This window comes from Okibacterium fritillariae, assembly GCF_052783725.1.
In genome coordinates this window covers 2451687-2508578 of the sequence record NZ_CP199917.1, presented here as the reverse complement: position 1 = coordinate 2508578, position 56892 = coordinate 2451687, and the positions used below count along the sequence as shown (strand labels likewise).

General features: G+C 66.8%; 52 protein-coding genes and 1 tRNA gene (2 of these 53 running past the window's edge). 31 read left to right on the top strand and 22 right to left on the bottom strand.

The window, feature by feature from the left end:
* The 3 genes from murQ to ACUWEX_RS11520 all read left to right on the top strand — a co-directional run.
* Positions 1 to 431: the 3' end of an N-acetylmuramic acid 6-phosphate etherase gene (gene murQ / locus ACUWEX_RS11530; RefSeq protein ID WP_445996349.1), read on the top strand. Its footprint begins 508 nt before the window's first position; the window shows 431 of its 939 coding nt (coding positions 509-939); the start codon falls outside the window, past its left edge; its stop codon occupies positions 429 to 431.
* A gap of 24 nt (positions 432 to 455) precedes the next feature.
* Entirely contained in the window at positions 456 to 1226 is a 771-nt protein-coding gene (gene nagB, locus ACUWEX_RS11525) for a glucosamine-6-phosphate deaminase (protein WP_445996348.1), read from the top strand.
* A gap of 80 nt (positions 1227 to 1306) precedes the next feature.
* Positions 1307 to 2251, top strand: a complete 945-nt coding sequence (locus ACUWEX_RS11520; protein ID WP_445996347.1) for an AraC family transcriptional regulator — start codon at positions 1307 to 1309, stop codon at positions 2249 to 2251.
* 9 nt (positions 2252 to 2260) lie between these two features.
* On the opposite strand, the gene ACUWEX_RS11515 is transcribed toward ACUWEX_RS11520, so the two are convergent.
* Complete coding sequence (locus ACUWEX_RS11515) at positions 2261 to 2866, bottom strand: TetR/AcrR family transcriptional regulator (RefSeq protein WP_079728140.1); 606 nt, start codon at positions 2864 to 2866, stop codon at positions 2261 to 2263.
* A 129-nt stretch (positions 2867 to 2995) separates the two neighbouring features.
* Here ACUWEX_RS11515 and ACUWEX_RS11510 point away from each other — a divergent pair, with 129 nt between their 5' ends.
* Positions 2996 to 4000, top strand: a complete 1005-nt coding sequence (locus ACUWEX_RS11510) for an NAD(P)/FAD-dependent oxidoreductase (protein ID WP_445996346.1) — start codon at positions 2996 to 2998, stop codon at positions 3998 to 4000.
* 24 nt (positions 4001 to 4024) lie between these two features.
* Here ACUWEX_RS11510 and ACUWEX_RS11505 read toward each other — a convergent pair whose 3' ends face one another.
* Positions 4025 to 4978: a CPBP family intramembrane glutamic endopeptidase gene (locus ACUWEX_RS11505; protein ID WP_445996345.1), complete on the bottom strand. Its 954-nt coding sequence runs from the start codon at positions 4976 to 4978 to the stop codon at positions 4025 to 4027.
* 157 nt (positions 4979 to 5135) lie between these two features.
* Between ACUWEX_RS11505 and ACUWEX_RS11500 the strand changes: the two genes are divergently transcribed.
* The 11 genes from ACUWEX_RS11500 (at position 5136) to ACUWEX_RS11450 (ending at position 19446) form a co-directional block, all read left to right on the top strand.
* Positions 5136 to 6602, top strand: coding sequence for a polysaccharide biosynthesis tyrosine autokinase (locus tag ACUWEX_RS11500; protein ID WP_445996344.1), 1467 nt, complete (start codon positions 5136 to 5138; stop codon positions 6600 to 6602).
* 122 nt (positions 6603 to 6724) lie between these two features.
* Positions 6725 to 7330: an arsenate reductase/protein-tyrosine-phosphatase family protein gene (locus ACUWEX_RS11495; RefSeq protein ID WP_445996343.1), complete on the top strand. Its 606-nt coding sequence runs from the start codon at positions 6725 to 6727 to the stop codon at positions 7328 to 7330.
* Between the two features lie 12 nt (positions 7331 to 7342).
* Positions 7343 to 8368 carry a hypothetical protein gene (locus ACUWEX_RS11490; protein WP_445996342.1) on the top strand — a complete coding sequence of 342 codons (1026 nt, stop codon included), beginning with the start codon at positions 7343 to 7345 and terminating at the stop codon, positions 8366 to 8368.
* Between the two features lie 283 nt (positions 8369 to 8651).
* Entirely contained in the window at positions 8652 to 10346 is a 1695-nt protein-coding gene (locus ACUWEX_RS11485) for a sugar transferase (protein ID WP_445996341.1), read from the top strand.
* Between the two features lie 39 nt (positions 10347 to 10385).
* A complete protein-coding gene (locus ACUWEX_RS11480; protein ID WP_445996340.1) occupies positions 10386 to 11507 on the top strand; it encodes a glycosyltransferase in 1122 nt (373 codons plus the stop codon).
* A complete protein-coding gene (locus tag ACUWEX_RS11475) occupies positions 11504 to 12580 on the top strand; it encodes a glycosyltransferase family 4 protein (protein WP_445996339.1) in 1077 nt (358 codons plus the stop codon). Before ACUWEX_RS11480 ends, ACUWEX_RS11475 begins: the two co-directional genes overlap by 4 nt.
* Positions 12581 to 12628: 48 nt before the next feature.
* Positions 12629 to 14455, top strand: a complete 1827-nt coding sequence (locus ACUWEX_RS11470) for a glycosyltransferase (protein ID WP_445996338.1) — start codon at positions 12629 to 12631, stop codon at positions 14453 to 14455.
* Positions 14452 to 15435 carry a hypothetical protein gene (locus ACUWEX_RS11465; RefSeq protein WP_445996337.1) on the top strand — a complete coding sequence of 328 codons (984 nt, stop codon included), beginning with the start codon at positions 14452 to 14454 and terminating at the stop codon, positions 15433 to 15435. The genes ACUWEX_RS11470 and ACUWEX_RS11465 overlap by 4 nt, the downstream gene beginning before the upstream one ends.
* Before the next feature lie 179 nt (positions 15436 to 15614).
* Positions 15615 to 17366 carry a DUF4012 domain-containing protein gene (locus ACUWEX_RS11460; protein WP_445996336.1) on the top strand — a complete coding sequence of 584 codons (1752 nt, stop codon included), beginning with the start codon at positions 15615 to 15617 and terminating at the stop codon, positions 17364 to 17366.
* Between the two features lie 68 nt (positions 17367 to 17434).
* Positions 17435 to 17971 carry an LPXTG cell wall anchor domain-containing protein gene (locus ACUWEX_RS11455; protein WP_079728153.1) on the top strand — a complete coding sequence of 179 codons (537 nt, stop codon included), beginning with the start codon at positions 17435 to 17437 and terminating at the stop codon, positions 17969 to 17971.
* Positions 17972 to 18138: 167 nt separating this feature from the next.
* Positions 18139 to 19446 (top strand): UDP-glucose dehydrogenase family protein, encoded by a 1308-nt coding sequence (locus ACUWEX_RS11450; protein WP_445996335.1) that lies wholly within the window; start codon positions 18139 to 18141, stop codon positions 19444 to 19446.
* A gap of 104 nt (positions 19447 to 19550) precedes the next feature.
* Here the strand turns inward: ACUWEX_RS11450 and ACUWEX_RS11445 are convergent, their stop codons facing one another.
* Complete coding sequence (locus tag ACUWEX_RS11445) at positions 19551 to 20432, bottom strand: glycosyltransferase family 2 protein (RefSeq protein ID WP_445996334.1); 882 nt, start codon at positions 20430 to 20432, stop codon at positions 19551 to 19553.
* Positions 20433 to 20577: 145 nt separating this feature from the next.
* Here ACUWEX_RS11445 and ACUWEX_RS11440 point away from each other — a divergent pair, with 145 nt between their 5' ends.
* The 3 genes from ACUWEX_RS11440 (at position 20578) to ACUWEX_RS11430 (ending at position 24269) form a co-directional block, all read left to right on the top strand.
* Positions 20578 to 21897: an O-antigen ligase family protein gene (locus ACUWEX_RS11440; protein WP_445996333.1), complete on the top strand. Its 1320-nt coding sequence runs from the start codon at positions 20578 to 20580 to the stop codon at positions 21895 to 21897.
* Positions 21898 to 22116: 219 nt separating this feature from the next.
* Entirely contained in the window at positions 22117 to 23307 is a 1191-nt protein-coding gene (locus ACUWEX_RS11435; protein WP_445996332.1) for a lipopolysaccharide biosynthesis protein, read from the top strand.
* A 50-nt stretch (positions 23308 to 23357) separates the two neighbouring features.
* The gene (locus ACUWEX_RS11430; RefSeq protein WP_445996331.1) at positions 23358 to 24269 is read left to right on the top strand and encodes a glycosyltransferase; all 912 of its coding nucleotides are present in this window, start codon (positions 23358 to 23360) and stop codon (positions 24267 to 24269) included.
* Between the two features lie 90 nt (positions 24270 to 24359).
* Here ACUWEX_RS11430 and ACUWEX_RS11425 read toward each other — a convergent pair whose 3' ends face one another.
* On the bottom strand, positions 24360 to 24674 hold the full coding sequence (locus ACUWEX_RS11425; protein WP_445996330.1) for a hypothetical protein: 315 nt from the start codon (positions 24672 to 24674) through the stop codon (positions 24360 to 24362).
* Positions 24675 to 25326: 652 nt separating this feature from the next.
* A complete protein-coding gene (locus ACUWEX_RS11420; protein ID WP_445996329.1) occupies positions 25327 to 26334 on the bottom strand; it encodes a DMT family transporter in 1008 nt (335 codons plus the stop codon).
* Between the two features lie 33 nt (positions 26335 to 26367).
* Here ACUWEX_RS11420 and ACUWEX_RS11415 point away from each other — a divergent pair, with 33 nt between their 5' ends.
* Positions 26368 to 26967: a TetR/AcrR family transcriptional regulator gene (locus tag ACUWEX_RS11415; protein WP_445996328.1), complete on the top strand. Its 600-nt coding sequence runs from the start codon at positions 26368 to 26370 to the stop codon at positions 26965 to 26967.
* 146 nt (positions 26968 to 27113) lie between these two features.
* Here ACUWEX_RS11415 and ACUWEX_RS11410 read toward each other — a convergent pair whose 3' ends face one another.
* Entirely contained in the window at positions 27114 to 27437 is a 324-nt protein-coding gene (locus tag ACUWEX_RS11410; RefSeq protein WP_445996327.1) for a hypothetical protein, read from the bottom strand.
* Between ACUWEX_RS11410 and ACUWEX_RS11405 the strand changes: the two genes are divergently transcribed.
* Positions 27427 to 27738, top strand: a complete 312-nt coding sequence (locus ACUWEX_RS11405; protein ID WP_445996326.1) for a hypothetical protein — start codon at positions 27427 to 27429, stop codon at positions 27736 to 27738. The genes ACUWEX_RS11410 and ACUWEX_RS11405 overlap by 11 nt on opposite strands.
* Positions 27739 to 27795: 57 nt before the next feature.
* Here ACUWEX_RS11405 and ACUWEX_RS11400 read toward each other — a convergent pair whose 3' ends face one another.
* Both ACUWEX_RS11400 and ACUWEX_RS11395 read right to left on the bottom strand, forming a co-directional pair.
* Complete coding sequence (locus ACUWEX_RS11400; RefSeq protein ID WP_445996325.1) at positions 27796 to 28851, bottom strand: zinc-dependent alcohol dehydrogenase family protein; 1056 nt, start codon at positions 28849 to 28851, stop codon at positions 27796 to 27798.
* 263 nt (positions 28852 to 29114) lie between these two features.
* Positions 29115 to 29612 carry a VanZ family protein gene (locus ACUWEX_RS11395; protein WP_445996324.1) on the bottom strand — a complete coding sequence of 166 codons (498 nt, stop codon included), beginning with the start codon at positions 29610 to 29612 and terminating at the stop codon, positions 29115 to 29117.
* Positions 29613 to 29781: 169 nt separating this feature from the next.
* On the opposite strand from ACUWEX_RS11395, the gene ACUWEX_RS11390 reads away from it, so the two are divergent.
* Both ACUWEX_RS11390 and ACUWEX_RS11385 read left to right on the top strand, forming a co-directional pair.
* Positions 29782 to 30516, top strand: a complete 735-nt coding sequence (locus ACUWEX_RS11390) for a hypothetical protein (protein WP_445996323.1) — start codon at positions 29782 to 29784, stop codon at positions 30514 to 30516.
* Between the two features lie 7 nt (positions 30517 to 30523).
* Positions 30524 to 30597 (top strand) — tRNA-Pro (locus ACUWEX_RS11385).
* A 33-nt stretch (positions 30598 to 30630) separates the two neighbouring features.
* Here ACUWEX_RS11385 and ACUWEX_RS11380 read toward each other — a convergent pair.
* Positions 30631 to 31206 carry a VanZ family protein gene (locus tag ACUWEX_RS11380; RefSeq protein WP_445996322.1) on the bottom strand — a complete coding sequence of 192 codons (576 nt, stop codon included), beginning with the start codon at positions 31204 to 31206 and terminating at the stop codon, positions 30631 to 30633.
* A 393-nt stretch (positions 31207 to 31599) separates the two neighbouring features.
* Here ACUWEX_RS11380 and ACUWEX_RS11375 point away from each other — a divergent pair, with 393 nt between their 5' ends.
* Both ACUWEX_RS11375 and ACUWEX_RS11370 read left to right on the top strand, forming a co-directional pair.
* Positions 31600 to 32595: an alpha/beta hydrolase gene (locus tag ACUWEX_RS11375; protein WP_079728162.1), complete on the top strand. Its 996-nt coding sequence runs from the start codon at positions 31600 to 31602 to the stop codon at positions 32593 to 32595.
* Between the two features lie 94 nt (positions 32596 to 32689).
* Positions 32690 to 33568, top strand: coding sequence for a PfkB family carbohydrate kinase (locus tag ACUWEX_RS11370; protein WP_445996321.1), 879 nt, complete (start codon positions 32690 to 32692; stop codon positions 33566 to 33568).
* 116 nt (positions 33569 to 33684) lie between these two features.
* On the opposite strand, the gene ACUWEX_RS11365 is transcribed toward ACUWEX_RS11370, so the two are convergent.
* The 5 genes from ACUWEX_RS11365 to ACUWEX_RS11345 all read right to left on the bottom strand — a co-directional run bounded on the left by ACUWEX_RS11365 (position 33685) and on the right by ACUWEX_RS11345 (position 39823).
* A complete protein-coding gene (locus ACUWEX_RS11365; RefSeq protein WP_445996320.1) occupies positions 33685 to 34575 on the bottom strand; it encodes an amidohydrolase family protein in 891 nt (296 codons plus the stop codon).
* Positions 34576 to 34580: 5 nt separating this feature from the next.
* On the bottom strand, positions 34581 to 35888 hold the full coding sequence (locus ACUWEX_RS11360) for an MFS transporter (RefSeq protein ID WP_445996319.1): 1308 nt from the start codon (positions 35886 to 35888) through the stop codon (positions 34581 to 34583).
* Between the two features lie 178 nt (positions 35889 to 36066).
* Entirely contained in the window at positions 36067 to 37377 is a 1311-nt protein-coding gene (locus ACUWEX_RS11355; RefSeq protein ID WP_079728167.1) for an MFS transporter, read from the bottom strand.
* Positions 37378 to 37445: 68 nt separating this feature from the next.
* Positions 37446 to 38447: an amidohydrolase family protein gene (locus ACUWEX_RS11350; protein ID WP_445996318.1), complete on the bottom strand. Its 1002-nt coding sequence runs from the start codon at positions 38445 to 38447 to the stop codon at positions 37446 to 37448.
* Complete coding sequence (locus ACUWEX_RS11345) at positions 38444 to 39823, bottom strand: homoserine dehydrogenase (protein WP_445996317.1); 1380 nt, start codon at positions 39821 to 39823, stop codon at positions 38444 to 38446. The genes ACUWEX_RS11350 and ACUWEX_RS11345 overlap by 4 nt, the downstream gene beginning before the upstream one ends.
* Before the next feature lie 170 nt (positions 39824 to 39993).
* Between ACUWEX_RS11345 and otnK the strand changes: the two genes are divergently transcribed.
* From otnK to ACUWEX_RS11325, 4 genes are all read left to right on the top strand, one after another.
* A complete protein-coding gene (gene otnK, locus ACUWEX_RS11340) occupies positions 39994 to 41355 on the top strand; it encodes a 3-oxo-tetronate kinase (RefSeq protein ID WP_445996316.1) in 1362 nt (453 codons plus the stop codon).
* A complete protein-coding gene (locus tag ACUWEX_RS11335) occupies positions 41352 to 42059 on the top strand; it encodes a class II aldolase/adducin family protein (RefSeq protein ID WP_445996315.1) in 708 nt (235 codons plus the stop codon). The genes otnK and ACUWEX_RS11335 overlap by 4 nt, the downstream gene beginning before the upstream one ends.
* 49 nt (positions 42060 to 42108) lie before the next feature.
* Positions 42109 to 42900 (top strand): DeoR/GlpR family DNA-binding transcription regulator, encoded by a 792-nt coding sequence (locus ACUWEX_RS11330; RefSeq protein ID WP_079728170.1) that lies wholly within the window; start codon positions 42109 to 42111, stop codon positions 42898 to 42900.
* Between the two features lie 61 nt (positions 42901 to 42961).
* Positions 42962 to 43852 carry an SDR family oxidoreductase gene (locus ACUWEX_RS11325; RefSeq protein ID WP_079728171.1) on the top strand — a complete coding sequence of 297 codons (891 nt, stop codon included), beginning with the start codon at positions 42962 to 42964 and terminating at the stop codon, positions 43850 to 43852.
* Between the two features lie 141 nt (positions 43853 to 43993).
* Here ACUWEX_RS11325 and ACUWEX_RS11320 read toward each other — a convergent pair whose 3' ends face one another.
* From ACUWEX_RS11320 to ACUWEX_RS11295, 6 genes are all read right to left on the bottom strand, one after another.
* Entirely contained in the window at positions 43994 to 44395 is a 402-nt protein-coding gene (locus ACUWEX_RS11320; RefSeq protein ID WP_143785453.1) for a hypothetical protein, read from the bottom strand.
* 227 nt (positions 44396 to 44622) lie between these two features.
* Positions 44623 to 44838 (bottom strand): hypothetical protein, encoded by a 216-nt coding sequence (locus tag ACUWEX_RS11315; RefSeq protein WP_445996314.1) that lies wholly within the window; start codon positions 44836 to 44838, stop codon positions 44623 to 44625.
* Between the two features lie 145 nt (positions 44839 to 44983).
* Positions 44984 to 45529 carry a Dps family protein gene (locus tag ACUWEX_RS11310; protein WP_077055207.1) on the bottom strand — a complete coding sequence of 182 codons (546 nt, stop codon included), beginning with the start codon at positions 45527 to 45529 and terminating at the stop codon, positions 44984 to 44986.
* Positions 45530 to 45652: 123 nt separating this feature from the next.
* Positions 45653 to 46327: an SMP-30/gluconolactonase/LRE family protein gene (locus ACUWEX_RS11305; protein WP_445996313.1), complete on the bottom strand. Its 675-nt coding sequence runs from the start codon at positions 46325 to 46327 to the stop codon at positions 45653 to 45655.
* A 216-nt stretch (positions 46328 to 46543) separates the two neighbouring features.
* Positions 46544 to 48340 (bottom strand): glycoside hydrolase family 15 protein, encoded by a 1797-nt coding sequence (locus ACUWEX_RS11300; RefSeq protein ID WP_445996312.1) that lies wholly within the window; start codon positions 48338 to 48340, stop codon positions 46544 to 46546.
* Between the two features lie 77 nt (positions 48341 to 48417).
* Positions 48418 to 48900: a pyridoxamine 5'-phosphate oxidase family protein gene (locus ACUWEX_RS11295; RefSeq protein WP_445996311.1), complete on the bottom strand. Its 483-nt coding sequence runs from the start codon at positions 48898 to 48900 to the stop codon at positions 48418 to 48420.
* 251 nt (positions 48901 to 49151) lie between these two features.
* Between ACUWEX_RS11295 and glgX the strand changes: the two genes are divergently transcribed.
* Genes glgX through treZ form a run of 3 tightly spaced genes read left to right on the top strand, consistent with a single transcriptional unit; the run spans position 49152 to position 55641 of the window.
* On the top strand, positions 49152 to 51347 hold the full coding sequence (gene glgX, locus ACUWEX_RS11290) for a glycogen debranching protein GlgX (RefSeq protein ID WP_445996310.1): 2196 nt from the start codon (positions 49152 to 49154) through the stop codon (positions 51345 to 51347).
* Entirely contained in the window at positions 51347 to 53863 is a 2517-nt protein-coding gene (gene treY / locus ACUWEX_RS11285) for a malto-oligosyltrehalose synthase (protein ID WP_445996309.1), read from the top strand. Before glgX ends, treY begins: the two co-directional genes overlap by 1 nt.
* Positions 53860 to 55641 carry a malto-oligosyltrehalose trehalohydrolase gene (gene treZ, locus ACUWEX_RS11280; protein ID WP_445996308.1) on the top strand — a complete coding sequence of 594 codons (1782 nt, stop codon included), beginning with the start codon at positions 53860 to 53862 and terminating at the stop codon, positions 55639 to 55641. Before treY ends, treZ begins: the two co-directional genes overlap by 4 nt.
* A gap of 185 nt (positions 55642 to 55826) precedes the next feature.
* Here treZ and ACUWEX_RS11275 read toward each other — a convergent pair whose 3' ends face one another.
* Together ACUWEX_RS11275 and ACUWEX_RS11270 are read right to left on the bottom strand one after the other, a co-directional pair.
* Positions 55827 to 56825: a metallophosphoesterase gene (locus tag ACUWEX_RS11275; protein WP_445996307.1), complete on the bottom strand. Its 999-nt coding sequence runs from the start codon at positions 56823 to 56825 to the stop codon at positions 55827 to 55829.
* On the bottom strand, positions 56822 to 56892 hold the 3' end of the coding sequence (locus ACUWEX_RS11270; protein WP_159449524.1) for a transglycosylase domain-containing protein. Its footprint extends 2467 nt past the window's final position; the window shows 71 of its 2538 coding nt (coding positions 2468-2538); its start codon lies beyond the right edge, outside the window — the gene reads right to left on this strand; its stop codon occupies positions 56822 to 56824. The genes ACUWEX_RS11275 and ACUWEX_RS11270 overlap by 4 nt, the downstream gene beginning before the upstream one ends.

The window sequence follows — 56892 nt, the reverse complement described above, 5'->3', positions numbered from 1 at the left end:
TCTCGTGCAACCCCGGCGCCCGCATCAGCGCCGAAGCGGATGTCGCGATCGAGGTGCTCACGGGCCCCGAAGTGCTCACGGGCTCCACGCGCCTGAAGGCCGGCACCGCCCAGAAGCTCGTCTGCAACATGCTCACGACCGCCAGCATGGTGCGCACGGGCAAGGCCTACGGAAACCTCATGGTCGACCTGCGCCCCACCAACGCCAAACTCGTCGACCGGGCGCAACGCATCGTGGCCGAGGCCGCGCACGTCGACCGCGATCGGGCCGACCGGGCGCTCGAGGCCGCGAGCGACCACGCCAAGACGGCCGTCGTCATGCTGCTCGCCGACCGTGACGCCTCGCAGGCCGCGGCATTGTTGGCGCTCGCCGACGGCAACGTGCGGCGGGCCGTGGCTCTCGCCGCCTCGCCCTCCGAGCGCTCCGTCTAGCGAAACCGTATTCAGGAGAATCACGTGGAAGTCATCATCGTTCCGACCGCCCAGGATGTCGGCGAGCTCGCCGCCGCCCGCATCGCCGACCTCGTCGCGAGCAAACCCGACGCCGTCCTCGGCCTCGCCACCGGCTCGAGCCCGCAGGGTGTCTACGCCGAGCTGCACCGCCGCGTGCAGGCGGGTTCGCTTTCATTCGCCGGGGTGCGCGGTTTCGCGCTCGACGAATACGTGGGCCTGCCGCTCGAGCATCCCGAGTCCTACGCGAGCGTCATCACTCGGGATGTCGTCGAGCCGCTCGGTTTCGACCCGTCGAACGTGCGCGTGCCCGACGGCCGCGCCGACGACCTCGACCGCGCCGCCCAGGAGTACGACGAGGCCATTGCGCAGGCCGGCGGAATCGACCTGCAGATCCTCGGCATCGGCGCCAACGGCCACATCGGTTTCAACGAGCCCACGTCGTCGTTCGCATCCCGCACGCGCATCAAGACCCTGGCCCCGCAGACCCGGCTCGACAACGCGCGCTTCTTCGACAGTCCCGACCAGGTGCCCACGCACTGCCTCACGCAGGGGCTCGGAACCATCCTCGAAGCGCGCGAGGTCGTGCTCGTCGCCCAGGGCGCGGGCAAGGCGGCGGCCATCGCGGCGGCGGTCGAGGGTCCGCTGACCGCTCTCGTGCCGGGCTCGGCGCTGCAGCTGCATCGACGTGCCACGGTCATCGTCGACGAGGATGCGGCATCCGGCCTGAAGCTCGCCGACTACTACCGCTACACCTACGCCCACAAGCCGCAGTAGTTCGTTCACGCCCATCAGGCCCTGTGCGCATTCTGGATATTGCCTCCCCGGGGTATTGCGCGGGAAAATGGGTCTGAGATATGAACGACGACTTCACCGCCTCGCGGTTCCGCACACGCGATCCCGAAGAGGCCCTGCCGGTGCTAGCCCGGCACTATTCAGCGGTGTCTCTGTCGACCGAGGAGCCCGAGCGTTTCGCCATCGATCACGCGATTTCGGGGGACAGCAGGCTCGCGGTTAGCCGAGTCGCCTTCGACTCGCGCGCCGAGGGCAACGTGCAGCTCGAGGACCGCTACTTCGTCGGGCACCTGCTCGCCGGTCGCATGAGCCTCGTCACGGGCCGCGATTCGGTCGATGTCACGCAGCCCATGCTTTACCCGCGCACCATCTGCACGGTCGGCTGGAGCGATCTGCGCATGGCCATCGTCACGATCGACGTCAGCGAGGTCGATCGCCTCGTGCGGCTCATGGGCGGCGACCCCCGCCGGCACTCGTTCACGGGCGTCAACCCGATCTCCCCGGCCCTCGGCACCCAGTGGGCGGCCATGGTCAAACACCTGAATCGGGATGTCTTCGGTGCCGCGAACCCCACTCCGACCCCGTTGCAGCGGGCCGAGGCTCGAGAAGAACTCGCCTCGACCATGCTGCGCGTCTTCCCCAACACCACGATGGATGCCCCCGACCTGCGCGAGCAGCTGTGGGCTCCGGCCAACCTGCGGCGCGCGCTGCGCTTCATCGAAGAGAACGCGACGGGGGTGGTGACGGTGGCGTCGGTCGCCGAGGCGTCGGGTTACAGCATCCGCGGCCTGCAGAATGCGTTCCGTCGCTCGATGGATATGACCCCGCTGGCCTACCTGCGACGCGTGCGCCTCGACGCGGTGTATTCGACGCTGCGCGGGGCGACCCCTGAGGATGGCACGATCGCCGACATCGCGCGCCGGGCCGGGTTCACGCACATCGGCCGCTTCACCGAGCAGTTCCGCGCGGAGTTCGGCATGACCCCGCGCCAGACCCGGGGTCTCTGAGGCAGGGGCTCAGTCGTTGTAGCGCTCGGCGCCGAGACTGCGGTCGTCGAGCCGGCGCAGCACGTTCTCGACGAGATAGGCCGCGCGGTTCGGCGGCATGCGCGGCGGCTCAGAGGCTCGGGCCAGCGCGATCCCGTCGAGGGTGGCGAGCAAAAGCGCGCTTTCCGAACCCGCATGCAATTCGGGGTATATCTCGGCGACGACCTTTTCGAGCCGTTCTTCAAGTCGCTTCCAGGCGCCCTGGTAGTTCTTCGCGAACGCGTCGTTCGAGGTCGATTTCGCGGCGAACCACAGCCACACAATGGCGGCCTCGCGCCCGTCGTCGGTCACGCAGGCCAGCGCCATGCACATCTGCTCGAACCTGTCCCGCACGCTCGGCGTGGCGGCCTCCATCGCCTCGAAGCGGCGGCGGAAGCCCGCGATGATGTGATCCATCGCCGCCTGCAGCAGCTCGTCCTTCGACGGAAAATGCGTGGTCAGCTCGGCGACCGTCACGTCCAGCTCGGCCGCGAGGCCGTCGATCGATGCCGCTTCGAGCCCGTCGCGCGCGATCACGTGCACGAGTGCGTCGAGAACGTGGGCCGTCGCCGTTGACGCCCGAGGTTCAGTTTCCATACCCGTAAGTATCCGCTATACGCAGGCTTCTCCCGCGCACAATGCGTATTCGCGCCCATCTTGCGCATTCGGCAAGACCTCTTGCTCCTCGCGCTCGACCCGTCGAGGATGGAGGAGAAGGAGATCACCATGACATTCGTTTCACAGCCCGACACCGCACCCACCGCAGCCCGCCCGAACGACGTCGACGTCCTCATCGTCGGGGGAGGCGCCGCCGGCCTCTCGGCCGGACTCGTCCTCGGCCGCGCCCGCCGCAGCGTGCTCATCGTCGACGGCAGCCAGCCCCGCAACGCGCCCGCCGAGGGCGTGCATGGCTACCTCACGCGCGACGGCATCCCGCCCGCCGAGCTCGTCACCCGCGGCCGCGCCGAGGTCGAGCACTACGGCGGCGTCATCCGCGACGGCCAGGTCGTCAACACGCGCCGCGACCCCGACGGTCTCTTCGTCGCCTCGCTCGACGACGGTTCCGAGGTGCTCGGGCGCCGGCTGCTGATCGCGACCGGTCTCGTCGACGTGCTGCCCGACATCCCGGGCCTCGCGCCGCTCTGGGGCAAGGATGTGCTGCACTGCCCCTACTGCCACGGCTGGGAGGTGCGCGACCGCCGCATCGGCGTGCTGGCGACGAGCCCGCTGTCGTTCCATCAGGCCTGGATGTTCCGCCAGTGGACAGCCGACCTCACCTTCTTCCTCAATGACGTCTTCGAGCCGAGCGACGAGCAGTGGGAGCAACTGGCGGCCCGCGGCATCCGTGTCGTGCGCGGCCCCGTCGCCGAGGTCACGCTGAACGACGACGGCCGGATGTCGGGCGTCACGCTTGCCGACGGCACCGCCTTCTCGCTCGACGCCCTGGCGGTCGGCTCCCGCGTCGAGGCCCGCATCGCCCCGTTCGCGCCCCTCGGAGTCGTCCCCACCGACCACCCGACGGGTATGGGCACGTTCGTCGCGGTCGACGAGGCGGGCGCCACCGGCATCCCCGGCGTCTGGGCCATTGGCAACGTCTCCGAGCTGCGCACCCAGGTCTCGACCGCGGTCGCCGCGGGCAACTTCGCGGCCGCCCAGATCAACGCCGACCTCATCATCGAAGACACGGCCGAGGCCGTCGCCGCCTACCGCGCCCGCGCAACCGACGCCTAGCGGCATCGATGCGGGCCGAGAGGCCTAAGCAGCCGTGAGCCCCGCGATAATGATGAGCCCGTTGAACGTGGCGTGCGCGATGATGGCGCCGCCGAGGCGCCCGGTGTAGGCCGCGAGGGCCCCGGTGCCGAGGCCGAGGATGAGGGTCGAGAGCCCGACCGACCACATGCCCACGCCGAACTGCGTCTGCAGCACGTGCACCACCGCGAAGACGACCGACGAGGCGATGATGGCCGTCACGGTGGCGCGGCGACGGTCGCGCGAGACGCCGACGGGGCGGGCCGCGGCCAGGGCGGCCGCATCGGCAAGGGTCGGATGCGGGTGGGTGTGCGAGGCATCCCGGTGCGCGTGGTCGAGCGCCGAGGCGGTGTGGCCGAGGCCGGTGGTGGGCTGAGGGCCGGTCGCGGCCAGCACCACGGGGGCGGTGGCCGTTGCGAGGTCGCCGGCCGCGTCATCCGTGAGCCCGTCTCGCGATGCCGCGACGGCCCCGTTATAGATAGAACGCTGCAGCAGCCCGCGGAAGAACAGCTCTTCGATCAGCGGTGCCAACACGATGGGCGCCAACAGCGTGCCGAACACCCAGACCGCGTTGTATTCGACCTCGCCGATGGTGACATAGCCGATGCTCATGCGCCCGTAGAAGGCGATCTCGATGAGGCTGGCGGCGACGCGCGCGAGCAGCCCCACGCCGAGGCCCCACAGGATGTCGATGAACCGGAAGCGCAGTCCGAAGTCCGCGGTGAGCGAGCGGCGCCCCCGCAGGAACGAGGCGATGAGCACGGCGCCGAGCAGCGGAACCCACACCACCAGATAGCTGAGGAACGTGGCGACGCCGATGGTGGTCGTCCACCCGGAGGTGAGGATGAGGGGCAGGAGGGCGGCGAAAACGAGCGCCAATCCCACACCGATGGCCGCGTCAGTGGCACCCCAGCGCGGCACGCGGGGCGTGGCGAGGGGTCGTGACGTGGCGGCATCCATGTCACCAATGTAGGGGTTCGGCCCCCTCCTGTGGGTGTGGCTGGCGGGGTTAACCTGCTTGTAACCCGCCAAATGCGCGCATCCACCCGCCGTGTGGGATCATGAACCCGGGCGTTCTCACGTTCTGCCCGCTCGTTCAATAGGGGAGGACGCTCGAGTGGAGCTTCGCGACTACATCCGTATCCTGCGCAAGAGTTGGTTGCTCATCGTGTTGCTCACCCTCGTGGGTGTGGCGGCGGCGGCCACGTTCTCTCTGCTGCAGAAACCCATGTACACGGCATCCACGAAGGTCTTCGTGAGCACGTCGTCGGGGCAGAACGTCTCCGATCTGGCGCAGGGCAACTCGTTCACGGTGCAGCGGGTCAAGACCTACTCCGACCTGGTGACGACCCCCATCGTGCTGCAGCCCGTCATCGCGGCCCTCGAGCTCAACATGACGTCGGATGACTTGGCGTCGGCCGTCTCGGCCTCTGCTCCTCTCGACACCACTCTCATCGAGATCAGCGTGTCGAACGAAGACCCGGTGCTCGCCGCCGACCTGGCCAATGCCATCTCACAGTCGCTCACAGCCGTTGTGCAAGACATCGAGGCCCCCGAGGCCGGCAGCGAGAACACCAGCCCCGTGAAGCTCACGCGCGTGCAGGATGCCCCGGTGCCGCAGTCGCCCGTCAGTCCCAAGGTTCCGCTCAACGTCGCCCTCGGCGCGCTCGTCGGCCTGGCCCTCGGCCTCGCCATCGCGGTGCTGCGCGAGACCCTCGACAACCGCGTGCGCAACGAGCGCGACGTGGCCCAGCTCACCGATGCCCCCATCATCGGCGGCATCGCGTTCGACCCCAAGGCCAAGACGCGCCCCCTCATCGTGCAGGCCGATCCGCGCAGCCCGCGGGCCGAGTCGTTCCGAACGCTGCGCACCAACCTGTCGTTCCTCGATATTGGCTCAGAGGACCGCAGCTTCGTGGTCACGAGCTCGGTGCAGTCCGAGGGCAAGAGCACGACGGCCGCCAACCTGGCCATCTCGCTGGCCGACTCGGGTGCCCGCGTGCTGCTCGTCGACGCCGACCTGCGCCGCCCGAAGGTGGCCGAGTACATGGGCCTCGAGGGCGCCGTCGGCATCACCGATGTGCTCATCGGCCGCGCCGAACTGCTCGACGTGGTGCAGCCGTGGGGCCGCTCGAAGCTCTTCGTGCTGCCGGCCGGCAAGATCCCGCCGAACCCGTCCGAGTTGCTGGGCTCGTCGGCCATGGCCGACCTCGTCGCCCTGTTCAACCGCGAGTTCGACGCCGTCATCTTCGACGCGCCGCCGCTTCTGCCCGTCACCGACGCGGCCATCCTCTCGAAGAGCGTCGGCGGCTCGATCCTCGTGGTCGCCGCGGGTCACACGCACAAGAACCAGCTCAAGGGCGCCGTCTCGGCGCTCGAGAACGTGGGGGCGCCGATCTCGGGCCTCGTGCTGACGATGCTGCCCACCAAGGGCCCCGACGCCTACGGATATGGCCGCTACGGCTACGCCTACGGGTATGGCTACGGCGACGAAGAGACGGTCGACCAGTCGGCCGTGGCCGAAGACGGTTCGCGCCCCGCCAAGCCCACCCCCTCCAAGAAGACCACCACCAAGGGCGCCTAGCCCGTCACACACCTTGTTCGCGCGATGCCGCGCACCGCGTCGGGCGTCCGCCAGCCAGCCCGTTCACCCGCGGTGCAGCGCGCAGTTCTACCCTGGGATGAAGTTCGGGAAAGGTTTCGCTCGTGTCTGACGCAATCCGTGTACTACCCACTGTGAAGGTTCCTGCTTTGCGCGTTCTCACCGTCTGCACCGGCAACATCTGCCGCTCGCCGATGGCCGAGCAGATGCTCGAGTCGGCCTTCCTGCAGGCGGGCATCGCGGCGCACGTGTCGAGCGCGGGCACCCAGGCCATGGTCGGTCACGATCTCACGCCCGAGACGGCCGCGCAGCTCAACGCGCACGGAGTGGCCCCCAAGGCGCACCGCTCGACGCAGCTCACCGAGGGCCTCGTCTCGGCCGCCGACCTCGTGCTCGTCGCCACGCGCGCGCACCGCAGCGAGGTCGTCTCGCTGCTGCCGCGCGCGTCGCGCTACACGTTCACCATCCGCCAGTTCGCGCGGCTGGTCGACTCGCTGGAGGAGGGGGAGTGGCGCGCCATCCGCTCGCTCTCCGACCTCGTGATGTCGGTGGCGGCGCAGCGCGGTTTCGCCCTGCCGCCCGAAGACCCCACGATCGATGACGTCGTCGACCCCTACCGCCAGTCCGAGGCCGTCTATGCCGAGGTCGCCGACGAGCTCGACTCCTCGGTCGCCACGATCACGGCCGCGTTCGCGCGAGCCGCGAAGTAGCGGACGGCGCGCATGGCACGGGGTAAGCGTTCGGGGGCGCCGCGGTCGCTGTGGCGTCGCGACGGCGGTTCGTCGGATCAGCCGCGGTGGCGCACCTGGTTGATCGTCGGCGTGGCGTTGTTCCTCGTCATCGACGTCGTCGTCATCGCTCTGGCGTTGGCGCAGAACCGCACGCCGGCCGATGTGTCGACGTCCCGCCCCATCCCCACGTTCACCGACACGCCCGCGACCCCGGCCACCCCGGCTCCGGGCTCCGGTGGCGCCGGTTCGGGTTCGGGCTCGGGAGCTCCGGCGACGGGTGCCCCCGGCGCCGTCGATGACACCCTGCCGGCCACCCGCTTCATCGCCGCCGACAACGGCACGTCCGCCTGGCGGGCCACGCAGGGCTCGTGCCCCACGGGCGCCGGCGTGATCGAGCGCACGACCGACGGCGGCGTCACCTGGGTCAACGTGCCCGCGGCATCCCTCGACCTGCGCCAGATCTTCCGCTTCACGTCGCTCGGTGCCTCCTCGGCCGCCGTGGTCGGCACCACGGGCGACGACTGCACGCTCGAGGCGTTCCGCACGTTCTCGGCCGGCAGCACGTGGTCGGCCAACGCGGCCGAGCTCGCCGCCGCCACCTACATCGACCCGGCCCAGCCCACGGTCGTGCAGACGCCCGCCGGACCCGTCACGCCGCCGTGCCCCAACCCGCGCCAGGTCGTTCCGGGCACCGCGAATCTCACGGTGTTGTGCACCGACCAGCTTCTGTCGCAGCAGTCAGACGGCGCGTGGTCGAGCGCGCAGGTTGCCGGGGCGTTGGCCGCGACATCCACGTCGGATGGTCTCACCGTCGTGCGCGCGGGCGTGCAGGGGTGCGCGGGCCTCTCGATCGCCACGCTGCCCGCTGATCTCTCGGGTGCGCGCCTGACCCCGGTCGGATGTCTGGCCGCCGAAACATCGCCCGCCGAGGTCGCCATCTCGGAGTCGATGGGGTCGCTGTGGCTCTGGTCGAACGCCGCCAGCTATGTCTCGTCCGACGGCGGGGCAACCTGGTAGGTCGTTCCCCCCGTTGCGGGGTGATGTGTGCGCTTACACTGCGTTCTGTGTCATTTCGGACGGAATATCAGACCGTGCACGTACTAAACTGATTCTCACGCTATGTAACCTCTTCGGGGGTCGCAATGGGCGCGTATGTCCCCTCTTCGGACACTTGTTGTATGACCAGCATGTGCCGAAGTATTAAAGGTGCATTAACGCTCATATCTCCAGCCATAGCGCCAGATATGGTTGGCAAACCGGTCAACGTTGACGAACTCAGCACCACCACAGCGGGGACACCATGATCGAGGACGTTTCGACGACAGCACGTGACCGTGCTGCGTCTGCCGCGCAGTCTGGGTCACACGCATCGGCCGCCTCGCCCGCCGCCGGTCGGCCCGGCACCTTCGACGACGCCAGCGCCGACGCCACCGCTGCCCCCACATCGGGCTTCGGCTCCGAGGGTGCTGCCGCCGCCGCCTCGGCATCCACCCCCGACGGCCCCGACGCAGGCCGCCCCTCCGGCCTCCCCGGCACCCTCTCGGCCGCCCGCGCCGCCGCCCGCAACTGGCGTTCGGCCTACGGCTCCCGCCTCGTCTTCAGTGACCTGCTCGTGCTCGTCTGGGTGGTCTTCGGCGTGCAGATCGGCTACTTCGGCTACGACACCGCCAACGCCAACTTCGTGGGCGACCTGGCCGGCACGGTCGTCAGCTACACGGCTATCTCGTTGGCCATCATCGTCGGCTGGATGATCTCGCTCACCGCTTTCGGCAGCCGCGGCTATCGCGTGGTCGGCGTGGGCGTCGCCGAATACAAACTGATCGCCGATGCATCCGTGCGCTGGTTCGGTCTCGTGGCCATCATCGCGTTCCTGTTCAAGATCGACCTGGCCCGCGGCTACATCCTCATCGCTTTTCCGGTGGGCATGGTCGTGCTCATGTTCTCGCGCTGGATGTGGCGGCAGTGGCTGGGTGTGCAGCGGGCGCGCGGCGCGTATTCGTCGCAGGTGCTGCTGGTCGGCAGCGAGGAGTCCACGTCGCATATCGCCCGCGAACTGCAGCGTCAGCCGGCCGCCGGCTACCGCGTGGTGGGCGCCTGCATTCCATCGGGCCGTGTCGCCGACTATCTGCCCGGCACCACCATCCCCGTCTCGGGCAACGTCGATTCGGTGATGGAAGCCATGGATGCCACGGGCGCCGACACCCTGGTGATCACGTCGTCCGATGAGCTGTCGCCCCAGAAGGTGCGCGAGCTCAGCTGGAACCTCGAGCCCGGCCGCCAACACCTCGTCGTGGCGCCCGCGCTGACCGACCTGGGTGGCCCCCGCATCCACACCCGCCCCGTGGCCGGCCTGCCGCTGATTCACGTAGAGACGCCGCGCTATGAGGGCCGCAAGCAGGTGGCGAAACGCCTCTTCGACATCCTCGCCTCGGGCCTGCTCATTCTGGTGCTCTCGCCCGTGCTCGCCGTCATCGCCCTCACGGTGCGCCTCACCAGCCCGGGCCCGGTGCTGTTCCGCCAGCAGCGCGTGGGCATTCGCGGCAGCATGTTCTCGATGCTCAAATTCCGCAGCATGGTCACGGATGCCGAAGCCCTCCTCCCCGCCCTGCAAGCCGAATCCCGGGGCGCCGGCAACGAGGTCCTCTTCAAGATGAAGGACGACCCCCGCATCACGCGCATCGGCAAGGTGCTGCGCCGCTACTCCCTCGACGAGCTGCCCCAACTCTTCAACGTCTTCGGCGGCAGCATGTCCCTCGTCGGCCCCCGCCCACCCCTCGAATCCGAGGTCTCGTCCTACGAGAAGCACGTGCACCGCCGCTTCCTCGTCAAACCGGGCGTCACCGGCCTCTGGCAGGTCTCGGGCCGCTCCAACCTCTCGTGGGAGGACAGTGTGCGCCTCGACCTCTACTACGTCGAGAACTGGTCCATCACGGGCGACATCATCATCCTGTGGCGCACCTTCAAGGCCGTCGCCGGGCGAGACGGCGCCTACTAGCAATGCCCGCCAACCGAGAAAAATCTGAGGCCTAACTGCATGTCACGCAAGTCAGTAGCGATCATCGGCACGCGCGGTTACCCCAGCTATTACGGCGGCTTCGAGACCGCCGTGCGCATGTTGGCTCCTTTCCTGGTCGACGACGGCTGGGATGTCACGGTCTACGGTCGCCCGGGCGCAGTGCGAACGGATGACCCGGCACTCGACAAACGCGTGAACACCGTCATGACCCGCGGTGTCGAGACGAAGTCGGTCAGCACGTTGAGCTACGGCCTCACTGCTTCGGCTCACGCACTCGTGAAGAAGCCCGATGTGGCCCTCGTGATGAATGTCGCGAACGGTTACTTCCTGCCTCTCCTAAAGGCTCGGGGCATCCCTACAGTCGTCAACGTCGACGGCATCGAATGGGACCGCGACAAGTGGGGTCGCGCGGCGAAAGCGGTTTTCCGCGGCGGCGCCAAGATGACGGCAAAGATCGGCTCGGAGATGGTCTACGACTCGCACGAGATCGCGCGCCGCTGGAAAGCCGACTTCAAGCGGGACGGCACGTTCATTCCGTATGGCGGCGACCTGGTCGAGGAGCTGCCGGTCGAACCCGGTCTTCAGCATCGGGGCTATGTCCTGGTCGTCGCTCGATTCGTCCCCGAGAACACCATCAACGAGTTCATCGAAGCGGCGCGCAACCTCGCGACCGATACTCCCGTGGTCATCGTCGGGTCGTCTGGCTATGGCGGCCCGATCGAAGAGGCCGTCGCTGCCCTCGCGTCGAAACACAGCAATGTTCACTGGCTGGGCCACCTCAGTGACGACAGGCGGCTGCTCAGCCTCTGGCAGCACGCCGGCGCCTACTTCCACGGCCACAGCGTCGGTGGAACCAACCCTGCACTGGTGCAGGCAATGGCGGCGGGCGCGCCCGTCGTGGCCCGCGACACGGTCTACAACCGAGAAGTACTGGGCGGTGCCGGCTTGCTGACCGCACCGAACCCCCGGGCAATCGAACAGGCACTGCGCTCCTTCATGTCGGGGGGTGTCGACCTTGAGGCACAAAGCGCTCTGAGCATTGCTCGGGCCGAAGATGTCTACTCGTGGAGGGGCGTGTGTCAGAAATATAGCGATCTCCTGGACTCCGCCATGCAGGCCCGACGGGGCGGCCGTCGTTGAGCGCTGAAGCGCCGCTGCTCCGGGTCTTCCCTGAGTTGCGTGCCGCGCATATCGAGCGCGCGACGGACATGCTGCCGGGCACAACCCTCTACTTCTCTCGAAAGTACGATCTCGGGGCCACCCCGCCCGGGCATGAGTTCGTTCCAGTCAGCCTGCTGCAGGCGATCGTCAGAGTTGCCCGGAGTCGAGCGAAGAAGCTAGAACTACCCGAGCCCCTCTGGCTGCGGTACTACCCCGGCAACTTCGTCCTGGGTGTCGTATGGCGCGTATCGGGCCTCCTTCAAGGCAAACGACGTTCCGCCTCGGCCTACAGCATCGAGAACAATGACATCGATGCGCTCTTGTTCTCGGGCCGAAGCGTTCCGGCCCTCGTGCGAAGGATCGCCGTTGCCGCATTCGGTCTCTCCGCTCGCGCCGTTTATGGGCGTCTCGCTTACGGCAGCGACGGCGCGCGTGAGACCTACGAGTCCATCCCATTCCTTCGTGGCGTCACGAGTCGCACGTTCCTCGAACTCCCTGCACCGCGTTCGATCGTCAACGATGAAGCCCAGCCCGGGCGGGCGGTCTTCGTCGGCCGACTCGAAGACAGAAAGGGCATCGAGCGTTTGATGGATGCCTGGCCCGCTGTCGAAGAGGCTGTGCCCGGTGCTGTCCTCGAGATCGTCGGCGACGGTCCGCTCGGCGGTGCGGTGACGGAGTGGTGCCGCCAGAACGAGAGTCAGCGCATCTCTTCGGGCGCGCTGGACCACGCCACAGTGCTCCGCAGGTTGCAAGAGGCCTCCGTCCTCGTAGCGCCGTCTCAGCGGGACGGTCGCTGGCGGGAACAGATCGGGCTTCCCATCTCCGAAGCATTGAGCACCGGTCTCACTATCGTGACGACGTCTGAGACGGGCCTCGCGGAATGGTTGCTCTCAACAGGACACCACGTGGTCTCGGCCGATCGTCGCGACCACACTGCGCTTTCTCGTGCCATCATCGGAGCGCTCGAGCATCCCCTCGACCGGGCGTCGGTCCTCGGATCATTGCCGTCCGTTCTGGGGCGAATAGAGGCGGATGCGTGGCTCAACTCATGACCTCGACGTCGAAAGGTCTTTCGCCAACCGGCAGCAAGGAGAGCAACCATGGTTCTGTCGAACGCTGAGGCGATCGTCGTCCACTACCGCAGCTACGAGACCGTTGCTGAAACGGTGAGCACTCTTCTCGCCGAGGGATTCACGACGGACACGCTGACGGTCGTCGACACCAGTGAAGAGCCCGCGCGCCGGGAGGAGCTTGCCGAGGCGCTGCCGGGCGGCACCTCCATCCTCTTCACCTCGAACGGTGGCTATGGAGCGGCGATCAATCATGCGCTCGATCACCTGAAGCGGGTGCGACCTGAATTGCCGGCTTACACCCTGGTGGCCACGCACGAAGTGTTGCCGACGTCGGGCGATATCCAACGCCTCATCGACGCTCTCGAAAGCGAGCCCAGCGCTGCGGCAGCGGGTCCCACACTCGTCACGGGGGATGACGGCGCGCAGATCTGGTCGGAAGGCGGAACTTTCAGCGGACGGTTCTCGCTTCCCGCCCACGAATCGTTCGGCGAGTTGCGCGCGCCCACAATGGATGGTCCGCCGCAGTCCCGAGAATGGCTCGACGGCGCATTCGTGCTGTACCGCTCGGCGCTGTTGGATGAACTCCGGTTCGACGAGAGCTTCTTCCTCTATATGGAGGAGACGGACCTTCACCTCCGGCTGACGCGAGCCGGGCATCAGCTGCTGTGGGTGCCCGGAACATCCGTTTGGCAGAGCTCCGGGGGAGTGCCGCCCTTCTACTTTGCGAGAAACCTTCGCTTGCTCTTCCAGAAGCACCCCGAGCGGTTCACCTCGAAGATCGCGGTTCCCGCAGCCGTCGCGCGTCGGGCTCTGTCGTTAGCCCTGAAAAAGCGCGACGTGAACGGCATCGTGCAGCTAGGGCGCGGTCTGGGCGCCCGCGTCGCAAGCTCCGAGGTAGAACCACACGTCATCGTGCTCAACCCGCTCGGCGGCACGCTGCTCCACTACGAGGAATCGCTGACGAGTGTCCTGCGAGCGGGCGGCGCTCGGGTGGAACGCTTGCGAGTCTTCGAGCCATCCGCGGGTGGCGGGAGCAAGCTCGATTGGGTGCGGAATTACATCCGCGCGCTCGTGTCCGCACGTAGGCGCAGCTCGGCGGCAACCAGCGTCGTCGTGTTGTGGCCGGTGCTCGGCTATCTCGATGTGATCCTCATCCGAGCGATCGTCGGCACGCGAAGCCGGCTCATCATGCACGACCCCGAGCCCCTCGTGCACGCGGTCGGTTATGACCGCATCAGCCGCGGCCTCGCCGGGTTGTTCGCGCGGTCCTCCACCCTCGTCTCCCACAGCGCTGCGGCTTCGTCGGCTATCGAGGCAAGCGGATGGCAGGGATCGGTCGAGACCCTTCCGCATCCGATCTTCGACCCCACTCCGACGGCTCCGCGTCCGGGAGCGATGCCGATCGTAAGTGTCCTCGGGCAGTACAAAAAGGATCGCGATCTTGCCGCCCTCGAAGAGATCGCCGAGGGGATGGCGGGGGAGGTCGAGTTGAACGTGCACGGCCGCGGATGGCCGGATGTTCCCGGCTGGCGTGTGGATGCGCGATTCATCTCGGAGCAGGAAATGGACGAAGTCATCGCCGAAAGCGCTGCCGTCGTGATTCCCTACAAGAGGTTCTTCCAGAGCGGTGTTGCATTCAGGGCACTCGAAAGCGCAGTCCCCGTCGTGGGTGTGAGCGGGAGCTCGCTGGATGACCTCTTCGGCGGTGATTCCGACTTGCTGGTGTCGCCCGGCCAGAAGTGGAGCGATGCGGTGCAGGTGGCGATTAGGTCGGGAAGGTCGCAGGCTGAGGCCGCCGCTCGATCCTGGCGCGCGCGGTGCGTCGAGGCGTGGCGAAAGGGGCTCGCATCGTGACGAAGCGTGGTCTCACTCTTGTCGTCCTGGGCCGGGCAACCGAGTCCAAGGAACGCGCCTGGCGAGAAGGTCTCGGACTCGTGCGGACGGTCCGTCTGACAGGCGCCGCTCCCAGCGGCTCGCGCTTCGGCTCTCGAGCACTCGGTCTCGGGCTCGACTCCGCTCTCGTCGCTCTCAAAGCGCTCGCCGTGGGCGCGCGGAGCCCCTTTCTCGCCACGAACCCGTGGATAGCCGTCGCGCTGAAAGCGACTCTGCGACGACGCGTTGCCGTGACGGGAATCTATGCGGTCGCTGGCTCGCGCAGCTTCAAGCTGTTGCGGCTCGTTCTTCGAGACTCGCCCGTCATCACCACCGTCACCGTCGAAGCCGAAGCCTGGACGGCCGCGGGAGGACGTGCGATGCCGGTCATCTATGGCAACACGTTCGGATATCCCGAATCCAGCGATCGCGGTGACGATGTCCTGCACATCTTCGTCGGCGGCTCCTCCGACCGCGACACGGCTGCCATCGATCAGCTCGAACGAGAGATCCGATCGAGCTCGGCGCCCATCGTCTTGACGGTCGTGGGCAACGAAGACCCGTCCTCTTGGTTGGACGGCAACCGGCGCATCGAACACACTGGCCGTGTGAGCCCGGACCGCTTCGGCATCCTTCTCAGCGAGGCCGACGTGGTGTTCCTTCCGCTCGTGCCGTCGGACCGCGCCGCCGGACACATGGTCACGGTCGGCGCCCTCGAATCCGGGTTGCGCGTTCTCACCTCGGACACGATCGGCATGACGGGATACGTGGACGGCACCTTCGTGCGCCCTCTGGTGCCTGGCGAAAGCGTGCTCCCGCAGCTCGAGGCGCTCGCGGATCGGACCGACGAGGGGCGCGCAGAGGCGCGCGCCTTCTGGCGAAAGGCCTTCAGCGTGGATGCTTATGTCGCCCGAGTGCGCGGAGCATTGCGGGCTCTGTCGGCACCGAAACAAGATGCCTGAATATACTGACGACGCCTACACGTTGCTCGGGTGACTTCTGCTCTCCCCGCTTGCGTGTGTAGCGAGGATCTAAAAGACGGGGCGCATTCATGACGGCAGCGAGCCACGAAACACCGACAGCTCGGCGAAACGTTCGTCGACGGTCGCGCAGGTCCGCGGGCTCGAAGCGCCGTCGCACCGTGCTGATCGTCATCGGCGTCGTGCTGCTGGTGTTGCTCGCTGCGGCTGCCTGGGTGGGCATCCGGGCGCTCCTCGTCAAGCAGGACCTCGAGCAGGTCGTGCCCCTCACATCGAGCCTCAAACAAGCCGTCACCGAGCAGGATCAAGCAGCCGTCGCCCGCGATTCGTCAGAACTGTCGTCCCGCGCCTCATCGGCGGCGTCGCTTTCAGGCGACCCGATCTGGAGGGCCGCGGAAATCATCCCCTTCGTCGGCCCGAACCTGACGGCCGTGCGCGAGATCGCACAGGTCGCGGACGACCTCGCCAGCAAGGCGGTTGCGCCGCTCGCCCGCATCGCCATCGAGGTGAAGGCCGAAGACTTCAAGCCTCAGGACGGTGCTATCGATGTCGCACCTCTCGAGGCGGCTCGCGTTCCCGTGAGCGGGGCGCAGGTCGCATTGACGAACGCCCAGAAGTCCGTGTCGGCCATCGACACCACTGCGACGATCGGTCAGGTCACATCCGCCGTCGACCAGATCGAAGGTGAGCTGGATGCTTTGGTCCCGACGGTCACGGCACTCGACAACGCCGTTCAGCTCTTGCCCTCCATGCTCGGCGCCGATGGCCCGAAGCAGTATCTGCTCCTCATCCAGAACCCGGCAGAACTCCGCTCGGGAGGCGGCATCCCCGGCGCCCTGGCGCTTCTGAAGACGGATGGCGGCAAGCTCACGCTCGAGCAGCAGGCTTCGTCGGCAGACTTCCCTCGATTCCAGCAGCCGATTTTGCCGCTTCCCGCCGAAACGCAGGGGCTCTATGGATCGATCGTCGGCGAATACATCCAGAACGTCACGCTCACCCCGAAATTCCCGCTGTCTGGAGAGTTGGCGCAGGCGATGTGGCAGCAGCGCTTCGGCACGACCGTCGACGGCGTCATCTCGGTCGACCCCGTCACGCTGAGCTACCTCTTGGGTGCCACCGGTCCTGTGGACCTCGCGACCGGTGACCAGCTGACTCAGGAGAATGCGGTCAGCCTTCTCTTGAGCGAGGTCTACGCCCGCTACCCGCTGCCCGCTCAGCAGGACCTCTTCTTCGCGGCGGCGGCCAAAGCCGTCTTCGACAAAGTGTCCGCTGGGGACATCGACCCGATCAAGCTCGTCGACGCGTTGACCCGCGCGGGCTCCGAGCGCCGCATCATGGTTTGGAACTCCGACGAGCAGATGCGAGATGTCCTGGCGGGGACGACTTTGGCCGGAGACTTGCCGGCCTATTCGGACGATCAAACCGGCCTTGGTCTCTACTTCAACGACGGTACCGGCGCGAAGATGGATTACTACCTCACCGCCGATACCCAAGTGGGCTCGCTCGTCTGCCGCCAAGACGGTAAGCCCTACCAGGTGATTCAAGTCACGTTGAAGAACAACGCGCCAGTTGACGCGGGGACGTCGTTGCCGGAATATGTGACGGCAGGTGGCGCCTACGGCGTGTCGCCCGGCAGCGTGAAGACGTTCGTGACCGCCTACGGCTCGCCAGGTCTCGTGAATCTCGGCGTTATGCGTGGCGGAGCCTCCGTTTCGGCGCTCTCGACATCGGATGACGGATACGGCGTGACGCAGATTCCGGTGCAGCTGGCACCTGGGGAATCCGCCACTTTGACCTTCGGATACCTCGCGCCGAGCAGTGAATCGACCATCGGTCAGGTCCAACGGACGCCGATTGTTAACATGAATGAAACCTCGGAGTTGTCACTGTCCTGTGAATCTGCTCTATGGTAGAGACTGTCTACTCAGGAGAGCGTGGCCACACGTCTCCTTCCATAATCCAATTCGGGGGTTACATCCACATGGCAAAGAAGATTTTCGCAGGCCTCGTGCTTGCGGTCCTCGCTTTCTTCTCGGTTCCCGCCGCGGCAAACGCTGCTGGCTACGTTCCGAGCACCAACATCTCGGGTGACAACACTGTTGTCTCCGGTGGCACGACGATCATCAACTTCGCTCCTGGCTCTTTCGCCGGTAGCGAGAACGTCTCCATCACCATCACCGGCGCTGGCTCCGTCACCGTCGGTGCTTTCAAGGCTGAGACCATCACCGCCACCAAGCAGGCTGCTGCTGATGGCTCGCTCAGCATCTCCGTCAAGCTCCCCGCCGGCGCCACCGGCACCTACTCGCTGACCGCGACCGGTGTCACCTCGGGCAACGTGGGAACATACACCATCACGGTCGTTCCGGCCGACTCGGCTAACGGCTCGGGCGCACTGCCCGACACCGGTTCGTCCGTCTCGATGCTGGCCGTCTGGGCCGGTGCCGGCGCGCTCCTCCTCGGTGCCGCTCTGATCGCCGTCATGACGGTCGTTCGTCGCCAGCGCCTCGCGCAGGACTAATATCCCCCGGGCGTAACAGCCTCCGAGAAAGGCCCCAGATCCTCACGGAACTGGGGCCTTTCTCTTGTGCCGCCATGCGGCTCGCTTTGTAAATTCTTCATGCACAAGCGGAGAAGCGCGTCCCGAGCGGACTCCCGACGTGCACGCGCAACTAGGCTGGAGTGACTATGAGAATGTCTGTGATCGGTTGTGGGTATTTGGGCGCTGTGCATGCTGCGTCAATGGTGAAGCTCGGCCATGAAGTTGTCGGCATTGATGTCGACCCCGCCAAGATCGAGGCTCTGGCCGCGGGTAAATCCCCGATCTTCGAGCCCGGCCTGCCCGAGCTCCTCGTCGAGTCGGTCGGCAGTGGCCGGCTCTCCTTCAGCACCGATACCTCCGCTGCTCGCGGTGCGAAAGTCCACTTCATCGCGGTAGGCACGCCGCAGAAGGCGGGCAGCTACGCCGCCGACCTTCGGTTCGTCGACGCGGCCGTCCAAGGCCTCATGCCGCACCTGGCCCCCGGTGACCTCGTGGTTGGCAAGTCGACCGTGCCGGTCGGCACCGCTGAGCGCCTAGCGAAGATGATCGAGCCGACTGGAGCGATGCTGGCTTGGAACCCCGAGTTCCTCCGCGAGGGTTTCGCCGTCAAGGACACCATTAGCCCCGACCGCCTCGTCTACGGCCTGCCCCCGGAGCCTGCAGACGCGGCTACAGCTCGTGCGCTCCTCGACGAGGTCTACGCCGAGGCCCTCAGCCATGACACCCCTCTGGTCGCGACGGACTACGCGACCGCTGAGCTGGTCAAGGTCGCCGCCAACGCGTTCCTGGCCACCAAGATCTCCTTCATCAACGCAATGGCCGAGATTTCCGAGGCTGCCGGCGCTGACGTGACCCAGTTGGCGGATGCGATCGGTTACGACGCCCGTATCGGACGACGCTTCCTCAACGCCGGTGCCGGTTTCGGCGGGGGATGCCTGCCCAAGGACATCCGCGCCTTCTCGGCGCGCGCGGAGGAGCTCGGCAAAGGCGAAGCGCTCAACTTCCTCAAGGAAGTCGATGCAATCAACCTGCGTCGCCGCGACCGCGTCGTCGAGCTTGTCGTCGAAGCCCTCGGCGGCAGCGTCTACAACAAGAAGGTCGCAGTCCTGGGACTCGCCTTCAAGCCCGACAGTGACGACATCCGTGATTCCCCGTCGCTCGACGTAGCGGTGCGCCTCAACGGCTTGGGCGCAAACGTCGTGGCGACCGATCCTGAGGCGATCGCGAACTCGCGCCGCATGCACCCGCAGCTGGTCTTCGGCACGACCGAGGAAGCACTGCAGGATGCGGATGCGGTAGTCGTCGTCACCGAGTGGAGCGAGTACCGCGCACTCGACCCCGCAGAGGTAGCGGCGGTCGTTCGCGGAACCGTCGTCATCGACGGTCGGAACTGCCTCGACCTCGCCGCCTGGCGCGGTGCCGGATGGACCTACATCGGTCTCGGGCGCAGATAGCCGCCATAGCTCCGCGCCCGCGCCTTCGCTGCCTGAGTGCGCGCGGCCCGGTCGGCGGGTGCGGCGACGATGAAGCGCATGCTGACCGGAGCCATCGATGAGCGCTACGCCAGCTTCGTGAAGGTTCCCGCTATGGTGCCTCGCACGATTGCGCCCGCACGGGCTAGACGGTCAGTCTCGTACACCAAGGTAATTGCTGCTTTGCGAGCAAGTACCGCATAAGTCAGGAGCAGCCCTCTCCCGCCAACTCGCAGTTCGCGAGGCGCGCGACGGTGTTTGCGTGCGTAGTAGACCATGTCTTGCGCCATATGGCGGAGGCGGAACGAAGAGTGGTTATAGGCGATCCGTTTGCCCGCGCGTTGAGCATGGCCAATCTCGTGCAAGATGCGGGCGTCTCCAACCTGCACGATTCGCAGGCCCGCTTCACGAATGCGAAGACAGAAGTCAAAGTCCACGAAGTCGATAAACATGTGATCGTCGTACCCACCGACTTGCCGCCACGAATCCACGGCCAGCAAGCTGCCCGAGGTGATGCAGTAGTTCACGTCGCGAGTGTCGCGAGGCCGGTCGCTGCCGAGATTCCGGTCAGCGATCTGAGGCGCCGCAATCGCGACTCCCTGGGCGAGCGATCGCGTGAGTTTCACAACGGTGCCAGCTTCGAGAACCGAGTCCTGATCGAGCAGGACCACCGCGTCGGCGTGTTGATCAGAGGCCCACTGAACAATCTGGTTCAGCGCCGCGGCAATCCCTCGGTTAGCGTCATTCTCGATCATATGAACCGACGGATGTGGTGAGAGACGTGGTGGCGAGCTGGATCCGTTGTCCACCACGACCACGGTTTCCACCTGGCCCGAAATAGCATCAATGTTCTCACCGAGGCGCGTCACATCAGGATTAAAGGTGACGATTCCTGCAACGATCTTCGGCTGATCCCTGGTATCGCTTCGCAATGGTTTCCTTCCAAGAGGAGCAATGAACGGGGCCATACCGAGAGTCAGCTGGCACGTTCGTATTCTAGTTGTGAGGTGCGCGGCTGGCTCGCTGAGGTCGAGAAGCCCCTGCGCGCCGATCTCGCAAGGGTCTATGCAGATAAAGAAGCGAATCGTATTCGCTCTGCTTTAGACTCAGGACGTGCTTGAGCAAGTGTTGACTTATGCCGCTGTGTTCATCGCAGTGCTATTCGTCATGACCGTGCTTCTCGCAATGAAGCCGGCGGCACGAGGGACCTTCCTTGCGGTCCTCGTCGGAATGGGCGCGGGGCTCATCGGAGTCCAGATCGCTCAGATGCACGTTTTCACCATCCTGCTGCTGATTTGGGTTCTCTTCTCCAAACGCGCCAGCCGCTCGATAGCTCCCGTCGAGGCAGTCCTCACCGTCGTGGCGGCAGCGATTCTCGCCTCTACCGTTCTTTATGGGCAGCTGGTGAACAGCCCAACTCTCGGGCTGCAATTATTGGCATTGGCTGGGTGCACGGCTCTCATCGTGGTGTTTGCATCCCCGGCGGATGCCAAGGCGATGCTGTATGGGCTACTAATCATGACATCGGCAAGCAGCATTTTCGGATTGTTGCAGGTTGTGGGAATCGCCCCGTACGACGCCTGGCACCTCAGCATCTCTGCACTCGGCCGTCCCACTGGCTTGTATTCGGAGCCGGACTGGCTCGGCATGATGGCCGGCGTCGGTCTCGTTCTCGCATGGCGCCTACCGCTTCGACGCTGGGTGCGTGTGCTCCTCATTCTCGCGAACATGAGCGCGTGGGTTCTGGCTTTCGCCAGAGCGGCATGGGTCGCGGTGGTCGCATCCGCTCTCCTCGCCGTGGCCATTCATCTCATCACCCGCAAGAGGGGCGCTCCGCGCAGGACCGAAAAGTCTGGACGCTTGCTGGCAACGGCTCTCAGCGGCGTCGTGGCTGTGTTGGCCTTCTCGTTCATCCCGAGCCTTCACGACAATTTGGTGACGCGACTGTCGAACACGCTTCGCGTGGCGGACAACGACGTCTCGGCACAAGCACGAGTCGCCCAGAATGACGGGCTCAATTATCTCGCCAGCACGAGCCCCTGGTACGGCTGGGGACTCAGCACCAGTGGTCGTGTCGGCGTGTCGGGCCGCCTCAACTATGGAGAGTCGCGCAATAACGTCGGATCCAACTGGCTCGTCTCGTTCTGGGTCGACGGCGGGCTCCTCAGCATCGCCTTGCTACTTGTTTTTGCCGTAGCCATCGCTCTAACCCTTCGCACGATTCAGGCCCAAGTTTTCGTCCTGGTTCTTCTCGCTAGCTTCTTCTCAAACGCCGTCTTCCAGCCCGTCACCTGGCTGATGCTCGGCCTGTGCCTTGTCGTGGTGAGGACGCGACGAGAACAGCTCGGAGATAGGCAATTGGCAGGCCCAGGACGGATGGCACCGACGGTTGATCGACCTGCGATTCAGCCTGCTCAGCCAATCTTGGGTTGAGCGTGTAACTGCGCGGTTGCCGCGGGGCCCTAATTCTGAGAACGTGTGGCCAACAGGCTCCTTGGCTAGATGGACTCGCGACTCGAGTGCATGGTCGGACCTCTTAGACTGAGGTCATTCCTGATCTATTCGACCGGTGTGCCTAGGCCGCAGGGTTCAACTCACGTGGGGTAACGAGTGAAACGGTTTTTGGCGAAGCTCTCCTGGTACACGGCCACAATGTTGGCCAACTCATCCATCGGGCTCTTGGTGGTGCCGGTCACGATCTATGTTGCGGGCGCGGCTGAGTGGGGCGCGATCGCTGTAGGTCAGTCCGTCGGGAGCATCGCCACGATCTTCGTCGCTTTGGGGTGGGGGTACAACGGCCCCAGTCTCATTGGGCGAGCCAATCCTGTTGAGCGCCAAACCATTGCTATTCACTCATTGGTTGCCCGAGCCGTCACGGCCCCATTCATCACTGCCGGGGCCGCGTTTGTGGCTTTCCTCTTGGCACCTACTCTGCCCTGGGCGGCCGTCATCGCTTGCGTCACCGTCAGTCTCGGTGGGCTCGGCATGTCTTGGTACTTTGTCGGGGATGGTCAGCCTCAGAAGCTGTTTTTCTGGGACGGAGTTCCGCGGTGGGCCGGCAACCTCGTCGGTGTAGCTGCTCTGTGGATTTGGCATGACATTTACGCTTTCCTGTGGATTCAGCTTGCGGGTGGGGTTCTTGCAAGCGCTATCTCGTGCATAGTTGTCATCTCTCAGGGCTCGCGTGTCCCGCGAGACACATGGAACGTGCGAGCTGCGTTCCGTGGGGTGAAGAATCAGTTACACGCCGGGATCACGGTCGTTACGGCAACTACCTTCGCGTCTCTCCCCACTCTTGTCATTGCTGCTCTGGCCCCCACTGCCGTGCCGGTTTACGCGCTTGGCGAGCGGCTTGTCAGATTCGCTCTCATGGGGATCACGCCATTTCTTCAGTGGGTGCAGGGATGGGTTCCTAGGGCTACACCTGACAAGCCTGTGGTGTGGAAGATCAAGTGGGCCACGAGAGTCGCCTATGTCGGCGCGCTGCCGCTGGGGCTCGGCGTTGCCCTGCTGGGGCCGCTAGCCGGGCATCTTCTTTCCGCCGGGGTGGTCGAACTGCCGTTGGCATTGACCGTTGCATTCGGGGTGGTGGTAGCCACGTCCGCGGTTTCTCGAGTGGTCGGGATGGCATGTTTGCTTGCATTGAGAGCGGACCGTGCTGTCGCTATCAGTGCTGTTCTCGGAGCGATCGTCGGCACGCCTCTTTTGTTCGTCCTTGTGCCGTTACAGGGAGCGGTCGGAGCCGCATCTGCTCTCGCTCTAGCGGAAGTAATCGTCGTGGTCTACCAGATCATCGCGCTACGACGCATGCTCGCGCTGGAGCAAGGCCCAGCTACCGCCTGAGCGTTCGAAAATGAAACCTCCACGCGTCAATTCCCACGAGGGGCAAGGTCATGCCTGATTCAGATGCCAAGGTCGTCGGCGTTCTAGTTGCCTACAACACGGACGGCGAGGTGATCGTGAGGACTGCTCGCCGTCTCGCGCCGCAGATGCTTCGATTGCTGGTGATGGACAACAGCGATCCGGATCATGAGCAGGTGTCCAAATCGCTTGCGGCGGCGGCGATCGATAACGTCGAGCACATTTCCTGCGGGGGCAACGTAGGAATTGCGTCGGCTCAGAATAAGGGCATCGCCAGAGCCGTTCAGCTCGGTGCAGAGTATGTCCTGTTCTTGGATGACGATAGTAGTTTTCCGGAACACGGGGTAGGCGGCCTCGTCCGCCGGCTCAAAGAGGAATGCAAGCTGTTTCCCGAAACCGCCGGGGTCGGTCCTGAGATTGTTGACCATAGGACGGGCCAGGCCCTCGTTGCCGTTTGGGAGGGATCCCGCATCCGTCCAGGGAAAGTGAGCCAAGCGACCGAGGTTGCATACCTGGTCAGTTCCGGCGCATTGATCGATGTCGAAGCTTTTGAAAAGTTCGGTTTGTTCAAGGGCGACTACTTCATCGATCACGTCGACAAGGAATGGGGGCTCCGTGTTGGGCTGAACGGCGGACGGCTCGTCGTCACATCCGACGTCACCATGGCCCATCAGCTGGGTGACATGCCTACGCGAACACGCAGTGGAAATGTTCGATACACGCACGGGAGCGCCACGAGGGACTACTACCTGACGCGGAATGCAGTCTTCCTCATGCGCGACCTTAATCTCCCTGCGGCTAAGTACATCGACTTGATCCGCTTGCTCGGCGAAAGTTCGCTTCGCAAGATCCTCGGCCGAGGACGCACGCCCGCTCAGAGGCGAGCGGTTCTATTGGGTCTGGGGGATGGGATTCGTAACCGGCGCGGGCCCCGCCCCTCGTAGCGCTGCATCAACTAGGCGATGTTCGGTCACGCTCCGTAGGCTCAGGTCAGAAGCGATGGCCTACCGAGATCGGGCTCCGTCGCAACTCGCTTATGGGCTCAGCGGTTCCTCGAATGTGAAAGTACTACCCAGGGCGAGACCTACATGAGTCAGTGCGAGTTCGATGCGCGGGGAGTGCGTCTCGTCGGTGTAGGGATGGAGATGGCCAGCGATGACGAGGGCGGGGTTGGCGGCCGCAGCGCGAAGTTCGAGGATGCGGTGCGCTGCCGCGTTGAGGATCATGACGTCGTAGACGTCAGGTGGGCCGTCGGTGCACCGTACTTCGGCCCGGATGTGCTGATTCGGGCCATCGGTCTTCAGGTCGGAGGTTGAGATGATCACGGCTTTGCGGATCGTGAATACCACGTTGGCTCCCGGGCTGGTGATTGGCAGAGGGCGTGGGAAACGTAGCAGGAGCGCGGCTCGCAGTCTTCATAGCGGCTGTGGGCGCGAACATCGAATTGGGAATTAGGGCTTCCGTCTCGCGAGGATGCGTGGGAGAAAGAGGGGCCGTCGTTGTGCGCGGCTGCGGCGTGTTTATCGAGGGGGAGATGGCTTATGAGCGGGCAGAACGAGATTGGGTTTGACGTGAGCGGATCAAACGGGCGCGTCGCCGGAGGTGTGCAGCCGGTGAGTCAGCAGGAGGCAGGCGCGGCTCGGCCGCGCTTGTGGGGGTTGATCGCGTGGGCGGCCGGAGCCGTTGCCGTGGGGGCGGTGTTGGCTGTGCCCGTGATGATGCTGGCACAGATGGTGACGCTGGGGCGCGTGTCGGGGGACTGGACGAGCGACGAGTACGGATTGTTCGCGTGGATTGCGTATACGGCACTGGCCGTGCTGCCGATTGCGTTGCCCGGGGTGTTCAACATTGTGGCGACCGTGGTGTTTGTGGTGTTGGCGCGGGGGAAGCGCGGCATCCTGTGGGTTCAGGGGTGGGTGTGGGCGTTGAGCGGGGTGGCTGTGCTGCCCGCGGTCGTGCTTGGCCTGGTGGGGCCGGAGGCGGCGGTGCTTGGAGGGAACTTCACCTTCGTGCTGATGAGTGCGAACGCTGTTGGCTGGGTGGTGATGGTTGCTGTGTGGGGCGTTGTGCAGCGGAATCGTCTGAAGAAGCAGGATGCTCACGCGATGAGTGGCGCGGAGGCAGCAGCACGAGTGTGATGGCGGCGGCTCCGAGGAGGAGACCGGCGGCTGTAGCGAGGGTGAAGGGTTCGCCAAAGATGAGGGCTCCGAGGACGGAGGTTGCTGGCGCCACCAGGAAGAGCAGCGCATTGAGGCCTGTGATGCCGAGGTGGCGGAGGAGCGTCCAGTAGAGGGCGTAGGCCAGGAGGCTGGGGATGAGCGCTGTGAGGGCCGTCGCGAACCAGAAGCTGGGCTCGGCTGGTGGGGCCCAGGTGTGCGTGGCGATGGCGACGATCGTGATTGCCACGAGGGAGACGCCCGAGTGAACGGCGAGGGTGGAGAAGACTCCGAGGGTCGATGACGTGCGGCGCTCGAGGAACGTGGCTGTGACGAGGCAGGCCAGCGCGACGAGGGGGAGCAGGTAGGCGGGGTTGGGGGATGCGGCGGTTGCGGCATCCGACCAGACGATCATGACGACGCCCACGGCACCAAGCGCGAGGCCGAGCCATTGGAGTGCGCGGACGCGAAGGCCGAGGAGCGGGCCGACGAGGGTTGCGACCACGAGGGGTTGGACGGCGTCGATGAGGGCCGTGGTGCCTGAGGAGACGCCGGCTGCAACCGCCAGGTAGATGGGGACGACGTAGCCGAATTGGGCGAAGAGGCCGATGAGCAGGTGTGGGCGGATGTCGCGCCACGACGGCATGCGCAGGCGGCGGCGGGCTGCGAGGAAGAGGGCGCCGATGGCGAGGAGGCCAGCGACCAGAACGAAACGCCAGAGGACGAAGGTGATGGGGTGCGTCTCGGCTGTGCCGGCTTTGGCGATCAGGAAGCCGGAGCTCCAGCTCAGGACGAAGAGTACTGACGCCGCGGTCAGGAGGACGGGTCGAGGTATACCGATCTGTTTACTCATGGGTTTGACTATACAGGACGGTATAGTTGGGGGATGCGAAAAGAGTTCGAGCCCGTGGTGGCGCCCGTGATGACATCCGGGGCGACGAAGGTGTTGGAGGCCGCGACTGACCTGTTCTATCGCGAAGGGATCCACGCAGTTGGGGTTGACGCGATTGCGGCGGCGGCTGGGGTGACGAAGAAGACGCTGTATGACCGGTTCGGGTCGAAGGATGCGCTCGCCGTGGCTTATCTGCGCGGGCGTGATGAGCGGTGGCGGGCCTACCTAGACAAAGGGCTCGAGAAGGTGCCAGCGGGAACGATCGAGCGAGTGCTGGCGGTGTTCGACATCACGGATGCGTGGGCGCGCGAGAACTTGTCGAAGGGGTGCGGGGCGATCAATGCACGCGCCGAATTCGAGGGGATGGGACATCCGATCGCGGGGGAAGCGATCAGGCAGAAGAAGTGGATGCGTGAGCTGTTCGAGGATCTGTGCCGCGAAGCCGGGGTTGCCGATTCTGAGGGGATGGCTGACGCGCTCATGTTGCTGCACGAGGGTGGGCTCGTGACCGGCGGGATGGGGACGTTTGACAAGCCGTTCAAGGTGGCGCGGGTCGCCGCAGAGCAGTTGATGCGAGCTTCTGTCAGCAGTTAACCATTTGTGAGAGTGCTCGCTCTTGGCGCCTGGCAGGCGATGGGCTAATCGCGAAGAGCGCTCAGTTGTTTGTTGGTGTTTGACCTCCGACTGGGTCGGCCACGCTGCAACGGACGCGCTCAGCGTTACGAACCGGAAACGATTGCCTACATGCGCGGCTCCGGGGGCAGCGCCTTCGATAGCGTGGGCGCAGCGCGGGTGCCGTGCGGGGGCGATGGGGGAACGATGCGAACGATGACGTCGATGCGGGTGGCCGCGGTTGGTGCGGTGGCCGTGGCGGGGGTGCTGGTGTCGAGCGCCTGCACGAATAGTCCTGAGCCCACGGGGTCGCCGACCGCCAGCGCGACCAAGAGTGCGACGCCGGTGCCGACATCCACCACGACGATCACCGCGACACCCACGGCTAGCGCGACGCCGACGGCTGCGCCGCCCGCCGATGGAGGGAGCGGGGGAGCTGCATTGGCCCCCATCAGCAAGACGGCCGCCTATAACGAGTGTGTGCCGTGGGCGAGCATCAGTTCGTCGAACCCCGGGGCCGTGACGGTGAACAGTGAGGCCGAGTCGACGATCATTCGCCGGGCCGATGGTCAGTGGTTCCTGCACATTCCTTACAAAGACCCCGCTTACAGCAGCGCCGACCCCACCGTGGTCGTGTGCGTGATCGGTGGGTCGGATGCGGCCCCCGAGATGGAGTTCGCCAACCGCCAGGCGCTCGTCGAGCCGTTCCCGTTCAGCCCGGATACCTGGGAAGACGACATCCCGATCGACTGAGTTGTTCAGGCGACGAGTGGTTCAGTCATCCAAAAGCCGACACGCTATCTGACTGTGCTACTCGGCCGGGTGGATGACCGTGATGCCCGTGGGTGGGGCCGTGGCCGTGAGGGGGAGCAGGGTGGCGCCCTCGGCGAGGGTGACGGCGCCGCCGACCAGGTCTTGGGGGCGCAGCGTGCCGTCGGCGACGAGGGTGAGCATGGCGGCGTAGTCGGCGGCGGCCATGCCGTGGCTGCCCAGGAGGTCGAGTTCCCAGCCGATGACGCGGTCGAGGGGGAGGCGCGGCAGTTCGTCGGCCGAGAGGAGGCCGATTTGCACGTGGCGGCCGCGGCGGCGCAGCGACAGGAGCGCGTCGGTGCTGGTGGAGGCCGAACCGACGGCGTCGAGAGCCACGTGGGCTCCGCCATCCGTGATGTCGATGACCTGGTCGACGACGGATGGCGTCGTTTCGGGCGACGAGCTGGGCACCGCAACGGTGGCCTCGGCGCCCACGCTGCGGGCGAGGGCCAGGGCATCCGGGTTGCGGTCGACGGCGATGACGCGGGCGCCCAGGGCTGAGGCGATCATGACGGCGCTGAGGCCCACGCCTCCGGCGCCGAAGACGGCCACCCACTCGCCCGGCTGCACGTCGGCTCGGGCACGCACCGCGCGGAAGGCTGTGGCGAAACGGCAGCCGAGACTGGCGGCCGCGTCATCCGAGATCGTGTCGGGAACCGCGACCAGGTTGGTGTCGGCGGCGTGGATGGCCACCAGTTCGGCGTGTGAGCCCCAGCCCGTGAAACCCGGCTGCGTCTGGTTCGGGCACACCTGCGCGTTGCCGCCGAGGCACCACTCGCACACGCCGCAGCCGCACACGAACGGCGACGTGACGCGGTCGCCGACCGACCAGTGGCTGACGCCGGCACCGACCTGCTCGATGGTTCCCACGAACTCGTGGCCCGGAACGTGCGGCAGGTGCACCGTGTCGTCGTGCCCGGCCCACGCGTGCCAGTCGCTGCGGCACAGGCCCGACGCGGCCACCCGGATGACGACGCCACCCTCGGGTGCGGTCGGGGCCTCCACCTCGCGCACCTCGGGTGCGGTGCCGAAACGGTCGTAGACGATTGCTCGCATCGGGGGAGCTCCAATCGGGGTTCACGCGCCAGAAAAGCCGAACGGCTTCTGAGTCTCGGGGGAGGGGCTCAGAAGCCGTTCGCGGCCTGTTGTCTGGGCAGGTCGTGGCTACAGCATACGTCCTTCTTAAGGTGGACAACCTGAACATTTGGTCGAAAACATCGGCGTGTTGCCAAGAAGACGGGTTTGCGGAAACCCGCAACGCTCACATTCGCATTATTGCGCCGCGACGAGCCGTTTATGCGCGCTACCGCTCCCCGGCGTCACCGACCGCGCAGGATGCTTTCGCGCGCCGCCTGCATGTGCACGAGGTCGCTGGCACGCTGACGTTCGCGGTCGCGGCGCCGCACGCGCTTGACGATGACGATGGCGATGAGGGTGCCGAGGATGGCGCCGAGGGTGTTGGCTGCGACATCCAGGATGCTGGCGAAGCGGTGCGGCAACAGGAGCGCCTGGCAGAGCTCGATGCCGAGGCTGAGGCTGGCGCACAGCAGTGGCGAGAACCACAGCAGCCAGCGAGGGAGCGCGAGGGCGACGAGCAGGCCGAGCGGCAGGAACATGACGATGTTGGCGCTGAACTCGACCACGCCGTAGGTGACGAAGCGCGGCAGGCCCACGCCGTAGAGGGTGTCGAGCACGCGCGCGATGGTGCCGCGGGCACCCGCGTCGACCGGGGTGGGCCAGAAGACGATGACGAGCACGGCGACCGTGACGACCGCGAGCAGCCAGCTCGAGATCTGTCGAAGTCGGATGTCGGTCATGCGGTCCTCGCGCTCGGAAGGGTGGCCCGGGGGCCGTCGGATGGATCCGCGCCGATCGTGTGCGCCAGCCTACCCCCGACCGCCGACGCGCGTAGTGTGGATGTGAGCGCCACGCCGTTCCATGTTTCGAACACTTGTTCGACTGCGGGTTTTTCTCTACACTCGCCATATGGAAGTTCTGTTCGATCACCTCGCCCGTGCCGCCGCCAAGGTGGGCACGCAACGTCTTCGCTCGCCGTCGGCCACGTCGCCCTCGGCCGTCTATCGCCAGCTGCCCGACGACGCGCTCAACCAGGCGCTGTGGCAGCTCGGCGAACTCCAACGCGCCACCGAGGCGCTGTCCGCCGTCATCGCCGGAGAAATGCTCACGCGGGATGAGGGTCGCGCCGACGTCACCCTGCGACGCATCCGCGGCCTCACCCACGCTTCGGGCGACACCGTCGAGCGCCTGCTGCGCGTCGGCACGGTCGTGGCCGAGACCGAGCAGGCCATCGACGCGGCCGCCACGTTCGACGAGGCGCAACCGCTGTGGCGCGAGCGGGGTGTCGCGGATGCGACATCGAGCGCGGCACCGAGCGCGGACGAGGAGGGTGACACGCCGCTCGGCTCGCAGCCCGTCCACCTCCCGTGGGCCGCACCCGTTGCGCTCGCCGTCGTCGCGGGTGAGCTGTCGGCCGAGACCGCCGGGGTCATCCTGCGCGGCCTCGCACCGGCTGTCGAGCGCGCCGATGTGCGGGAGTTGCAGGCCGCCGCCGAGTCGCTCGTCATCGCCGCCACCGAGCACACGCCCGAATGGCTGGAGCGCCAGGCATCCAAGATCTGCTGGCGGCTGTCGTCACCCGTGTCGGTCGCTAGCCGTGTACGCGAGGGCCGAGAATATCGGCTATCCTTAGTGAGGCCTTAGGGCCAATCGGGGTGTGGCGCAGCTTGGTAGCGCGCCTCGTTCGGGACGAGGAGGTCGTGGGTTCGAATCCCGCCACCCCGACACACACAGAGAAAGCCCGGCCAGACAGCAATGTCAGGCCGGGCTTTTTCGTTGAGCGTCGTTGGTTCTCCAGCGGAAACGGTCGACGAGTGCCGCCCCTCTGCGCGTGCGAACGACGAGCAGGAAGAGCACGTAGCCGAGTGCAGCGCCCGTCACGTTGAAGATGAAGTCGTTGATGTCGGTGATGTGGCCACCACCGAAGAATCGTTGTGCGGCGAGCTGGAGGAGCTCGATCGCCAGGCTCGCGCCGGCGGCTATCGCCAGCACCGTGAGCCATCGTGGGCGGGTGACGAGGAGGGCAATGAGTACGCCCAGCGGCACGAACACGGCGACGTTGATGAGAGCATCCTCGACCTCGTAGTCCACGAAGGGGACGAGCGCCACCGACGGCGTCCACGGTTCGTCGCGGCCGGGTGCGTTGAGGAAGATCGGGAAGATCGTATTCGCCACGATTCCGGCGACGTAGATCGAGAGGGCGGCCGCGACGGCGACGCGGGGGAGCGACAGGAACCGCCGCGCACGCAACCACAGGACCAGGATGGCGAAGAGCACGATGCCGAGGGGTATCACCACGGGCAACACGGGCACCTGGTCGAAGGGGTTACTCACGATCCCTCAAGATACCCGAGACGCTGACCGCCGACGGCGCATCGGCGTCGACCTGGACGCATGCCAGTATGCAGATGAGCCTTCGCGCACAGCGGGATCGGCTTGGCTGCATCGACGACCTCGACGAGAGCAGAATCAGCCTGCGAATTCCTCGTATGAATGAGCTATTGTTTGTGGCAGAGGGAAAAATTCCCGCTCTGTTCAGCGAGCGGGACCGCGCACGCGTCTCACCGGAGTCGCCACTTCTTCGTCGAAAGAGTGCGCTCATGTCCCTGCAAACCGTCGCTGCAGCCCGAATCCCGTCTGCCCCTCCTCGTCTTCGAGACGCAAGGATGGCGTTGTCAGACCTCCCCGCAGAATCCCTCGTCGAGATGCACCTCCGGGAGACCTCCAATGTCTGATGCCGTCAACCGCCCCCCGTTCGACCCCGAACTCGCCACTTTCCTCGCCGCCCTCGAAGCTCGCGGCCCGTTCACCCTCACCGCCGATATGGTTCCGCATATGCGCCAGCTCGACGTGACCGAGGAGGTCCTCGATGAGAGGCTTCGATCCCGCGGTTATGAACGACGCACCGTGACTGTCCCCGGATATCGCGGAGACTCGATCCAACTCGCCGTCATCCAGCGCACGCAACGGACGGGTAAGACGGCTGCCGTCTACGGGATCCACGGAGGCGGAATGATGTTCGGCCACTACCTGTCCAACCTGGACTCCTACGACGACTGGCTCCTGGTGCACGACGTCACGCTCATCAGCGTGGATTACCGCCTCGCCCCCGAATACCCCGACCCGTACCCGGTCGAAGATTGCTACGCCGGACTCGTGTGGATCACCGAACATTCCGAGGAACTCGGTATCGACCCTGAGCGCATCGTCATCGCGGGGCAGAGCGCGGGCGCGGGACTCGCCGCAGGCACCACGCTCCTCGCGCGTGACCGTCGCGGCCCGGCGTTGATGGCGCAGATCCTCGTGTCTCCGATGCTCGACGACCGCGACAGCACCGTCTCGACCACGCAGATCGACGGTGTCGGCATCGCAGATCGGCAGATGACCCGCTTCGGCTGGGATGCCTACCTCGGCCAACGCCGCGCCACAGACGACGTATCGGTATACGCCGCACCCGCACGCGCGTCAGACCTTTCGGCGCTGCCGTGCACCTACATCGACTGCGGCAGTGCCGAGGTCTTTCGGGACGAGACAGTCGCTTACGCCAGCCGGATGTGGGCTGACGGCGTTGATGCGGAGTTGCACGTCTGGCCGGGCGCCTTCCACGGCTTTACCAGCATGATGCCGCAGGCGGCCATCTCGAGGAGCGCGATCGGGGCGCTCGCCGACTGGACCCGACGACTCCTCGGGGCGCCATCGCCGGCATCTGGGAGCGACAGGTAGGAGATGCGCGGGACCTCATCCGTGACGCACGCGCGGTGGCGCCGCGCGTGACAGGGTAGAGGGGCGCGCACGCGCACAACGAAAGGTGGATGCCGTGGCAGATGTCGTCGTCATCGGGGATGCTCTCATCGACGAGTTCGAGCACGACGGGCAGACGGTCGAAGCCGTCGGTGGCGCCGCGCTCAACGTGGCCCTCGGCATCCGCATTCTGAAGCGGCGCTCGGCTCTCATCGCCATGGTGGGGGATGACGAGGCCGGTGACGCCATCGCCCGACACGTGCGCGAGGCCGATGTGGCCCTGTTGCGCACCGACGCGCCCTACGGAACGGCGCGCGCGGTGTCGACGCGTGTCGGCGGCGAGCCCACGTATGTGTTCAACGAGGCTGCTCAGAAACGGCGCGTCGAGTTCGATCGCGATGCCCTGCTGCTCGTGCGCACCGCATCCATCGTGGCCGTCAGCTGCCTCGCGCTCGACAACGACGCCCAGGTCGACGACCTGCTCACGGTCGTCACCGACCCCGAGCGACGCCTCGTGCTCGACCCCAACCCGCGACCCGGCATGATGAACAACCTTCCGCTCTTCGCCGCCAACCTGCGCCGCATCGCCGCCGTCAGCCTGCTCGTCAAGGTCAGCGACGAGGATGCCGCGCTGCTCGGCTACCTCGACCTCGAATCCTTGGCCGAGGACCTGCTCACCTCCGGCGCCCGCTACGTGCTCGGCACGGCCGGCGCCCAGGGCGCCACGCTCTACGGCGACGGCCTTGAGGTCAGCGTGCCCATCGCGCAGCTCGACGCCCCGATCGTCGACACCATGGGCGCGGGCGATTCCGTCTTGGCCACGACGGTCGCGGCCCTGCTCGGCGGCATCCCCGAAGACGAGGATGACTGGCAAGAAATCCTCGAGCGCGCGATGTCGGTCGCCGCGGCCACCTGCCGTGTCGCCGGCCCCACGCTGCAACTCCCGCGCGGCTAGGCGGAGCCGGCGGGCGTCCACTGCGCCTCAGCGCCTGTGGGCCAGGAGTGAGGAACCTCGAAGGTCCGAACGGACGTGGCACCCAGGACGCCCGTGACTCATGCCGCGCGAGCGGCCTAGGCGGCCTCAAAGGGGAGCGGCTGATAGACGCGGTCGGCCGTGTCGTAGAAGAAGGCTCGCTTTTCGGCGGCCGTGAGCGGCGCCGTGATGTCGAGGTAGCTGTCGAGCAGCTGGTCGTAGCGGGCGAAGAGGCCGTCGACGGGAAAGTTGCTGCCGAACATGAGGCGGTCTGCACCGAAGAGTGAGATCAGCTCGAAGACCACGTCGCGGTTGAGGTCGGTCGTCCAAGGCTGGCCCTCGACACACAGGCCGGATGCCTTGACCACGACGTTCGGCCGCTCGGCCACGCGCGCCATCGCGTCGCGCCAGCCCGCAACCGTCTCGGGCCGGCGATCGAGCAGCACGCCCGAGTGGTTGACGATGAGGAGCGTGTCAGGGAAGTCGCGCGCGAGGTCGGCCGCGGCATCCAGGTTCTGCCAGGGGGTCTGCAGCTCGAAGTGCAGACCGTGCTCGGCCAGGAGCGCATAGCCGGCCCGCCACGTGTCGTCGCGCATGAGCGTCTCGCCCGGTTTGTGCCGCACGCTCTTGACGAGCGGGAATGAGGCTTGCTCGGCGAGGACACGCGCGACATCGGGGGCATCCAGCCAGGCCTGCGCGGCCATGGCACCGGGAACGCCCGACGACGCCGACAGCTCGCTCACATAACGCGTCTCGCCGATCGGGTCGGTGTCCACCCACTCGGCTTCCATATAGACGCTCGCCACCACGCCCGTGCCCTGGATGTCGCGGCGGTAGTCGCCCGGCAGATAGGTGTGCTTGATCGCCGAGTAGTCCCCGTAACGGTGTGGAACGCGCGCGCCCGGCTCGAGCCACGGGTAGCTGTTGCGCTCGAGATCCCACACGTGGTGGTGGGCATCGATGATGGGGCCGTCGTAGCGCTCGCTCATGCGCGTCAGACCTTCTCGGGGGTGCGAATCGGGGCCACGGGGGCGTGCTTGTTGCCCTCGAAGTTGATCGACAGCGACGCCACCAGGTAGACGGCCGCGGCGGCGGCGAGGAACACGAGCACGGCGATGAAATCACCCGTGACATCGAGCAGCACACCGGCGACGATCGGAACGATGATGCCGGCCGAGGTGCCCGCGAAGTTCATGACGCCGCCCACGAGGCCGACCTTCTCCTTCTTGGCGAGCATGGCGGGAATGGTCCAGTAGAGCCCGCCGAACAGGTTGAAGAAGACACCGACGCACAGCAGCACGACGGCGGTCGTGGCATCCGTGACGAAGGGGAGGGCGATGAGCGCGGCCAGGCTGAGCGCGCCCGAGCCACCGAAGAGCAGCTTGAACGAGAAGTTGCGCGAGAACCGCTTCTGCAGCTTGTCGGCCAGGAAACCCGAGAGGATCTCACCGACGGCGCCGCACAGGAAGATGAGGAAGGTTGCGAAGCCCATGGCCTGCAGGTCGAGACCGCGAGCCTGGCTCAGGTAGGTGGGGCCCCACGTGACGAGACCCCAGAACACCATGGCCCAGCCGAGGCGGCCGATCACCATGGCCGTGACGTTCTTGGCGCTCACACCGGGCTTGGGGCCCTCGGCCTCGTCCTCGGCGCTGACAAGCTCGACCTCGGCCGCGTTCACGAGCTTGTGCTCGAACGGGTGGTTGCGAATGTAAAGGAACACGAGGAACCCGATGACCACCGTCGAGATGCCGACGATGACGAACGACCAGCGCCACGACCCCGTCGCCGTGATCAACCACGCGATCAGCAGACCGCCGAATGCGGCACCGAGGGGCGCACCCGAGTCGATGAGCGTCACACCCGAGGCGCGGCGCTTCGGGGGCATCCAGTTGGAGACGAGCTTCGACGCCGACGCCATGTAGGGCGCCTCGAACGCGCCGAGACCCAGGCGGGCGAGGATGAGCATGAAGCCGTTGACCGCCAGGCCCGTGAGCGCCGTGAACGTGCCCCAGATGGCCGACGCGATACCGATGACCTTGCGCGGCCCGAAGCGGTCGGCGGCCAGGCCACCCGGAATCTGCAACAGGCAGTAGGTCCAGAAGAAGGCGCTGAGGATGACGCCCTTCATGGTCGCCGTCAGCTCGAAGTCCTCGCTGATCGACGGCAGGGCCACGCCGAGCGCCGACCGGTCGATCGAGTTCACCGTGTAGAACACGAAGAGAATGACGACGACACTCCACCGGATGTTGGTGGGGCGCGACGAACGCCGCGCGGCGTCGGTGTTGGTGCGGGTCTGGCTCACGGGAAGCTCCTCAGGATGGTTCGAGGTCAGGCTATGCAGGGATTGCGGGGAACGCGAAAAAGGGGGAGGGCGTGACCCGGAGTGGGCCCCCTGGGTCACGCCCGGCTGGGGAGGGCGACGATGGGAGTCACGCCCGGCTGGGGAGGGCGACGACGGGAGTCGCGCCCGGTCTATCGGCCTAGGACCGCCCGGTCAGAGCCGGATCGGCCGGCTGCTCGACGCGAGCATTCTTCGCCGCCCGCACCGACAACACCAGCACGGCACCCAGCACCATGAATCCGGCCGACACCACCAGTGCGATGTTGGGGCTGCCCGTCGCATCGCGCACGAAGCCGATGAGGTAGGGCGCCGCAAAGCCGGCCAGGTTGCCCGTCGAGTTGATGAGAGCGATGCCGCCGGCCAGCGCCGTGCCCGTGAGCATGGCGGTCTGGAAGCTCCAGAAGATGGCCGGGATGGCGAGGGCACCCGCATTGGCGAGGCTCAGGCCGATGATGCCCACGACGGGGTTCGGTCCGGCCACCACGCAGATGATGAAGCCCGCGCAGCTGAGCGCGAAGGCCGCGGCGATGTGCTTCTTGCGCTCGCCGTGGCGGTCGGAGCTGAAGCCGAACAGCACCATGGCGACCATGGCCGCGAGGCTCGGGATGGCCGAGATGAAGCCGATCTGCAGCGACCCCTCGATGCCGAGCCCCTGGATCAGGCTGGGCAGCCAGAAGCTGATGCCATAGAGCGCGAAGTTATAGGAGAAGTAGATGAGCGCCAGCAGCCAGATGAGAGGGCTTTTGAAGACATCCACCAATTTGGCGTGACCGCCGACGGGTCGCTCGGCGTCGAGCATCTCACCGAGACGGTGCTTCTCCGCATCCGTCAGGAACGTCACCGTGCGGTAGTCCTCCTTGAGGAACTTGAGAATGACGAAACCGAGGATGACGGTGGGCACGGCCTCGATGATGAACAGCCACTGCCAGCCGGCCAGGTCGAACACCTGGTGCGTGCTGTTCAGGATGATGCCCGAGAGCGGTCCGCCGATGACACCCGACAGCGCGAGCGCCAGGTAGAAGATGCCCCACGCGCGGCCGCGGCGGCTGGCCGGGAACCACTGCGACATGTAATAGAGCACACCGGGGATGAAGCCGGCCTCGGCGACACCCAGCAGGAAGCGCAGCAGGTAGAAGAGCCACTCCGAGTTCACGAGGAACATGCATCCCGAGATGATGCCCCACGTGATCATGATGCGGGCGATCCAGACGCGCGCACCGACCTTCGAGAGGATCAGGTTCGAGGGGATCTCGAAGATGAAGTAACCGATGAAGAACACACCGGCGCCGAGGCCGAAGACGGCATCCGAGAAGCCGAGGTCCGAGCTCATCTCGAGTTTGGCGAACCCGACGTTGACGCGGTCGAGGTAGGAGAGGAAGAAGCCGACCATGACGAGCGGCAGAATGCGGGTATAGATCTTGCGGAACAGCTTGTCGTCGTTGACGCCCATGTCGGGTCCTTCTCGTGTGGGGGTGCTGCGGGAACGGGGATGCGGGGGGATGCTTCGGGTGGTGTGGGTCAGGCGGGAGAGGCGCCGGGCAGTCGCACGCGGTAGAAGCGGGCGGCCGTGCCCGAGAAGATGCTCTCGAGCTGGTCGGGCGTGGCGCTCGGGAGCGCGGCGAACACGGTGTCGACGATCTCGCCGAAGGTGGGGGCGGTGAGCGTCGAGACGGGCAGGTTCGAGGCGAACATGGAGCGGTCGGCCCCGAAGATCGCCACGGTGTCGGCCACGACGCGCTCGTTGGAGGCGCGGTCCCAGCGGTTGCGCGGCAACCCGAGCTCCGAGACCTTCACGGTCACCTGCGGCAGGGCGGCGAGTTTCTCGAGGCCGGCGCGCCAGGCGGCGAGCCCGTCGTCGGAGCGGTCGAGCGGCAGCCCGCAGTGGTTCACGACCACGGGGATGCCCGGCAGGTCGGCCAGCACGTCGGCCGCCTCGGCGAGATGCCAGAACGGAACGCGCAGGTCCCACGAGAAGGCGTGCTGCTCGAGCAGCGCGAGGCCCGCGACGAACTGTGGGTCCTGCAGCGTGCCGGGCTGTCCGAACACCGAATCCGCCGGGGCCGCGGTGGCGGCCGTGACGGGCTTCGAGCGGATGCCGCGAATCAACTCGATGCGGGCGTGCGCGTCGAGCACCTCGGCCACATCGGGTTGGGTGAAGGACACGTGCCCGACGGCCGCAGCGGGGAACGCCGCATCCGCCTCGTGCAGGCCCTCGAGGAAGAGGCTCTCGGCGACCTGCTCGGTGCGCGAGCGCTCGGCCTCGACGTGCACGGTGCCGACCACGCGGAAACCGGCGGTCGCGCGGCGGTACTGCTCGGGCAGGAACGTCTGCAGCATGGCCGTGTAGTCGCCGAGGAAGAAGGCGTCGTTGTATTCGCCCTGCAGCCAGGGGTAGTAGCCGTCGCCCTCGAAGTCCCAGAAGTGGTGGTGCGCGTCGAGGATGGCGAGGTCGGCCGCGCGCACACCGTTGGGGTGCACGAGGGTGGAGGCGGCGGGCGTGCCGTGCTGCGGCGTGCTCACTCGGTGCCTCCCGACAGGGCGCGACCGGCCTGGAATGCGGCCCACAGGTTGAGGTCGACGCCGTCGAGGTCGTCGATCGTGAGAAGTTCGCCCGCGGCGACGGGCCGCGACAGCGTGCAGCCGCCCAGCAGATAGAAGGGCGCGACGTTGGGCGCGGTCTCGGGCGTGGCGCGCAGCACGGGGGCCACACCGGCGATCTCGTGGTGGTGGCCCGCAACGGTGAGCGCGGTGCCGGCGGCGAGGTCGATCTCGGCACGACCCGACAGGATGGTGTGCTGCCGCGGCTCGGCGGCCACGCGGTGCGGGTCGACGGCACTCAGCACCGAGAGCGGGGTCTCGATGCCCATCAGGTGGTAGGGGTGGAAGATCGCGGCGTAGCGTCCGTCGCGGCTGACGACGTGGCCCTTGCCGCGCAGCATGCGCCAGGTCTCGGCGTCGTGCGTCTTGACGATGACGAACTCACCGCCCGCGAAGCTGGCCTCGCCCGGCAGACGCAGCATGCTGAAGACATCCGTGGCGCCCGAGTTCTCGAGGATTCCTCCGTGCTCGCGCAGGGAGTAGATGTCGGCCAGTTCGTCGGGGCGCGCGATGGGGTAGTGCATGGTCTCGACGTCGGGCGTGAAACCCGTGTACTGCGAGACGACGGCCATCTCGCAATAGTCGGCGGCCGCGGCGCGCTTGAAGGCGCGGGTGGCCTCGTGACGGGCGGCGAGCGTGGCCGCGAGGTCGTCGCCGAGCTCGAGCAGGTCGCCGAGCGCGGGGGCGTGGGTGTCAACATCCAGCTGGCGGGCCATGCCGGTTGCGGGGTCGTAGGTGAGGTCGTATTCGCTCGACTTGCCGACGGCGACGACCTCGAGGCCGACCGCCTGCACCCAGGAGAGCAGGGCGAGCAGGTTGGCGGGCTGGTCGCCCATGCCGGGCTGGTAGCTGACGCCGCGCTCGCGGGCGAGTTCAGAGAGGAAGACGCCCGAAAGGCTCTCTACTTCTTTACTCACCATGACGACGTGACGTTCGGCGTCGAGCGCCTGCCGGGCGAAGGCGAACCCGGCTCGCATGTTGCCCGTGGCCTCGACGAGAACGCGGTAGGAGGAGGGGGCGAGGAGCGCGGCATCCGAGATCAGGGCCGTGCGGCCGTCGGCGACGACGCTTTCGACGTCGGCGGCCGAGTCGACGATCTGCCAGGTGGCGCGGTCATAGCCGAGGTCGTCGAGCAGGGCGGAGAGCGCGGGAAGGTTGAGGTCCACGAGAATGCTCGGTCGCATGGTCGGGATGACGGCGAGCTGGGCCAGGAACGTGCGGCCGAAGCCTCCGCTCGCACCCGTGAGGGCGACGGTGATGGGTTCGGATGGGGCCGGGGCCGTGTGGGCGTACGTCATCGTGGTACCGGGTTCTCCTCTGAACGGGGCACCGAGCGTGCCTCACAGCGTTTCACACAAGTTAGGACGGATTTATACTATTGTCAAATATGTGCACAGATCTTAACAACGTGCTTGACTAGTCCTGCTGCCACCACCGCTGTTGCCACCCCACAGAAGGAGTTCGATCCGTGAGAAGACTGGGCGCGATCGCCGACGACTTCACCGGGGCCACCGACCTCGCCACCAATCTGGCCAAACGCGGCTTTCGCGTGGTCGTCATCCCGGGCGGTGCCCTCGACGCCGCCGAGACCCGCGTGCGCGCCCTTCCCGACCGACCGGATGCCGTCGTCGTCGCGCTCAAGAGCCGCACCGCGCCCGTCGCCACCGCCGTCGCCGACTCGCTGCGCGCCCTCGATCTGCTCGAATCGCTCGACTGCGATCGCTTCTACCTCAAATACTGCAGCACGTTCGACTCCACCGACGAGGGCAATATCGGCCCCGTGCTCGACGCGCTCTCAAAACGGCTCGATGCCGGCCGCGTGGTCGTCGTGCCGTCGTTCCCCGCCAACGGCCGCACGGTCGAGGGCGGCATCCTGAGCGTGCACGGCGTTCCGCTGGCCGAATCGCCCATGAAAGACCACCCGCTCACGCCCATGCGCCGGTCGCGGGTGGCCGATCTGCTGGCGCCTCAGACATCCGCTGCGGTGGGTGAGGTTCACTCCGACGTGGTCGACCGGGGGAGCGAGGCGCTCGCCGAGGTTCTTTCGCAGTCGTCCGCGCGCTACGTGGTCGTGGATGCCGCGACCGACGCCCAGCTCGACACCATCGCCCGCGCGGCCGCGGGTGACGTGCTCGTCTCGGGCGGCTCGGGTCTGGCGCTCGGCATGACGCCTCCGCAGGCTGATGTCGAGCAAGGCTCGGGGTCGTTGCCGGGCGCGGTCGATGCTGGCGCCGGCACCGACGACACGCCGGATGTCGCCACCCGCCCGCACGCCGGCAGCCTCGTCGTCTCGGGCAGCGCTTCGTCGATGACCCGCGCCCAGGTGGCCCACGGACGGGCGCACCTGCCCGCGCGCAAGATCGACGTGCAGGCGCTCATCGACGATGCGCCGGCCGAGCTCGGACGGGCCGTCGACTGGGTGCTCGCCCACGCCCATGACGAGAACGCCGACGGGTCACCGCGGCCCCCGCTCGTCTACGCCGTCGACTCGCTCGACGACCTCTCGGTCTCCTACCGCTACCCCGACGGCCTCGCGCCCGCCAACCGCCCGCACCCCTCCGAGCTCATCGAGCAGCACCTGGGCGCGCTGGTGGCGACCGTGGCCGAACGCGGGGTGACGCGCATCCTGGTCGCGGGCGGCGAGACGTCGGGTTCGACCGTCACGGCGCTCGGCCTCTCGGAACTCGTGATCGGCGCCGAGATCGCCCCCGGCGTCTGCTGGGCTCAGGGCCACACGGCCCACGGCACGCTCGTCGACATCGCACTCAAATCGGGCAACTTCGGCTCGGAAGACATGTTCACCTCCGCCTGGAAGGTTCTGCACCCATGACCCCCTCACCCCTCCCCACGCGCGAGGATGTCTCGACACACCCCGATGCCGGTGCCCTCGCCTCGGCCGCCGAGACCCTGGTCGACGCCGGCGTGCGCATCGTTGACGCGGGCCTCAGTCCCGGCTCGAGTGGCAACGTCAGCGTGCGCGTGGGCGACCGCGTGCTCATCACCCCCGGCGGTTCCAGCCTCGGGCGACTCGACGCGGCCCGGCTCTCGGTGCTGACGATGGACGGCGACTGGCTCGCGGGCGACAAACCCTCGAAAGAGGCATCCCTGCACCTGGCGTTCTATCGCAAGAACCCGGCTCACACCGCCGTGGTGCACGTGCATTCGGCGCAGGCCGTCGCCGCATCGTGCCTCGAACCGTGGGCCGAGAACAGCGCGCTGCCGCCGCTCACGCCCTACTTCGTCATGCGCGCCGGCCAGACGCCGCTTGTCGCCTATCGCGCGCCGGGCTCGCCCGAGCTGGGCGACCTGCTGCTCGACATCCCGTTCGCCTTTCATGCCGCGCTGCTGCAGAACCACGGGCAGATCACGAGCGGCGCCACGCTCGACGCCGCCCTCGACGCCGCCATCGAGGTCGAGGAAGCCGCGCGCATCGCGCTCGTGACCGCCGGGCAGCCACGCCGCCTGCTCGCCGCCGACGAGATCGCCGCGCTCACCGCAGCGCACGGATCGAATTGGGCCACGCCCGAGCGGTAATCTTCTACACAGCGCCGCACGACAACACAACCAACGGGGAGGGGACGACATGGGATCGGATGCCGCAGAGCTCGCCCCGCTCATTCCCGAGCAGCGCCGCGAACTCATCCTCAAACACCTGCGCCGCGAACAGGTGCTGAGCTTCAATCAGCTGTCGGCCCTGCTCGACGTGAGCCACATGACGATCCGCCGCGACATCTCGGTGCTCGAAGAAGAGGGTCGCGCGCTGTCCGTGCCGGGCGGCGCCAAGATCGCGAGCCGCCTGCACGTCGAGCCCAGCCACGACGAGAAGGCACTCGTCGATTCGGCCGAGAAGACCGCCATGGCCGCCGTCGCCGCCACGCTGGTGCGCGACGCCATGACCATCTACCTCGACGCCGGCACGACCATGCTCGCCATGGTGCCGCACCTCGCCGACCGCCGGGACCTCACGGTCGTCACCAACGACGTCGCCATCGCGCGCGAGCTCATGGACCACCCCACCACCGAGCTGTTGCTCGTCGGCGGCCGCGTCGACACGCACAACCAGTCGACGGTGGGGCGTCTCGCGGCCATGATGCTGCGCGAACTCGTGGTCGACGTGGCGTTCATCTCGACCAGCTCGTGGGACCTCAAACGCGGCGTCACGACACCCGCCGAGTCGAAGGTCGAGGTGAAGCAGGCCGCCGTCTCGGTGTCGAGCGAGACCGTGCTCGTCGCGGCCAGCTCGAAATACGGCACGTTCGGCAAATACAAGGCGCTGGATGTCGCGGACGTCGACGTCGTCGTCAGCGACGCGGGCCTGAGCGACGCCACGGTCACGGGCATCGGGGCGCTCGGCGTGCGCGTGCTGCGCGCCTAGGGCTTCTTCAACCATTGGTCAACCCCGCGCGCCCTGCATACGACGCGCCTAGCGTTGAAGCATGTCGAACATCTACGAACCGCAGAACCCCCTGACTCAGTACAAGCAGCCGCCCTTCAAGCCGCAGCAGCAGCCCGACCCGGGTGACACGTTCCAGATGGACCCGAAGCCCGACCACGGCGAAGAGTCGTACATCGGCCACGGCCGTCTCGCGGGCCGCAAGGCACTCATCACGGGTGGCGACTCGGGCATCGGCCGTGCCGTCGCCATCGCGTTCGCGCGCGAGGGTGCGGACGTCGTGCTCAACTACCTGCCCGACGAGCAGGCCAACGCCGAAGACACCAAGAAGGTCGTCGCCGAGACCGGCCGCACCGTCGAGCTCATCCCCGGCGACCTCACCGACGAGAAGTTCAACTACGAGCTCGTCGAGAAGGCCGTCGAAGCCCTCGGTGGCCTCGACCTGCTCGTCATGGTCGGCGGCTACATGCAGACCGTCGACAGCTTCGACGATTTCACCACGGAGCTGCTCGACCACACGTTCAAGACCAACGTGTACTCGCTCTTCTGGCTGACGGATGCCGCGCTGCCGCACCTCAAGCCCGGCTCGGCGATCATCACCACGTCGTCCATCCAGGGCTTCAACCCCTCGCCCGGCCTGCTCGAGTACGCCGGCACCAAGGCTGCCATCGTCAACGTGACGCGCGGTCTTGCCACGCAGCTCGCCGAGAAGGGCATCCGTGTGAACGGCGTCGCTCCCGGCCCGTTCTGGACCCCGCTGCAGCCGTCGTCGGTGCCGAACGAGAAGATCGAGTCGTTCGGTTCGGAGGCCGCCTACGGTCGCCCCGGCCAGCCGGTCGAACTGTCGAGCACGTATGTCTACCTCGCCTCGCAGGAAGCCAGCTACACGAGCGGCGAGACCATCGCCGTCACCGGTGGCACCGCGGTTCACTAACCCGCGGGCTCGCTAGACCGCCCGGCGGCGCATCTTCGGATGCCGCGGCCGTCGCGGAAGGTCCGGAACACGACTCTCGGGGGAGGTCGTGTCCCGGACCTTTTTCGTGCGCGGCCCGCCCAGCCGCCCACGACGAATTGCCTAGGACTTGTGAGGAAGGTTGCGACAGTGAAGCAGAGCGCTGAAGACGCCGCTTCCCACCATGCCTGCGGCAGCGCCGCCGAGGCCGCCGACGAAAAGTCCGGCGCCCGCTCCTTGGAGCCCTGCCTCGGAGACGCACTTATCCCAGCTACCCTCCCAGCCTTGTTTCTTCTTCTTTGCTCGGGTGCTGATGCCCGGCGTGACCGCGAGGGAGCTCTCGACGTGGAAGCTGGTGACTTCGATATGGTTCACGGAGGCCGTATCGCCGCCCGTCATCCGCCCGAAGCTGAGCGGGATCTTCTCAGTTACGACCCCATATTGGTTCACAATTTCTATGTGGCTTCCGGCGTGTCGCACGGTCCCATTTCGCAGCGTGACCTTGATTTCGCTCGTGCCTGCCACCGATTCAAGTGTGTAAGACGGGTACGACGAGCCAGAGGTGCTGTGCGTCTGACCGGGGAGCTGGGACGCCGACGCCGGCGACGCGGTAGGCCCAAGCGTGAGGCCCGCGCACAGGAGGACGGCAGTTGAGATGAGGGCTGGATTTTTCACGGTTATCTCCATCGATAGAACGCTTCAGTTGCGAGTTCGCGCTCGCGCCGCAGGTTGCGGTACAGCAATTCTGAATGTCAGAATTTCTCCTTCTTGTGAGCGTGAAGTTCCTTACGGCGCAGATACTCCTCCTGGTTGAGTGCTCGGACCTTCCGCAAGATCCGGGGCAGAAGAGCGATCGGGAGGACGACGGCGAGAGTGACCGCCCAGCCCGTGTGGAAGAGGGTCCAGGCGATCGGCGCTAGCACGGCGCCGATCGCAAGCGGGAGGAGGACGAGGCCGAGTTGTTTCATTGGGCTTCCTTTCGGTGTTGTCGCGAGCATATGGCGGCCGCTCAGGCGAATCTGAGTGAGCGAAATTGCGGCGGCTCCAGCCGCACACGACGAAGCCCCGGCCGCCAAGAGGCGGGCCGGGGCTTCGGGTGGTGCGTCGCGCGTGTTACTTGGTGCGCGAGGTGACGCGGTTTTCGGCGCTGACCATCCACGCGTACTGCTCGAGCTTCGCGATGATGGCGTGCAGGATGTCGGCGCTCGTGGGGTCTTCTTCGTCGATCTCGTCGTGGACCTCACGCATGGTGCCGACGGTGTTCTCGAGGCGCACCGTGATGAGGTCGACCGTCTCGGCGGTGTCGATCTCGCCGTGCGGGTATTCGGGCAGCGTGGTGGTGGCGGCGACCGTGTCGCTGCGGCCGTCGGGAACGGCGTGCAGGGCGCGCAGTCGCTCGGCGACCTCGTCGCTGAATTCGCGCGCGGCGTCGATGATCTCGTCGAGCTGCAGGTGCAGGTCGCGGAAGTTCTTGCCCACGACGTTCCAGTGAGCCTGCTTGCCCTGCAGGTGCAGCTCGATCAGGTCGACGAGCACCTTCTGCATGTTGTCGGTGAGGGTCTTCGACGCCTTGAAGCCCTTTTCGGCGTTCTGGCGGCGGGTGGTCTTGGCGCCGGCGCCGGCGGGTGCTTCGACGTGGCGTTCGAGTGTGGTGGTCATATGCGACTCCTTTTTCGTGGGCGGGATCTGTTGGTGGCAAACGAGCCATTCGAGTAGCCCGTGTTAAGCGTACGACCGGGACGGCCCCGTGGCGAGGGGTAGCACTCCGGCGTTCGCTGTGCTTCAGTTCGGGTCGGTCGGTGCGCTCCCGAAACGGTTGACGGGGCGGCCCGTCGCGACGCCGTCGACGCGGAAGATGGCGCCCGAGAGCGGCGCGGCACGCAGGTCTTCTTCGGTGAGACCGTCGCGAGCGGTGCCGATGAACAGGGTGTCGAGGCCGGGCCCGCCGAAGGCGACGCTTGTGACCGCGGGTGCGGGGACGTCGATCTCGAGTGTGATGTCGCCCTCGGCATCCCACCGCACGACCTTTCCTGCGCCGGAGAGGCCGTTCCAGAAGGCGCCGTCGGTGTCGAGCGCGAGCCCGTCGGAGGGCTGGCCCACGAGGAACGGCTCGAGTTCGCCGAGGGCGCCGTCGGGGAAGTAGTCGGCGCGGTAGACGGTGGAGGTGCTGGTGTCGGTGAGGTACATGATCGAGCCGTCGTCGGACCACTCGAACCCGTTCGTCACGCCGAAGCCGCCGTGCAGCGTGCGCAGCGTGCCGTCGGGGTCGATCGAATACATCGCCGCATCGGGGTCGTCGCGGGTCACGCCCATCGACCCCACCACGAAGCGGCCGAACGGGTCGCATTTGCCCTCGTTGAGGCGCATATCGGGGTGGGCGTGCTCGATCTCGGCGAGCGTCTGCACGATCGCGCCCTGCTCGTCGAGTAGTACGACGCGATCGCCGAGCGCCGCCACGAACCCGCCATCGACCGTGGGCTGGAAGGAGGGGGAGGGGCGGCGGCAGCCTGGTGGCCCAGTCGCGCGACCCGTCGGCGGGATCGTCGAGGCGGCCGCGGTGCAGCGTGCCGGCGGTGATGTCGGCCCAGCGCAACTCGTCGGTCGCGGCATCCCAGTAGATGCTCTCGACGAGAATCGCGCGGGTGTTGCGAAAGACGGTTGCGGTGGGCGTTGTCACTTCTCGGTCAACTCCTCGATCGTGATCGCCGCGTTGATGAGGGCCAGGTGGCTGAGGCCCTGCGGCAGGTTGCCCCAGAACGACCCGTCGTGTTCCGAGATCATCTCGGCGAAGATGCCGACGTCGTTGGATGTCTTGACGAGCTTGTTCATGCGCGCGATCGCCTCGTCGTGCCGGCCGACACACACGAGCGCGGATGCCGCCCAGAAGCCGCACGCTACGAACTGGTGTTCCTCCTGCTCGACGCCCGAGTAGCGATACATATGAGCGCCGCGCCCGAGCTCTTTCTGCAGGGCGTCGATGCTGCGCGACATGCGTTCGCCGCGCTCGAACCCGCTCGGGCCGTGCAGCAGCACCGACGCGTCGAGGTCGGTCGTGCCGGGGAACATGACATAGCTGCCGAGTTCTTCGTCCCAGCAGTTCTCCTCGACCCACGCCTTGATGCGATCGCGTTCGGCGGCCCAGCGCTCGGAACTGCCGGCCACCTGACCGAGGTCGGCGAGGTGCACGGCCGCGTCGAGCGCCTGCCAGCATCCCATCTTCGACGAGGTGTAGTGCTGTTCTTCGGGCAACTCCCACATGCCGGCGTCGCGGTTGCGCCACAGGTCGCACGTGCGGTCGGCGATGGATGCGAGCAGCCGGCCGGTCTCGACGTCGAGCACGTTGCCCGCGTCGACGTAGAGCCGGCAGATGTCGAAGAGGTCGCCGAACACGCCGAGCTGCAGCTGGCCGTGCGCGGGGTTGCCCGAGACGACGGGCCCGACGCCGCGCCAGCCCGGAACGTCGTGCGTGGTGACGCCGTCGCTCACGTTGCCGCCGAGGTCGTAGAAGATCGCCAGTTCAGGGCCGTTCTCCTTGATGGTGCGCAGCAGCCACGAGATGGCCGCCTGGGTCTCTTCACGCAGACCGAAGCGCACGAGCGCGTGGGCCGTGTAGGCCAGGTCGCGCACCCACGCGAAGCGGTAGTCCCAGTTCTTGCCGCCCGTCGGGTTTTCGGGCAACGAGGTCGTCGCGGCCGCCGCGATGGCGCCCGTGGGGCTGTAGATCAGCAGCTTGAGCGCGAGCGCGCTGCGCTGCACGTGCGGCGCCCAGGGCCCCGAGTAGTGGAACTCACGCGACCAGTTGCGCCAGTTGTCGATGGTGCGATCGATGCCCTTGTCGACGTTTTCGGGCACCGGGAAGTGCAGGGGCTCGTTGTCGGTGGCGACCATGACGAGCAGGTGCCGCGAATCGGATCGGGTGGTGAACTCGCCCTGGATCGACCCGCTGTTGCCGTTGTCTTCACGGGGCTTGGACGCGCCGTGGTCGAGGCCCGTGACGGCGATGTTGGTGTGACCGACGCGGATGATCGTGCCCTCGGTGGTGGTCTGCAACCACGGCGAGGCGGTGCCGAGCTTCGTGCCGGGCTGCACCTTCCACGCCATTTTGACCGAACCCTCGAGGCCCTCGATGCGGCGCGCGAACTCGGCCCACGGGAGGCGGCCCGCGATGCCCGTGACGAGCGCGTCGGTGACGCGCACCGAACCCTTGGCCGTGGTGAACGTGGTCTGCAGCACGTTGGTGCCCTGCACGTAGCGGCGCTTGACGTCGAAGTCGTCGACGGGCGCGAGCTGAATGCATCCTCCCGTCTGTGCGTCGAGGATCGCGGCGAAGACGGGCGGGCTGTCGAGATTGGGGATGGGCAGCCAGTCGACCTGGCCGCGCCTGCCGATCAAGGCCACCGTGCGCCCGTCGCCGATCGCCGCGTAGTCGCGCAGATCGGAGTAGTCGGGCCCGGCGGAGTCATCAGTCATGCTCGAACCGTAGCCGTGACCTCTGACAGCGGGCCCGGAGTTCCGCCCCGAGCGAACGGCACTCCGGACCCCTTGCATCACAGTTCGACGGCCTCGTTCTCGCCCACATCGGGCGACTTCTTCTGCGTCGTGGCCTTGGCCACCTTGAACAGCGTCACGATCTTGGGGTCGTTGTTGACCCAGTACTCGGCCGAGTCGGCGCTGACCTTGACGAGCGCGATGCGCGGGTCTTCACGGCCCTTCTCGAACCAGGCCTCGGCCGACGGCCCCCACAGCTCGTCGATCTTCGCCTCGTCGACGACGATCGATGCCGTGCCCGCGATCGAGAGGTAGCCGTCGCCGCCGTGAACGGCCACGTTGACGTTCGGGTTCTGCGCGATCTCGTCGGTCTTCTCCGTGGGCTTCGGCGTGAAGAACCAGAGGTCGCCGTCGAAATCCCGCTCCTGCAGGGCCAGCGGCCGGCTGTGCAGCGCTCCGTCCGACGCCACCGTGGTCAGGGTGGCGATGCGCGCCTTGGTCAAAACCTTCGAGATGTTGTCGAGTTCTTCCTGCGTGGCCATGTGGCTCTCCTTCTCTCGTGTCGTTCTCGTGTCGCGGGGCGGTGAGCGGATGCATCGCCGCACGTGCGCGGACCGGGCATAGCAGCCCGTCCTCTTCTCACGCTAGCCCCGCCAGCTCTCTGCGCAAGGGGGAGAACGGAGTCGGTGGTTCCCCGTACGATCGGAAGGAAGCTGAATACCGTTGGACCTCTTGTTGAACCCTCCGCCCGGGCTTTTCCCGCGGACGGAAACCCCCGCACGAATGGATACTGATGGAAACCTGGCCCGGAACCCCCTACCCGCTCGGAGCGACCTTCGACGGCAGTGGCACGAACTTCGCCATCTTCAGCGAGACGGCCGATCGCGTCGAGCTGTGCCTGTTCGACCCCGACGGCACCGAGCACTGCGTGGACCTCGTCGAGGTCGACGCCTATGTCTGGCACGCCTACCTGCCGCAGGTGCACCCCGGGCAGTCCTATGGATACCGTGTGCACGGCGAGTACGACCCCGAGTCCGGAAAGCGTTCCGACCCGTCGAAGCTCCTGCTCGACCCCTACGCCAAGGCCGTCCAGGGTGAGATCGACTGGAACCCGGCGATGTACTCCTACAGCTTCGACGACCCCACCGTGCGCAACGAGGACGACTCCGCCCCCTTCGCGTCGAAGAGCGTCGTCATCAACCCGTTCTTCGATTGGGAGGGCGACCGTCTGCTGAAGACGCCCTACAACGAGACCGTCATCTATGAGGCGCACGTCAAGGGCCTCACCGAGATGCACCCCGATGTTCCCGAAGAGCAGCGCGGCACCTATGCGGGAATCGCGCACCCTTCCGTCATCCAGCACCTCGAGCGCCTCGGCGTCACCGCCATCGAGCTCATGCCCGTGCACCAGTTCGTGCACGACTCCACGCTCGAGGAGAAGGGCCTGCGCAACTACTGGGGCTACAACACCATCGGCTTCTTCGCGCCCCACAACGGCTACTCGTCCACGGGCGACGCGGGCCAGCAGGTGCAGGAGTTCAAGTCCATGGTGCGCGCCCTGCACCGCGCGGGCATCGAGGTCATCCTCGACGTGGTCTACAACCACACCGCCGAGGGAAACCACCTCGGCCCCACCCTCTCCATGCGCGGCATCGACAACGAGGCCTACTACCGCCTCGTCGACGACGACAAGCAGTACTACATGGACTACACCGGCACGGGCAACTCGCTCAACGTGGGCCACCCGCACGCCCTGCAGCTGATCATGGACAGCCTGCGCTACTGGGTCAACGAGATGCACGTCGACGGCTTCCGCTTCGACCTCGCCTCCACCCTGGCGCGCGAGTTCTACGACGTCGACAAGCTCGCGACATTCTTCGAGCTCGTGCAGCAGGACCCGGTGGTCTCGCAGGTCAAGCTCATCGCCGAGCCGTGGGATGTCGGCCCCGGCGGCTACCAGGTGGGCAACTTCCCGCCGCAGTGGACCGAGTGGAACGGTAAATACCGCGACACGGTGCGCGACTTCTGGCGCGGCGAGCCCTCCACGCTCGGTGAGTTCGCGGCCCGCCTCACGGGTTCGGCCGACCTCTACGAGCGCGATGGACGACGCCCCGTGGCATCCATCAACTTCGTCACGGCCCACGACGGCTTCACGCTGCGCGACCTCGTCTCCTACAACGAGAAGCACAACGAGGCCAACGGCGAGGACAACAACGACGGCGAATCGCACAACCGTTCCTGGAACTCGGGCGTCGAGGGTGAGACCGACGACCCCGCCGTGCTCGCCATCCGCACACGCCAGCAGCGCAACATCCTCGCCACCCTTCTGCTCTCGCAGGGCGTGCCGATGGTGCTGCACGGCGACGAACTGGGCCGCACCCAGAACGGAAACAACAACACCTACGCGCAGGACTCCGAGATCGCCTGGCTCAACTGGGCCGACGCCGACGAATCGCTCATCGAGTTCACCTCGGCCGTGATCCGTCTGCGCCGCGAACACCCCACCTTCCGCCGCATCCGCTACTTCGACGGCCGACCCGTGTCGCGCACCAACGAAGACCCGCTGCCCGACATCGTGTGGCTCAACACCAACGGTGCCGAGATGGAAGAAAGCGACTGGGACTCGAGCTACGCCAAGGCTGTCGCCGTGTTCCTCAATGGAAACGGCATCCGCGGGCGCGACCGTCAGGGCCGCGAGGTCACCGACCAGCACTTCATCCTGGCGTTCAACGCGTCCGACTCCGATGTGCCGTTCACGCTGCCGCCCACCGAATACTCCGAGAAGTGGGACACCGTCATCAACACCGCCGGGGGAGTCGCGGGGCTGAGCGCCCTGCCCGCCGGCAGTGAACTCACGGTCGCCGGCCGCTCCATCGTGGTGCTGCGCGAACACGTCGAAAAGCCCATCGCGGCCGACGACTCGATCGCCGAAAGCCTCACGCAGACGGCCAGCCACCCCATCATCGAATCGGGATCACCGGAGGTCTGATGAGAATCCCCGCCAACACCTACCGCCTGCAGCTGCAGAAGGACTTCACGTTCGACGACGCGGCGAAGGTGCTTCCCTACCTGAAGCGCCTCGGCGTCGACTGGATCTACCTGTCGCCCATCCTGAAGGCCGAGCCGGGGTCGAACCACGGCTACGACGTCGTCGACCACACGCAGGTCGACGACGAGCGCGGGGGCCGAGAGGCCTTCGCGCGCCTGGCCGAGCGGGCCCACGAGATGGGCTTCGGCGTGCTCGTCGACATCGTGCCCAACCACGTGGGCGTCGCCACACCGCACATCAACGGCTGGTGGTGGGATGTCCTCACGCACGGTCCCTCGTCGCAATACGCGTCGTTCTTCGACGTCGACTGGGCGGCGGGCGGCGGCAAGCTCGTCATCCCCGTGCTCGGAGACGAGTCGGCCGAGGGGCTCGAGGTGGTCGGCGATCAGCTGCACTACTACGAAAACCGTTACCCCATCGCACCCGGCAGCACCGAGGGACTCGACGCTCCGGCATCCGACTATGCCCTGTCGGTGCACGAGCGCCAGAACTACCGCCTCGTGCACTGGAAGCTGGCCGACACCGATCTGAACTATCGCCGGTTCTTCGCGGTCAACACGCTGGCCGCGATCCGGGTCGAAGACACCACGGTGTTCAACGCCTCGCACGTCGAGATCGAGAGCTGGTTCCAGGAGGGACTGGCCGACGGTCTGCGCATCGACCACCCCGACGGCCTCTACGACCCGTCCGGCTACCTCGAGGGCCTCTCGGCTCTCACCGGGGACGCCTATCTGCTGGTCGAGAAGATCACCGAGCCGGGCGAACAGCTGCCGACCGAGTGGCGCACCGCGGGCACCACCGGCTACGACATGCTGGCCACGATCGACCGCCTGTTCGTCGACCCCGCCGGAGAGTCGGCGCTCGACGCCCTCGACGCCGACCTGCGGGCACACAGCGACATGGGCGACGCACCCACCTGGGCCGACCTCATCCACGACACCAAGCGCGGCATCGCCACCGGCATCCTCGGCAGCGAGACCCTGCGCCTGGCGCGTGAGCTGGGTCAGGCCAACGACGACAACACCATCGATGCGCTCAGCGAGATCCTGGCGAGCTTCCCCGTCTACCGCAGCTACCTGCCCGAGGGCTCGAGTGCTCCTCTCATGGTGGCAGCGGGGGATGCCGCGGCCAGACGTCCCGAGCTCGAACCCACGATCTCGGCCCTCGTCAAGCGTCTCGCCGACCCCTCCGAGCCGGCCGCGCGCCGCCTGCAGCAGACCTCCGGCATGGTCATGGCGAAGGGCGTCGAAGACACGGCGTTCTACCGCTACACGCGCCTCACGTCGCTCACCGAGGTGGGCGCCGACCCGAGCATCTTCGCCACCGACACGGCCGAGTTCCACCGGGTGCAGGCCGAGCGCGTGGGGCGGTGGGAGCGTGCCATGACGACGCTTTCCACGCACGACACCAAGCGCGGCGAAGACGTGCGCGCCCGCATCAGCACGATCGCCGAGATCCCCGGCGAGTGGGCCGAGACGCTGCGCGGCATTCGTGCGACGCCTCACGGCTCGACGGGCGACGGCCCCTTCGACAACCTGCTCTGGCAGGCCATCGTCGGCGCCTGGCCGCTCAGCCGCGAACGCGCGCACGCCTATGTCGAGAAGGCCTCGCGTGAGGCCGGCAACTCCACCACGTGGACGGCCCCCGATGAGGCGTTCGAAGAGCGCATGCACGCGGCCGTCGACGCGGCGTTCGACGATGAGACCGTCAACGGCCTCGTCACGTCGTTCGTCTCGCGTGTGGCCGACGCCGGGCGCAGCAACGCGCTCGCGGCGAAGCTCGTGCAGATCACCTCGGTGGGCGTCCCCGACGTCTACCAGGGCACCGAACTGTGGGAGGACTCGCTCGTCGACCCCGACAACCGTCGCCTCATCGACTACGACGCGCACATCGCCACGCTCGACCGCCTCGACGCGCTCGAGTCGGGCACCGTGCCGGCCGTTGACGACGCCGGGCTCGCCAAGCTGCTCGTCACGCAGCGCGCCCTGACGCTCACGCGCGACCGCGCCGAGCTGTTCGCCGGCTATGCGCCCGTGACCGTGTCGGGGCCCGCGGCCGCGCACCTCATCGCATTCGACCGCGGTGGCGCTCTCACGCTCGCCACGCGTCTGCCCCTCGGTCTCGCCGCTCGCGGCGGGTGGGAGGGCACGACCGTTGCGCTTCCCGAGGGCCGTTGGCGCGACGCGCTCACTGGGCGCCCCATCGGATCGGGCGAGGTGACGGCCGCCGAGATCCTCACGGCGCTGCCCGTGGCCCTGCTCGTGCGCGACGACAGCGATGCGGATGCTGATGCTGCCGCCAGTAACGGGAGTGCTGCTGCATCCGAGCCCGCCGCCTCCGAGCCCGCCGCCTCCGAACACGGTGCCGACGGCTCGGTCGAGGCCGAGGTCGAGCACGCCCCCGACCACACGCCGACCGACACATTCGCCCAGCCGGATGCCGAAGGAACTTCATGACCCGCTACGAACCGTTCTCCGTCTGGGCGCCCCGCGCCGACAACGCCGAGCTCGTCCTCGGTGCCGACACGGTAGCCCTCGAACCGGCCGGCGACGGCTGGTTCGTCGCACCGGCCGACACGGTGGCTCAGGCATCCGCCGCGGGTGATGTCGATTACGGCTACCTGCTCGACGGCGAGGGCCCATTCCCCGACCCGCGTTCGCGCCGCCAGCCGAAGGGTGTGCACGAGCTCTCGCGCACCTGGGATGCCTCGGCTTACGCCTGGGGCGACCGCGCGTGGTCGGGCCGCCCGCTCGCCGGCGGTGTCATCTACGAACTACACATCGGCACCTTCACGCCCGGCGGCACGTTCGACAGCGCCATCGAGAAGCTCGACCACCTCGTCGAGCTCGGCATCGACTTCGTCGAGGTGCTGCCCGTCAACGGCTTCAACGGTCTGTACAACTGGGGTTACGACGGCGTGCTGTGGTACGCGGTGCACGAGCAGTACGGCGGCCCGACCGGCTACCAGCGGTTCGTCGACGCCTGCCACCAGCGCGGTCTGGCCGTCATCCAGGATGTCGTCTACAACCACCTCGGCCCCTCGGGCAACTACCTGCCGAAGTTCGGGCCCTACCTGCACGACGGCAGCAGCAACACCTGGGGTGCGTCGCTCAACCTCGACGGCGAAGAGTCGGATGCGGTGCGCGACTACATCGTCGACAACGTGCTGTCCTGGTTCACCGACATGCACGTCGACGGCCTGCGTCTCGACGCCGTGCACGCGCTGCGTGACGATCGGGCCACCCACATCCTGCAGGAGATGGCCATCCAGACCGAGCGCGTCAGCGCCCGCCTGAACAAGCCGCTCACGCTCATCGCCGAATCCGACCGCAACGACCCGCGCACCATCACGCCGCTCGAGGCGGGCGGCATCGGCATGGCGGGGCAGTGGTCCGACGACTTCCACCACGCCGTGCACGCCAACGTCACGGGCGAGCACGACGGCTACTACGCGGATTTCGCCGGCATCGAGAGTCTCGTCAAGGTGCTCACGCGCGGCTTCTTCCACGACGGCACCTACTCGTCGTTCCGCGGCCACCACCACGGCGCGCCCATCGACACGTTGCGCACGCCCGCCTGGCGGCTCGTGGTGTGCAACCAGAACCACGACCAGATCGGCAACCGCGCCATCGGCGACCGCCTCACGGCCACGCTCGACGAGAACCAGCTGGCACTCGCCGCGGGACTCACGCTGCTGTCGCCGTTCACGCCCATGCTGTTCATGGGCGAGGAGTGGGCCGCCTCGACGCCGTGGCAGTTCTTCACGTCGCACCCCGAGCCCGAGCTGGGCACGGCCACGGCCGAGGGGCGCATCGCCGAGTTCGCGAAGCTGGGCTGGGACCCGAGCATCGTTCCCGACCCGCAAGACCCCGAGACGTTCGAACGCTCGAAGTTGCAGTGGGGCGAGATCGAGGGCGACGGCATCCACGGGCGCACGCTCGAGCTCTACCGCCGCCTGATTCACCTGCGCCGCAGCATTCCGTCGATCACCGACCCGTCGTTCCGTGACGTCACGGTGCACGCGCCGGCCGAGACGCTGCTCGTGATCGAACGACCGGATGTCGCCATCCTCGTCAACCTGGCAGCCGACACCGTCGAGCTGCCCGACGCCCTGGCGGCGCGCCTCACCGGATGGTCGGAGGCCCTTGTCTCGGGCGACTACACCGCCACGCCCACCCTCGGAGCGCACACGCTCGTCGTCCTGACGCGCGAGCCCCTCGCGGCCTCGGCCTGACCGGAGCCAGCTCCTTCCGCTCCTCGGAACACACGAAGACCCCCTCACGAATAGGTGAGGGGGTCTTCGCTGTCTCTGTGTCTGTTTCTTGCTCACTGCCCGAAGGACGAGCCATCACACGAACTCAGGTCGAGACGGGGTAGCGGGAGCGAGACGGGGGCGTGCGGTGCGGCGCGGCGCGGCGCCTAGGGCTTCGGAACGAGCGTGAGCAGCGTGGCCTCGGGGCGGCACGCGAAACGCACGGGGGCGTAGATCGAGGTGCCGAGGCCGGCCGAGACGTGCAGGTGCGCTGCCCGCCAGGCGTGACGCCAGATGCTGAGTCCCTTCACCTGGGCGCGCGGGATGTCGCAATTGGTGACGAGTGCGCCATAGCCCGGAACGCAGACCTGCCCGCCGTGCGTGTGCCCGGCGAGGATGAGGTCGGCGCCGTGCGTCACGAACGAGTTGAGCACGCGCTGGTAGGGCGCGTGGGCGACACCGATCGTGACGACGTCGCGCGTGGTGCGCTGCGCCTCGACCGTGTCTTCGTCCTCGAAGTCTTCATCCTCGCGCTGGGCGTCGATGAGCCCCGTGAGGAGATCGAGGCGGTCGACGCCGATGTGCGGGTCGTCGACGCCGAAGAAGTCGAGCCGGGTGCCCTTGATGGTGAGGCCGCCGACGGCGTTGTTGAGGTTCTGCCAGCCGAGCGAGTCGGTGAAGAAACGCTCGAGCCGCGCGGTGTCGAGGTCGCGTGCGCGGCGCTTGGGGCGGCCGGCGGCGCGGGAACTCGGGCCGAAGAAGTAGCGCAGCCAGTTCTTCTTGACGGGGCCGTAGTAGTCGTTGGAGCCGTTGACGTAGGCCCCGGGCACGCCGCCGAAGTTGGCGAACGCGAGCTCGATGCCCGAGATGCCGTCTTTGTGGCCGAGGTTGTCGCCGGTGTCGACGATCAGGTCGGGCTTGAGCTCTGCCAGCTCGCGCACCCACTGCTGCTTGTCGGCCTGCCACGGCGCCATGTGCAGATCGGAGAGATGCAGGATGGTGAGCGGCTCGGCACCGTGCGGCAGCACCGGCACGTCGACGCGGCGCAAGGTGAAGAGGCGCCGCTCGATAAGCGACCCCCAGGCAAAGGCCAGAAGCCCGGAGAGGGCCAGGGCGCCTACGGCGACCCCGGCCCCTCCGGTGGTGCGGCGGAGCGTTTTACTCAACCGCAGTTCTTCTTCTTCAATGCGACGGTGACCGTGGTGTTCTCGGGGTTGGCGTTGGTGTTCGCCG

What these genes read in the sequence shown, in the direction of transcription:
- ACUWEX_RS11520 (WP_445996347.1), top strand. Translation starts at nt 1,307, where the DNA reads ATGAACGACGACTTCACCGCCTCGCGGTTCCGCACACGCGATCCCGAA.
- ACUWEX_RS11515 (WP_079728140.1), bottom strand. Translation starts at nt 2,866, where the DNA reads ATGGAAACTGAACCTCGGGCGTCAACGGCGACGGCCCACGTTCTCGAC.
- ACUWEX_RS11510 (WP_445996346.1), top strand. Translation starts at nt 2,996, where the DNA reads ATGACATTCGTTTCACAGCCCGACACCGCACCCACCGCAGCCCGCCCG.
- ACUWEX_RS11505 (WP_445996345.1), bottom strand. Translation starts at nt 4,978, where the DNA reads ATGGATGCCGCCACGTCACGACCCCTCGCCACGCCCCGCGTGCCGCGC.
- ACUWEX_RS11490 (WP_445996342.1), top strand. Translation starts at nt 7,343, where the DNA reads ATGGCACGGGGTAAGCGTTCGGGGGCGCCGCGGTCGCTGTGGCGTCGC.
- ACUWEX_RS11485 (WP_445996341.1), top strand. Translation starts at nt 8,652, where the DNA reads ATGATCGAGGACGTTTCGACGACAGCACGTGACCGTGCTGCGTCTGCC.
- ACUWEX_RS11480 (WP_445996340.1), top strand. Translation starts at nt 10,386, where the DNA reads ATGTCACGCAAGTCAGTAGCGATCATCGGCACGCGCGGTTACCCCAGC.
- ACUWEX_RS11470 (WP_445996338.1), top strand. Translation starts at nt 12,629, where the DNA reads ATGGTTCTGTCGAACGCTGAGGCGATCGTCGTCCACTACCGCAGCTAC.
- ACUWEX_RS11455 (WP_079728153.1), top strand. Translation starts at nt 17,435, where the DNA reads ATGGCAAAGAAGATTTTCGCAGGCCTCGTGCTTGCGGTCCTCGCTTTC.
- ACUWEX_RS11450 (WP_445996335.1), top strand. Translation starts at nt 18,139, where the DNA reads ATGAGAATGTCTGTGATCGGTTGTGGGTATTTGGGCGCTGTGCATGCT.
- ACUWEX_RS11445 (WP_445996334.1), bottom strand. Translation starts at nt 20,432, where the DNA reads ATGGCCCCGTTCATTGCTCCTCTTGGAAGGAAACCATTGCGAAGCGAT.
- ACUWEX_RS11435 (WP_445996332.1), top strand. Translation starts at nt 22,117, where the DNA reads ATGTTGGCCAACTCATCCATCGGGCTCTTGGTGGTGCCGGTCACGATC.
- ACUWEX_RS11430 (WP_445996331.1), top strand. Translation starts at nt 23,358, where the DNA reads ATGCCTGATTCAGATGCCAAGGTCGTCGGCGTTCTAGTTGCCTACAAC.
- ACUWEX_RS11420 (WP_445996329.1), bottom strand. Translation starts at nt 26,334, where the DNA reads ATGAGTAAACAGATCGGTATACCTCGACCCGTCCTCCTGACCGCGGCG.
- ACUWEX_RS11415 (WP_445996328.1), top strand. Translation starts at nt 26,368, where the DNA reads ATGCGAAAAGAGTTCGAGCCCGTGGTGGCGCCCGTGATGACATCCGGG.
- ACUWEX_RS11410 (WP_445996327.1), bottom strand. Translation starts at nt 27,437, where the DNA reads ATGGGGGCCAATGCAGCTCCCCCGCTCCCTCCATCGGCGGGCGGCGCA.
- ACUWEX_RS11400 (WP_445996325.1), bottom strand. Translation starts at nt 28,851, where the DNA reads ATGCGAGCAATCGTCTACGACCGTTTCGGCACCGCACCCGAGGTGCGC.
- ACUWEX_RS11395 (WP_445996324.1), bottom strand. Translation starts at nt 29,612, where the DNA reads ATGACCGACATCCGACTTCGACAGATCTCGAGCTGGCTGCTCGCGGTC.
- ACUWEX_RS11390 (WP_445996323.1), top strand. Translation starts at nt 29,782, where the DNA reads ATGGAAGTTCTGTTCGATCACCTCGCCCGTGCCGCCGCCAAGGTGGGC.
- ACUWEX_RS11375 (WP_079728162.1), top strand. Translation starts at nt 31,600, where the DNA reads ATGTCTGATGCCGTCAACCGCCCCCCGTTCGACCCCGAACTCGCCACT.
- ACUWEX_RS11365 (WP_445996320.1), bottom strand. Translation starts at nt 34,575, where the DNA reads ATGAGCGAGCGCTACGACGGCCCCATCATCGATGCCCACCACCACGTG.
- ACUWEX_RS11355 (WP_079728167.1), bottom strand. Translation starts at nt 37,377, where the DNA reads ATGGGCGTCAACGACGACAAGCTGTTCCGCAAGATCTATACCCGCATT.
- ACUWEX_RS11345 (WP_445996317.1), bottom strand. Translation starts at nt 39,823, where the DNA reads ATGACGTACGCCCACACGGCCCCGGCCCCATCCGAACCCATCACCGTC.
- ACUWEX_RS11335 (WP_445996315.1), top strand. Translation starts at nt 41,352, where the DNA reads ATGACCCCCTCACCCCTCCCCACGCGCGAGGATGTCTCGACACACCCC.
- ACUWEX_RS11330 (WP_079728170.1), top strand. Translation starts at nt 42,109, where the DNA reads ATGGGATCGGATGCCGCAGAGCTCGCCCCGCTCATTCCCGAGCAGCGC.
- ACUWEX_RS11325 (WP_079728171.1), top strand. Translation starts at nt 42,962, where the DNA reads ATGTCGAACATCTACGAACCGCAGAACCCCCTGACTCAGTACAAGCAG.
- ACUWEX_RS11315 (WP_445996314.1), bottom strand. Translation starts at nt 44,838, where the DNA reads ATGAAACAACTCGGCCTCGTCCTCCTCCCGCTTGCGATCGGCGCCGTG.
- ACUWEX_RS11310 (WP_077055207.1), bottom strand. Translation starts at nt 45,529, where the DNA reads ATGACCACCACACTCGAACGCCACGTCGAAGCACCCGCCGGCGCCGGC.
- ACUWEX_RS11300 (WP_445996312.1), bottom strand. Translation starts at nt 48,340, where the DNA reads ATGACTGATGACTCCGCCGGGCCCGACTACTCCGATCTGCGCGACTAC.
- ACUWEX_RS11295 (WP_445996311.1), bottom strand. Translation starts at nt 48,900, where the DNA reads ATGGCCACGCAGGAAGAACTCGACAACATCTCGAAGGTTTTGACCAAG.
- glgX (WP_445996310.1), top strand. Translation starts at nt 49,152, where the DNA reads ATGGAAACCTGGCCCGGAACCCCCTACCCGCTCGGAGCGACCTTCGAC.
- treY (WP_445996309.1), top strand. Translation starts at nt 51,347, where the DNA reads ATGAGAATCCCCGCCAACACCTACCGCCTGCAGCTGCAGAAGGACTTC.
- treZ (WP_445996308.1), top strand. Translation starts at nt 53,860, where the DNA reads ATGACCCGCTACGAACCGTTCTCCGTCTGGGCGCCCCGCGCCGACAAC.